The sequence below is a fragment of the Pseudomonas sp. Pseusp18 genome (genome assembly GCF_059506005.1).
Genome location: NZ_CP169240.1, coordinates 982,501 through 1,040,171 on the forward strand (window position 1 = coordinate 982,501; position 57,671 = coordinate 1,040,171).

51 protein-coding genes, 1 tRNA gene and 2 rRNA genes (1 of these 54 running past the window's edge) are annotated in these 57,671 nt (G+C 56.1%); 30 read left to right on the top strand and 24 right to left on the bottom strand.

Annotated features, from left to right (window positions below; all coding sequences use genetic code 11):
• The first annotated feature begins 208 nt into the window (after positions 1–208).
• The 4 genes from ACEN9A_RS04280 (at position 209) to ACEN9A_RS04295 (ending at position 4,556) form a co-directional block, all read left to right on the top strand.
• Positions 209–3,100: ribosomal RNA gene (locus ACEN9A_RS04280) — 23S ribosomal RNA — on the top strand.
• Positions 3,101–3,254: 154 nt separating this feature from the next.
• Positions 3,255–3,370 (top strand): 5S ribosomal RNA (gene rrf, locus ACEN9A_RS04285).
• A gap of 153 nt (positions 3,371–3,523) precedes the next feature.
• Positions 3,524–4,189 carry an aminopeptidase P family protein gene (locus ACEN9A_RS04290; protein WP_258672425.1) on the top strand — a complete coding sequence of 222 codons (666 nt, stop codon included), beginning with the start codon at positions 3,524–3,526 and terminating at the stop codon, positions 4,187–4,189.
• Positions 4,190–4,202: 13 nt separating this feature from the next.
• The gene (locus ACEN9A_RS04295) at positions 4,203–4,556 is read left to right on the top strand and encodes a gamma-glutamylcyclotransferase family protein (RefSeq protein ID WP_019651862.1); all 354 of its coding nucleotides are present in this window, start codon (positions 4,203–4,205) and stop codon (positions 4,554–4,556) included.
• A 92-nt stretch (positions 4,557–4,648) separates the two neighbouring features.
• Here ACEN9A_RS04295 and ACEN9A_RS04300 read toward each other — a convergent pair whose 3' ends face one another.
• From ACEN9A_RS04300 to ACEN9A_RS04325, 6 genes are all read right to left on the bottom strand, one after another.
• Positions 4,649–5,032, bottom strand: coding sequence for a hypothetical protein (locus tag ACEN9A_RS04300; RefSeq protein WP_019651861.1), 384 nt, complete (start codon positions 5,030–5,032; stop codon positions 4,649–4,651).
• Positions 5,033–5,261: 229 nt separating this feature from the next.
• Positions 5,262–5,483 carry a formate dehydrogenase subunit delta gene (locus ACEN9A_RS04305; protein ID WP_237886552.1) on the bottom strand — a complete coding sequence of 74 codons (222 nt, stop codon included), beginning with the start codon at positions 5,481–5,483 and terminating at the stop codon, positions 5,262–5,264.
• Positions 5,480–8,368 carry a formate dehydrogenase subunit alpha gene (fdhF, locus tag ACEN9A_RS04310; protein WP_019581640.1) on the bottom strand — a complete coding sequence of 963 codons (2,889 nt, stop codon included), beginning with the start codon at positions 8,366–8,368 and terminating at the stop codon, positions 5,480–5,482. The genes ACEN9A_RS04305 and fdhF overlap by 4 nt, the downstream gene beginning before the upstream one ends.
• The gene (locus tag ACEN9A_RS04315; RefSeq protein WP_258672426.1) at positions 8,365–9,927 is read right to left on the bottom strand and encodes a formate dehydrogenase beta subunit; all 1,563 of its coding nucleotides are present in this window, start codon (positions 9,925–9,927) and stop codon (positions 8,365–8,367) included. The genes fdhF and ACEN9A_RS04315 overlap by 4 nt, the downstream gene beginning before the upstream one ends.
• Positions 9,924–10,400, bottom strand: coding sequence for a formate dehydrogenase subunit gamma (locus tag ACEN9A_RS04320; RefSeq protein WP_018926718.1), 477 nt, complete (start codon positions 10,398–10,400; stop codon positions 9,924–9,926). Before ACEN9A_RS04320 ends, ACEN9A_RS04315 begins: the two co-directional genes overlap by 4 nt.
• Positions 10,401–11,045: 645 nt before the next feature.
• On the bottom strand, positions 11,046–11,360 hold the full coding sequence (locus ACEN9A_RS04325) for a DUF3077 domain-containing protein (protein ID WP_258672427.1): 315 nt from the start codon (positions 11,358–11,360) through the stop codon (positions 11,046–11,048).
• Positions 11,361–12,096: 736 nt separating this feature from the next.
• Between ACEN9A_RS04325 and ACEN9A_RS04330 the strand changes: the two genes are divergently transcribed.
• From ACEN9A_RS04330 to ACEN9A_RS04360, 7 genes are all read left to right on the top strand, one after another.
• Complete coding sequence (locus tag ACEN9A_RS04330) at positions 12,097–13,233, top strand: XRE family transcriptional regulator (protein WP_258672428.1); 1,137 nt, start codon at positions 12,097–12,099, stop codon at positions 13,231–13,233.
• Positions 13,230–13,727 carry a DUF4411 family protein gene (locus ACEN9A_RS04335; protein ID WP_064616231.1) on the top strand — a complete coding sequence of 166 codons (498 nt, stop codon included), beginning with the start codon at positions 13,230–13,232 and terminating at the stop codon, positions 13,725–13,727. Before ACEN9A_RS04330 ends, ACEN9A_RS04335 begins: the two co-directional genes overlap by 4 nt.
• A gap of 194 nt (positions 13,728–13,921) precedes the next feature.
• Positions 13,922–14,242, top strand: a complete 321-nt coding sequence (tnpA, locus tag ACEN9A_RS04340) for an IS66-like element accessory protein TnpA (RefSeq protein WP_258672430.1) — start codon at positions 13,922–13,924, stop codon at positions 14,240–14,242.
• Positions 14,239–14,574 (top strand): IS66 family insertion sequence element accessory protein TnpB, encoded by a 336-nt coding sequence (gene tnpB, locus ACEN9A_RS04345; protein ID WP_258672431.1) that lies wholly within the window; start codon positions 14,239–14,241, stop codon positions 14,572–14,574. The genes tnpA and tnpB overlap by 4 nt, the downstream gene beginning before the upstream one ends.
• 63 nt (positions 14,575–14,637) lie before the next feature.
• Entirely contained in the window at positions 14,638–16,182 is a 1,545-nt protein-coding gene (gene tnpC, locus ACEN9A_RS04350; RefSeq protein ID WP_258672432.1) for an IS66 family transposase, read from the top strand.
• Between the two features lie 57 nt (positions 16,183–16,239).
• The gene (locus ACEN9A_RS04355; RefSeq protein WP_258672434.1) at positions 16,240–16,857 is read left to right on the top strand and encodes a hypothetical protein; all 618 of its coding nucleotides are present in this window, start codon (positions 16,240–16,242) and stop codon (positions 16,855–16,857) included.
• Between the two features lie 124 nt (positions 16,858–16,981).
• Positions 16,982–17,329 (top strand): ASCH domain-containing protein, encoded by a 348-nt coding sequence (locus ACEN9A_RS04360; RefSeq protein ID WP_258674140.1) that lies wholly within the window; start codon positions 16,982–16,984, stop codon positions 17,327–17,329.
• Between the two features lie 737 nt (positions 17,330–18,066).
• Here ACEN9A_RS04360 and ACEN9A_RS04365 read toward each other — a convergent pair.
• Positions 18,067–18,396, bottom strand: coding sequence for a hypothetical protein (locus ACEN9A_RS04365; RefSeq protein ID WP_258672435.1), 330 nt, complete (start codon positions 18,394–18,396; stop codon positions 18,067–18,069).
• 648 nt (positions 18,397–19,044) lie between these two features.
• Here ACEN9A_RS04365 and ACEN9A_RS04370 point away from each other — a divergent pair.
• Genes ACEN9A_RS04370 through ACEN9A_RS04380 form a run of 3 tightly spaced genes read left to right on the top strand, consistent with a single transcriptional unit; the run spans position 19,045 to position 24,056 of the window.
• Positions 19,045–22,407, top strand: coding sequence for a hypothetical protein (locus ACEN9A_RS04370; protein ID WP_413387174.1), 3,363 nt, complete (start codon positions 19,045–19,047; stop codon positions 22,405–22,407).
• The gene (locus tag ACEN9A_RS04375) at positions 22,391–22,873 is read left to right on the top strand and encodes a DNA-binding transcriptional response regulator (protein ID WP_413387175.1); all 483 of its coding nucleotides are present in this window, start codon (positions 22,391–22,393) and stop codon (positions 22,871–22,873) included. The genes ACEN9A_RS04370 and ACEN9A_RS04375 overlap by 17 nt, the downstream gene beginning before the upstream one ends.
• Complete coding sequence (locus ACEN9A_RS04380; protein ID WP_413387177.1) at positions 22,863–24,056, top strand: phosphorylase family protein; 1,194 nt, start codon at positions 22,863–22,865, stop codon at positions 24,054–24,056. Before ACEN9A_RS04375 ends, ACEN9A_RS04380 begins: the two co-directional genes overlap by 11 nt.
• A gap of 582 nt (positions 24,057–24,638) precedes the next feature.
• On the opposite strand, the gene ACEN9A_RS04385 is transcribed toward ACEN9A_RS04380, so the two are convergent.
• From ACEN9A_RS04385 to ACEN9A_RS04445, 13 genes are all read right to left on the bottom strand, one after another.
• A complete protein-coding gene (locus tag ACEN9A_RS04385) occupies positions 24,639–25,493 on the bottom strand; it encodes a hypothetical protein (RefSeq protein ID WP_413387179.1) in 855 nt (284 codons plus the stop codon).
• A 96-nt stretch (positions 25,494–25,589) separates the two neighbouring features.
• Positions 25,590–28,475, bottom strand: coding sequence for a DUF927 domain-containing protein (locus ACEN9A_RS04390; protein ID WP_413387181.1), 2,886 nt, complete (start codon positions 28,473–28,475; stop codon positions 25,590–25,592).
• Entirely contained in the window at positions 28,472–28,744 is a 273-nt protein-coding gene (locus ACEN9A_RS04395) for a DUF3077 domain-containing protein (protein ID WP_413387183.1), read from the bottom strand. The genes ACEN9A_RS04390 and ACEN9A_RS04395 overlap by 4 nt, the downstream gene beginning before the upstream one ends.
• Entirely contained in the window at positions 28,741–29,022 is a 282-nt protein-coding gene (locus tag ACEN9A_RS04400) for a hypothetical protein (RefSeq protein WP_413387185.1), read from the bottom strand. Before ACEN9A_RS04400 ends, ACEN9A_RS04395 begins: the two co-directional genes overlap by 4 nt.
• Before the next feature lie 528 nt (positions 29,023–29,550).
• Positions 29,551–29,856 carry a hypothetical protein gene (locus tag ACEN9A_RS04405; RefSeq protein ID WP_413387187.1) on the bottom strand — a complete coding sequence of 102 codons (306 nt, stop codon included), beginning with the start codon at positions 29,854–29,856 and terminating at the stop codon, positions 29,551–29,553.
• Positions 29,853–30,461, bottom strand: coding sequence for a hypothetical protein (locus ACEN9A_RS04410; RefSeq protein WP_413387189.1), 609 nt, complete (start codon positions 30,459–30,461; stop codon positions 29,853–29,855). The genes ACEN9A_RS04405 and ACEN9A_RS04410 overlap by 4 nt, the downstream gene beginning before the upstream one ends.
• Positions 30,458–30,727 (bottom strand): helix-turn-helix transcriptional regulator, encoded by a 270-nt coding sequence (locus tag ACEN9A_RS04415; protein ID WP_413387191.1) that lies wholly within the window; start codon positions 30,725–30,727, stop codon positions 30,458–30,460. Before ACEN9A_RS04415 ends, ACEN9A_RS04410 begins: the two co-directional genes overlap by 4 nt.
• On the bottom strand, positions 30,724–30,972 hold the full coding sequence (locus ACEN9A_RS04420) for a helix-turn-helix domain-containing protein (RefSeq protein WP_413387193.1): 249 nt from the start codon (positions 30,970–30,972) through the stop codon (positions 30,724–30,726). Before ACEN9A_RS04420 ends, ACEN9A_RS04415 begins: the two co-directional genes overlap by 4 nt.
• Positions 30,973–31,071: 99 nt before the next feature.
• Positions 31,072–31,434: a 4-fold beta flower protein gene (locus tag ACEN9A_RS04425; protein ID WP_413387195.1), complete on the bottom strand. Its 363-nt coding sequence runs from the start codon at positions 31,432–31,434 to the stop codon at positions 31,072–31,074.
• Between the two features lie 92 nt (positions 31,435–31,526).
• A complete protein-coding gene (locus tag ACEN9A_RS04430; RefSeq protein WP_413387197.1) occupies positions 31,527–32,186 on the bottom strand; it encodes a hypothetical protein in 660 nt (219 codons plus the stop codon).
• Between the two features lie 356 nt (positions 32,187–32,542).
• Positions 32,543–33,403, bottom strand: coding sequence for a hypothetical protein (locus ACEN9A_RS04435; protein WP_413387199.1), 861 nt, complete (start codon positions 33,401–33,403; stop codon positions 32,543–32,545).
• Between the two features lie 264 nt (positions 33,404–33,667).
• The gene (locus tag ACEN9A_RS04440) at positions 33,668–34,909 is read right to left on the bottom strand and encodes a tyrosine-type recombinase/integrase (protein WP_413387201.1); all 1,242 of its coding nucleotides are present in this window, start codon (positions 34,907–34,909) and stop codon (positions 33,668–33,670) included.
• A 164-nt stretch (positions 34,910–35,073) separates the two neighbouring features.
• Positions 35,074–35,158 (bottom strand) — tRNA-Leu (locus ACEN9A_RS04445).
• Between the two features lie 107 nt (positions 35,159–35,265).
• On the opposite strand from ACEN9A_RS04445, the gene queA reads away from it, so the two are divergent.
• The 12 genes from queA (at position 35,266) to ACEN9A_RS04505 (ending at position 48,332) form a co-directional block, all read left to right on the top strand.
• The gene (gene queA, locus ACEN9A_RS04450; RefSeq protein ID WP_105344839.1) at positions 35,266–36,315 is read left to right on the top strand and encodes a tRNA preQ1(34) S-adenosylmethionine ribosyltransferase-isomerase QueA; all 1,050 of its coding nucleotides are present in this window, start codon (positions 35,266–35,268) and stop codon (positions 36,313–36,315) included.
• 14 nt (positions 36,316–36,329) lie between these two features.
• Positions 36,330–37,445 carry a tRNA guanosine(34) transglycosylase Tgt gene (tgt, locus tag ACEN9A_RS04455; protein ID WP_019651852.1) on the top strand — a complete coding sequence of 372 codons (1,116 nt, stop codon included), beginning with the start codon at positions 36,330–36,332 and terminating at the stop codon, positions 37,443–37,445.
• Positions 37,446–37,488: 43 nt separating this feature from the next.
• Entirely contained in the window at positions 37,489–37,824 is a 336-nt protein-coding gene (gene yajC / locus ACEN9A_RS04460) for a preprotein translocase subunit YajC (protein ID WP_007934009.1), read from the top strand.
• A 63-nt stretch (positions 37,825–37,887) separates the two neighbouring features.
• Positions 37,888–39,756, top strand: a complete 1,869-nt coding sequence (gene secD, locus ACEN9A_RS04465; protein WP_019581634.1) for a protein translocase subunit SecD — start codon at positions 37,888–37,890, stop codon at positions 39,754–39,756.
• 9 nt (positions 39,757–39,765) lie between these two features.
• Positions 39,766–40,680: a protein translocase subunit SecF gene (gene secF / locus ACEN9A_RS04470; RefSeq protein WP_019651851.1), complete on the top strand. Its 915-nt coding sequence runs from the start codon at positions 39,766–39,768 to the stop codon at positions 40,678–40,680.
• A 118-nt stretch (positions 40,681–40,798) separates the two neighbouring features.
• Entirely contained in the window at positions 40,799–41,347 is a 549-nt protein-coding gene (locus tag ACEN9A_RS04475; protein WP_019651850.1) for a glycine zipper 2TM domain-containing protein, read from the top strand.
• 137 nt (positions 41,348–41,484) lie between these two features.
• Positions 41,485–42,381, top strand: a complete 897-nt coding sequence (gene xerD / locus ACEN9A_RS04480; protein ID WP_258672439.1) for a site-specific tyrosine recombinase XerD — start codon at positions 41,485–41,487, stop codon at positions 42,379–42,381.
• Positions 42,382–42,659: 278 nt separating this feature from the next.
• On the top strand, positions 42,660–43,391 hold the full coding sequence (locus ACEN9A_RS04485) for a DsbC family protein (RefSeq protein ID WP_019651848.1): 732 nt from the start codon (positions 42,660–42,662) through the stop codon (positions 43,389–43,391).
• Between the two features lie 134 nt (positions 43,392–43,525).
• Entirely contained in the window at positions 43,526–44,830 is a 1,305-nt protein-coding gene (locus tag ACEN9A_RS04490) for a homoserine dehydrogenase (protein WP_018926703.1), read from the top strand.
• A 66-nt stretch (positions 44,831–44,896) separates the two neighbouring features.
• Complete coding sequence (thrC, locus tag ACEN9A_RS04495; protein WP_019651847.1) at positions 44,897–46,306, top strand: threonine synthase; 1,410 nt, start codon at positions 44,897–44,899, stop codon at positions 46,304–46,306.
• Between the two features lie 133 nt (positions 46,307–46,439).
• Positions 46,440–47,795 carry a transporter substrate-binding domain-containing protein gene (locus ACEN9A_RS04500; protein ID WP_258672442.1) on the top strand — a complete coding sequence of 452 codons (1,356 nt, stop codon included), beginning with the start codon at positions 46,440–46,442 and terminating at the stop codon, positions 47,793–47,795.
• A gap of 249 nt (positions 47,796–48,044) precedes the next feature.
• Positions 48,045–48,332, top strand: coding sequence for a DUF3509 domain-containing protein (locus tag ACEN9A_RS04505; RefSeq protein WP_019581629.1), 288 nt, complete (start codon positions 48,045–48,047; stop codon positions 48,330–48,332).
• Between the two features lie 171 nt (positions 48,333–48,503).
• Here the strand turns inward: ACEN9A_RS04505 and ACEN9A_RS04510 are convergent, their stop codons facing one another.
• Together ACEN9A_RS04510 and ACEN9A_RS04515 are read right to left on the bottom strand one after the other, a co-directional pair.
• A complete protein-coding gene (locus ACEN9A_RS04510; RefSeq protein ID WP_258672444.1) occupies positions 48,504–49,430 on the bottom strand; it encodes a TIGR02285 family protein in 927 nt (308 codons plus the stop codon).
• Positions 49,411–50,610: a CaiB/BaiF CoA transferase family protein gene (locus ACEN9A_RS04515; RefSeq protein ID WP_019651844.1), complete on the bottom strand. Its 1,200-nt coding sequence runs from the start codon at positions 50,608–50,610 to the stop codon at positions 49,411–49,413. Before ACEN9A_RS04515 ends, ACEN9A_RS04510 begins: the two co-directional genes overlap by 20 nt.
• Before the next feature lie 149 nt (positions 50,611–50,759).
• On the opposite strand from ACEN9A_RS04515, the gene ACEN9A_RS04520 reads away from it, so the two are divergent.
• From ACEN9A_RS04520 to ACEN9A_RS04530, 3 genes are all read left to right on the top strand, one after another.
• The gene (locus ACEN9A_RS04520) at positions 50,760–51,302 is read left to right on the top strand and encodes a YaeQ family protein (protein WP_007940622.1); all 543 of its coding nucleotides are present in this window, start codon (positions 50,760–50,762) and stop codon (positions 51,300–51,302) included.
• Between the two features lie 66 nt (positions 51,303–51,368).
• Positions 51,369–53,078, top strand: a complete 1,710-nt coding sequence (gene recJ / locus ACEN9A_RS04525) for a single-stranded-DNA-specific exonuclease RecJ (protein WP_028939499.1) — start codon at positions 51,369–51,371, stop codon at positions 53,076–53,078.
• A 357-nt stretch (positions 53,079–53,435) separates the two neighbouring features.
• A complete protein-coding gene (locus tag ACEN9A_RS04530; RefSeq protein WP_258672446.1) occupies positions 53,436–54,542 on the top strand; it encodes an NADH:flavin oxidoreductase/NADH oxidase in 1,107 nt (368 codons plus the stop codon).
• Positions 54,543–54,711: 169 nt separating this feature from the next.
• Here the strand turns inward: ACEN9A_RS04530 and ACEN9A_RS04535 are convergent, their stop codons facing one another.
• Positions 54,712–56,337 (bottom strand): glucan biosynthesis protein D, encoded by a 1,626-nt coding sequence (locus ACEN9A_RS04535; RefSeq protein WP_019581625.1) that lies wholly within the window; start codon positions 56,335–56,337, stop codon positions 54,712–54,714.
• 412 nt (positions 56,338–56,749) lie between these two features.
• Here ACEN9A_RS04535 and ACEN9A_RS04540 point away from each other — a divergent pair, with 412 nt between their 5' ends.
• A complete protein-coding gene (locus tag ACEN9A_RS04540; protein WP_007940616.1) occupies positions 56,750–56,935 on the top strand; it encodes a hypothetical protein in 186 nt (61 codons plus the stop codon).
• Between the two features lie 88 nt (positions 56,936–57,023).
• Here ACEN9A_RS04540 and ACEN9A_RS04545 read toward each other — a convergent pair whose 3' ends face one another.
• On the bottom strand, positions 57,024–57,671 hold the 3' portion of the coding sequence (locus ACEN9A_RS04545; RefSeq protein ID WP_258672447.1) for a gamma-aminobutyraldehyde dehydrogenase. 777 nt of this gene lie beyond the right edge of the window; the window shows 648 of its 1,425 coding nt (coding positions 778–1,425); its start codon lies beyond the right edge, outside the window — the gene reads right to left on this strand; its stop codon occupies positions 57,024–57,026.

A 57,671-nucleotide genomic window follows, 5' to 3' on the forward strand; every position in this document is an offset into this window, starting at 1 on the left:
CCATCGTGATGATGGTGAATGTTGATTTCTAGTCTTTGGCTAGATCGTTCTTTAAAAATTTGGGTATGTGATAGAAAGATAGACTGAACGTTACTTTCACTGGTAACGGATCAGGCTAAGGTAAAATTTGTGAGTTGCTCTTAATTGAGCATGCGAATTTTCGGCGAATGTCGTCTTCACAGTATAACCAGATTGCTTGGGGTTATATGGTCAAGTGAAGAAGCGCATACGGTGGATGCCTTGGCAGTCAGAGGCGATGAAAGACGTGGTAGCCTGCGAAAAGCTTCGGGGAGTCGGCAAACAGACTTTGATCCGGAGATGTCTGAATGGGGGAACCCAGCCATCATAAGATGGTTATCTTGTACTGAATACATAGGTGCAAGAGGCGAACCAGGGGAACTGAAACATCTAAGTACCCTGAGGAAAAGAAATCAACCGAGATTCCCTTAGTAGTGGCGAGCGAACGGGGACTAGCCCTTAAGTGGCTTTGAGATTAGCGGAACGCTCTGGAAAGTGCGGCCATAGTGGGTGATAGCCCTGTACGCGAAAATCTCTTAGTCATGAAATCGAGTAGGACGGAGCACGAGAAACTTTGTCTGAATATGGGGGGACCATCCTCCAAGGCTAAATACTACTGACTGACCGATAGTGAACTAGTACCGTGAGGGAAAGGCGAAAAGAACCCCGGAGAGGGGAGTGAAATAGATCCTGAAACCGTATGCGTACAAGCAGTGGGAGCCCACTTTGTTGGGTGACTGCGTACCTTTTGTATAATGGGTCAGCGACTTATTTTCAGTGGCGAGCTTAACCGAATAGGGGAGGCGTAGCGAAAGCGAGTCTTAATAGGGCGTCTAGTCGCTGGGAATAGACCCGAAACCGGGCGATCTATCCATGGGCAGGTTGAAGGTTAGGTAACACTGACTGGAGGACCGAACCGACTACCGTTGAAAAGTTAGCGGATGACCTGTGGATCGGAGTGAAAGGCTAATCAAGCTCGGAGATAGCTGGTTCTCCTCGAAAGCTATTTAGGTAGCGCCTCATGTATCACTGTAGGGGGTAGAGCACTGTTTCGGCTAGGGGGTCATCCCGACTTACCAAACCGATGCAAACTCCGAATACCTACAAGTGCCGAGCATGGGAGACACACGGCGGGTGCTAACGTCCGTCGTGAAAAGGGAAACAACCCAGACCGTCAGCTAAGGTCCCAAAGTTATGGTTAAGTGGGAAACGATGTGGGAAGGCTTAGACAGCTAGGAGGTTGGCTTAGAAGCAGCCACCCTTTAAAGAAAGCGTAATAGCTCACTAGTCGAGTCGGCCTGCGCGGAAGATGTAACGGGGCTCAAACCATACACCGAAGCTACGGGTATCACTTAGGTGATGCGGTAGAGGAGCGTTCTGTAAGCCTGTGAAGGTGAGTTGAGAAGCTTGCTGGAGGTATCAGAAGTGCGAATGCTGACATGAGTAACGACAATGGGTGTGAAAAACACCCACGCCGAAAGACCAAGGTTTCCTGCGCAACGTTAATCGACGCAGGGTTAGTCGGTCCCTAAGGCGAGGCTGAAAAGCGTAGTCGATGGAAAACAGGTTAATATTCCTGTACTTCTGGTTATTGCGATGGAGGGACGGAGAAGGCTAGGCCAGCTTGGCGTTGGTTGTCCAAGTTTAAGGTGGTAGGCTGAGATCTTAGGTAAATCCGGGATCTTAAGGCCGAGAGCTGATGACGAGTGTTCTTTTAGAACACGAAGTGGTTGATGCCATGCTTCCAAGAAAAGCTTCTAAGCTTCAGGTAACCAGGAACCGTACCCCAAACCGACACAGGTGGTTGGGTAGAGAATACCAAGGCGCTTGAGAGAACTCGGGTGAAGGAACTAGGCAAAATGGCACCGTAACTTCGGGAGAAGGTGCGCCGGTGAGGGTGAAGCACTTGCTGCGTAAGCCCACGCCGGTCGAAGATACCAGGCCGCTGCGACTGTTTATTAAAAACACAGCACTCTGCAAACACGAAAGTGGACGTATAGGGTGTGACGCCTGCCCGGTGCCGGAAGGTTAATTGATGGGGTTAGCTAACGCGAAGCTCTTGATCGAAGCCCCGGTAAACGGCGGCCGTAACTATAACGGTCCTAAGGTAGCGAAATTCCTTGTCGGGTAAGTTCCGACCTGCACGAATGGCGTAACGATGGCGGCGCTGTCTCCACCCGAGACTCAGTGAAATTGAAATCGCTGTGAAGATGCAGTGTATCCGCGGCTAGACGGAAAGACCCCGTGAACCTTTACTATAGCTTTGCACTGGACTTTGAATTTGCTTGTGTAGGATAGGTGGGAGGCTTTGAAGCGTGGACGCCAGTCTGCGTGGAGCCATCCTTGAAATACCACCCTGGCAACTTTGAGGTTCTAACTCAGGTCCGTTATCCGGATCGAGGACAGTGTATGGTGGGTAGTTTGACTGGGGCGGTCTCCTCCTAAAGAGTAACGGAGGAGTACGAAGGTGCGCTCAGACCGGTCGGAAATCGGTCGTAGAGTATAAAGGCAAAAGCGCGCTTGACTGCGAGACAGACACGTCGAGCAGGTACGAAAGTAGGTCTTAGTGATCCGGTGGTTCTGTATGGAAGGGCCATCGCTCAACGGATAAAAGGTACTCCGGGGATAACAGGCTGATACCGCCCAAGAGTTCATATCGACGGCGGTGTTTGGCACCTCGATGTCGGCTCATCACATCCTGGGGCTGAAGCCGGTCCCAAGGGTATGGCTGTTCGCCATTTAAAGTGGTACGCGAGCTGGGTTTAGAACGTCGTGAGACAGTTCGGTCCCTATCTGCCGTGGACGTTTGAGATTTGAGAGGGGCTGCTCCTAGTACGAGAGGACCGGAGTGGACGAACCTCTGGTGTTCCGGTTGTCACGCCAGTGGCATTGCCGGGTAGCTATGTTCGGAATAGATAACCGCTGAAAGCATCTAAGCGGGAAACTAGCCTCAAGATGAGATCTCACTGGGACCTTGAGTCCCCTGAAGGGCCGTCGAAGACTACGACGTTGATAGGTTGGGTGTGTAAGCGCTGTGAGGCGTTGAGCTAACCAATACTAATTGCCCGTGAGGCTTGACCATATAACACCCAAGCAATTTGTGAACTCGAAAGAGGCCAGATTGCGGTGTGTGAAGACGCAATGAACCGAAAGTTCGCAACCATTCACAAAAGCCGCACAAACTATCGCATACCCAATTTGCTGAAGCGTCGAAAGACGGTTCGGTACCCGAATTTCTTGACGACCATAGAGCATTGGAACCACCTGATCCCATCCCGAACTCAGAAGTGAAACGATGCATCGCCGATGGTAGTGTGGGGTTTCCCCATGTGAGAGTAGGTCATCGTCAAGATTAAATTCCGAAACCCCTATCTGCGTATGCAGGTAGGGGTTTTGTTTTGTCCGCAGGAAAGTTTCTTCAGCCTGGATCATGGCTATATCTTTTTTATCGAATATCGCAGTATATGAAAATATATAGCGAGAATTCGTACAAAAGGAATGATCGATGACAGCGGCCCTGAGCGGTAAAGAAGCAGTAGGCGAGCATTACACGTTGGAAACGATGCGCCATGCGCAGCAGATGACCTGGAAGGCCATCGAACAGATTGCCCGGGTTGTTTCTCCCGGCATGCGCGAGTCCGAAGTCCAGTTACTGGGTAAACAGGTTCTGTCGGAACTTGGCATGGATCGCATCTGGCACCCGCTGCTGATCCGCTTTGGCGCCAATACGCTCAAGACGTTCAAACAGCGCTCCGATGGCGATCCTGTGCTGGGTGACGAAGATATTTTCTTCGTCGACATGGGCGCGGTCTGGCAAGAGCACGAAGGTGATGCAGGGGCGACTTTCACCACCGGTTCCGACCCGGAAATGATCGCCTGTGCCGCGGCCTCCCGGGAGCTTTTCAATCGGGTCGAAGGCTTTTGGCGTAGTGAGCAGGTTTCCGGCATGGAGCTTTACCGCTATGCGGCTGACCAGGCGCAAGCCATGGGGTGGAAGCTCAACCTCAACATCAAAGGCCACAGAGTCAGCGATTTCCCTCATGCGATTCACCGTGGTGGCGACCTCGGGGATTTAGACAAGTGCCCGACGACCGGCCTGTGGATTCTGGAAATCCAGATCGCCCACCCTGAGCGCCCTTTCGGAGCGTTCTACGAAGACTTGCTTATCTGATCAAGGAAACCTCATGCCAAACCAAACAGAGCAACCGGTTCTGCTGTTCTCTTACGGTACTTTGCAGGACCGGGCCGTTCAGCTGTCCACCTTCGGGCGCGAGTTGAAAGGGCGCCTGGACAGCCTGCCAGGTTACAAGCAGAACCTGGTCGAGATAACCGATCCGGCGGTGTTGGCGGCGAGTGGGAAAAGCCATCATCCGATCGTGCAGGAGAGTGGCGACCTGTCGGACGAGATCGCCGGCACTGTTTTCGAGATCACGGCCCAAGAGCTGGTCGCGGCCGACGAATACGAGGTAGCGGACTACAAACGCGTCAGAGTGACCCTCAAGTCCGGCATCAGTGCCTGGGTCTACGTGCGAGCCTGACTTCTGGAAGTTTCACGCCGACGGGCAAGGACTCTCGCCGGCGATGATCATGCAGGCCCAGGCTGAGGTTCAGCAATTGCCTGGGGAGATACTCATTTGCTGGGGAGGAGGATTACTGACCACACTACCAAAGTGATCGCTGCCGCCAACAGACTACACGTCCCGGCAATCAAATGACGGAAGGCGGGGTATTCAGACTGCTTCAGTCTGGCCATCACCAAGAGCCATGTGCCGACGAAGGCGCCCATAACCGCCATCAGCGTATAGAGTACGTATAAAACGATCCGTGCTGAGGAGGCTTCTCCGGGGGCAAGCCATCTATTGAACAGAACCAGCACCGCTATCCCGACAATAAAGCTACCCACGGCACCTGCCAGGTTGGCGAGCCATAGATTCACAGCTCCGCGGTTTTTCACCACCCAAACCCACATCCCCACTGTCGCAGCGAGGAACACCAATACGCCAATTAGCAGCATTCAATCCTTTTCCTTGTTCGCAATAACCCTGAAACCGCCATTGCTCATCTTTGATGAGATGAGGCGATGGCAACACGATATCAAACCGATGGGGTTATGCCGAAGGATGTTGCTGATTGATGTGGATTTTGGCTGCGTTTGGCTCTGTCACTCATTGAATAAAGGGTCGACGTTAAAAACGCTGGAACGCTCCCTTGGCCCGTCTCAACAGGCCAAGGGATCTGTAAACCTAAGCCTCCCAGCCCGCCCCACTAACCGCCGCCTGCGCCAGCGGGTGCAAGTCTGCCCCCTGATGCGCCGTCTGCCAGGCCAGCAACTCCTTGCGCATGCCGGGCGTCCAGTACATCTGCAGATGATTGCGCACGCCGAGCACGGCCTGTTGCTGATCCGGTTCGCTGGCAAAGTATTGGGCGATCTGGTTGACCATCTTGATCAGGTTGTCCGTACTCATCGGCGTACCTCGGCTTTTGTCCCGGCGCTACGTTCATGGCGACGTTCGTTGAGCAGGCGTTGTTGTTCGTCGCTGAATGCCTGATAGCGTTTTTGCCACTCGGAAGGGTGATAGACGCGGCTGACCTCCACGGCAGTGACCTTGTACTCCGGACAGTTGGTAGCCCAGTCGGAGTTGTCGGTGGTGATGACGTTGGCGCCCGACTCAGGGAAGTGGAAGGTGGTGTACACCACGCCTGGGGCAACCCGCTCGGTGACTCGTGCCCGCAGTACGGTCTGGCCGGCGCGGCTGCCGATGCCGACCCAGTCACCTTCGTTGATGCCACGGCTCTCGGCGTCGGTCGGGTGGATTTCCAGGCGGTCCTCATCGTGCCAAGCGACGTTTTCAGTACGCCGGGTCTGGGCGCCGACGTTGTACTGGCTGAGGATGCGCCCGGTGGTCAGTAGCAGCGGATAGCGACTGTTGACCTTCTCCTCGGTCGGCACGTAGCCGGTGAGCATGAAGCGCCCCTTGCCACGCACGAATTCCTCAATGTGCATGGTTGGCGTGCCGTCCGGTGCCGCGGCGTTGCATGGCCATTGCAGGCTGCCGTGACTATCCAGTGCGGCGTAGCTGACGTTGGTGAAGGTCGGCGTCAGGCTGGCGATTTCATCCATGATTTCCGACGGATGCTTGTAGTTCATCGGATAGCCCAGGGCGTTAGCCAGAGCCACGGTGCCTTCCCAGTCGGCCTTGCCGCCCAGAGGCTCCATGACCTTGCGTACCCGGGAGATGCGCCGTTCGGCGTTGGTGAAGGTGCCGTCTTTTTCCAGGAACGAGGCGCCCGGCAGGAACACATGGGCGAACTTGGCGGTTTCGTTGAGGAAAATGTCCTGCACCACGATGCATTCCATGGCCGACAGCGCCGCGGTGACGTGTTGGGTGTTGGGGTCGCTCTGGGCGATGTCTTCGCCCTGGCAGTACAGGCCCTTGAAGCTGCCGGCCAGTGCTGACTCGAACATGTTGGGAATGCGCAGGCCCGGATCGGGTTGCAGGGTGACGTTCCAGGCCTGTTCGAACTGCGTCCGTACCACCTCGTTGGAGACGTGACGGTAACCGGGCAGTTCGTGAGGGAAGGAGCCCATGTCGCAGGAGCCCTGAACGTTGTTCTGTCCACGCAACGGGTTCACGCCCACGCCTTCGCGACCGATGTTGCCGGTGGCCATGGCCAGGTTGGCAATGCCCATGACCGCGGTACTGCCCTGGCTGTGCTCGGTGACGCCCAAGCCGTAGTAGATCGCCGCGTTACCGCCGGTGGCATACAAGCGCGCAGCGGCACGGATATCGGCAGGTTCTACGCCGCAGACAGGGCCAAGGGCTTCCGGCGAGTTTTCCGCTCGGCTGACGAACTCTTTCCAGTGGGCGAAATCGTTGCCCTCGCAACGGGCGTCGATAAAGGCCTGGTTGAGCAAGCCTTCGGTGACGATGACGTGGGCCAGAGCGTTGAGCATGGCGACGTTGGTGCCCGGACGCAGGGCCAGGTGCAGTTCGGCGCGGGCATGCACCGTGTCCACCAGGTCAATACGGCGTGGGTCGATGACGATCAGTCGCGCGCCTTCACGCAGACGGCGCTTGAGCTGGGAGGCGAACACCGGGTGAGCGTCGCTGGGGTTGGCGCCCATCACCAGGATCACGTCAGCCTGCATCACCGAGTCGAAACTCTGTGTGCCGGCGGACTCGCCCAGGGTTTGTTTCAGGCCGTAGCCGGTCGGTGAGTGGCAGACACGCGCACAGGTGTCGACGTTGTTGTTGCCGAAGGCCGCACGCACCAGTTTCTGCACCAGATAGGTTTCTTCGTTGGTGCAGCGGCTGGAGGTGATGCCACCAATGGAATCGCGGCCGTATTTTTGCTGCAATCGGCGGAATTCGCTGGCGGCGTAAGTCACCGCTTCATCCCAGCTGACTTCCTGCCAAGGGTCGTTAATGGACTTGCGGATCATCGGTTTGGTGATACGATCCGGGTGAGTCGCGTAGCCCCAGGCAAAGCGCCCCTTGACGCAGGAGTGGCCGTGGTTGGCCTGGCCGTTCTTGTCCGGAACCATGCGCACCAGCTGGTCGCCTTTCATCTCGGCGCGGAACGAACAGCCCACACCGCAATAGGCGCAGGTGGTGATCACACTGTGTTCGGGTTGACCCAGTTCAACCACACTTTTTTCCATCAGCGTCGCGGTCGGGCAGGCTTGCACACAGGCACCGCAGGACACGCATTCCGAGTCGAGGAAGTCCTCGCCACCGGCGGCCGCGACCCGGGATTCGAATCCGCGCCCGGTAATGGTCAGGGCAAACGTACCCTGGGTTTCTTCGCAGGCGCGCACGCAGCGGTTGCAGACGATGCACTTGCTTGGGTCGTAGTCGAAGTACGGGTTGGACGTGTCCTTCACGTCGTCCAGATGGTTCTCGCCCTCATAGCCGTAACGCACTTCCCGCAGGCCGACCTGGCCGGCGACGGTTTGCAGCTCGCAGTTGCCGTTGGCCGAGCAGGTCAGGCAATCCAGCGGGTGATCGGAGATGTACAGCTCCATGACGTTGCGGCGCAGGGTCGCGAGCTTCGGCGTCTGGGTGTGCACGGTCATGCCTTCGCTGACCGGCGTGGTGCAGGATGCGGGGTAGCCGCGCATGCCGTCGATCTCCACCAGACACATGCGGCAGGAGCCGAAGGCTTCCAGGCTGTCGGTGGCGCACAGTTTGGGAATGGTGGTGCCCAGCAACGCGGCAGCGCGCATCACTGAGGTGCCTTCGGGCACGCTGATGCTTTGGCCGTCGATGTTCAGGGTGACTTGCACCTGGCTTTCGCGGGCCGGGGTACCCAGATCCATATCGGTTTTCGGGTCGAATACAGTGATCATTGCTCGGCCTCCGAGGCTTGCAGACCGAAGTCGGCGGGGAAGTGCTTGAGGGCGCTGACGACCGGATAGGAGGTCATGCCGCCCAACGCGCACAGCGAACCGTATTGCATTGTGTCGCACAGGTCCTTGAGGATGATTGCCTGTTCATCGCGACCGCTCTGGTCAGGCGCGGCCAGCAGGCGGTCGATCACCTCAACGCCCCGGGTCGAGCCGATACGGCACGGCGTGCATTTGCCACAGGATTCCTCGGCACAAAACTGCATGGCGAAGCGCGCCATGTGGGCCATGTCCAACGTGTCATCAGCCACCACCACACCACCGTGACCGAGCATCGCGCCGATGGCGGCGAAGGCTTCGTAATCCAGCGGCGTATCGAATTGCGACGGCGGCACCCAGGCGCCGAGAGGGCCGCCAACCTGCGCGGCCTTCAGCGGCCGGCCACTGGCGGTCCCGCCGCCGTAGTCTTCCACCAGTTCGCGCAGGGTCAGGCCAAAGGCCCGTTCCACCAAACCGCCGTGACGAATATTGCCCGCCAGCTGGAAGGGCATGGTGCCCAGGGAACGGCCCATGCCGTAATCGCGATAGAACTGCGCGCCCTTGGCCATAATCATTGGCACCGAGGCCAGCGTCAGCACGTTGTGCACCAGGGTCGGCAGGCCGAACAGGCCCTGCAGCGCAGGAATCGGCGGCTTGGCGCGGACGATCCCGCGCTTGCCCTCGAGGGAGTCCAGCAGCGCGGTTTCCTCACCGCAGATGTACGCGCCGGCACCGACCCGCACTTCCATGTCGAAGGCCAGTCCGCTGCCACCGACATTGGCGCCGAGGTAACCCGCGGCCCGGGCGATGTCCAGCGCCTCGCGCAGGGTGGCCACGGCCTGTGGATATTCCGAGCGCACATAAATGTAGCCGTAGCTGGCGCCGACGGTGATGCCGGCAATGGCCATGCCTTCGATCAGCAGGAAGGGGTCGCCTTCCATCAACATGCGATCGGCGAAGGTGCCGGAGTCGCCTTCGTCGGCGTTGCACACGATGTATTTCTGCGCAGCCTGAGTGCCGCGCACCGTGCGCCATTTGATCCCGGCCGGGAAAGCCGCGCCGCCACGGCCACGCAGGCCCGAATCGAACACTGCAGTCGCGGTCTGCTCGCCGCCCAGAGCGATGGCCTGGGTCAAGCCCTCGAAACCGCCATGAGCCCGGTAATCTTCCAGGGACAGCGGCCGGGTAATGCCGGCGCGGGCGAACAACAGGCGTTGTTGGCTCTTCAGATAAGACAACTCCTCCACCAGCCCCAAGGCCAGCGGATGAGCGGACGGCTCGCCTTGCAGCGCATCGAGCACGGACGGCACATCGGCAGTGGTCAGCGGGCCGAAGCCGATACGACCTTGCGGGCTATCCATTTCCAGCAGCGGTTCCAGCCAGTACAGGCCGCGCGAGCTGGTGCGTTGCAAGTCCAACGACAGACCGCGCTCCCGGGCCTGAGTGGTCAGGGCCACGGCCACCTCATCGGCGCCTACGGCACGGGCAAGAGAATCACAGGGCAGATAAAGCGTCGGCATCATGCGTCCTCCTGGCAAGCGTTGAGCAGGGCATCCAGGCGTTCGGCAGTGAGCCGCGCATGCACCTGACCATCCAGCTCCAGGGCAGGCGAGCAGGCGCAGGCGCCGAGGCAATACACCGGGCGCAGACTGATGTTGCCGTCGGCACTGCTGCCGTGGTCGTCCAGTTGCAGGCGGTCGCGCAATTGCGCCGCGAGCTGCTCGGCGCCGCGGCTCTGGCAGGACTCGGCCCGGCACAGACGCAGGATATGCCGGGCCGGAGGCGCGGTACGGAAGTCATGGTAGAAGCTGATCACCCCGCGAACCTCGGCCTGACTCAGGTTGAGGGCGTGGGCAATCTCGGGAACGGCGGCATCGGGGATATAACCGATGCCCTCCTGAATTTCATGAAGGATCGGCAACAATGCGCCGGGCAAACCCTTGTGGCGCTCCAGCAGGCTGTTGACCATAGGCAGGTGCAACATCTCATCAGACATACAGCATTCCTCACGGTCACGGACAAACCAGGCGGTTGTCGGTCGTCCGAAAGTGTCGGCTGCGGCGTTCACGCCACGTCACGGTTTCGTGGCATTTTCAGACCGTTGGCCAGGGCACCCTGAGTGGGCATCTTGTTGTGCCCGGCGCGGTCTTTGCCGCACCTCTTCAGGCATATCACGCAGCTTGCCACGCCGCCTTTGAATCATCCGCACCAAAGCGACGTGTTCGGTTCTGCCTACGACTATCCATTAAGTCTAGATGAGCGGGGCGTGGGGCGTTCACGCACTGGCTCAATGCTTTGAGGGCTTGTCGATGGAGGATGTATAGCAAGCATTACGGGTGAGAAACAGCATCAGATCTGTGGGTGATTTCAGGGAGCAGATGCGTCGATTTATTGCTCTATAACCCAAGAGCCCTATAAACATTCACGCTGAACCGAGTGATAAAAAGCCCCGAAAAACCTAGGGGCTAATCCAAAATCCCAGTCAGCACACACAACCCCTGTGGGAGCGGGCTTGCCCGCGATAGCGTCAACCCAGCCAACATCAATGCTGATATTTGGCCAAAATCCCAAGCAGCTCACTCCCCCAGGCGTCATCCCAGCCAACGACAGGCATCAAAACAATCCCGCCATCGTTCAACCGCTACGCTTCAGACTTCTCCGCCTCCGACTGCTTAGCTGTCGATGCAGAATCCCGATCCTGCGCAAGCACCTTCACCGCATCATCAACCAGCGCCTTACTCATCGCTGTCAAATAATGCGCAGCCCAGGCGTGACGGTCGGTGTCCCTGGCGTAGGCAGCATCTTCGGTCAGCTTCTTGGCGAGGAACAGAAAATCAGAAGCCATCGATAACGCATCGCCGAGCGGGACGCCGTGAGTGACGTGGAAGAGTGGTTGATCGGAGCAGTAGATGGCGGGGGTTAAGCCGATGGTTTTGAGGTCTGATTGATCGGTCATTTGCCACCTCCAATGATGGAGATGCGGTGGGAGAGGGTGGATGGTGGGGCGTTATGCGATTGGGAATCGCGTTGAGGTAATAGCCAAATTTTGTACGGATCCATACTGCGCATTGCAAAGCTCCTTAATTTGAAGAGCTGCCACAATTCGTTACCAAGCGAATGGGTGGCAGCTGTGCGCAGGTTGGTAAACCGGGAAATCAAGGAAACCGGCACGCCCGAAGACGTCCCACGCACAGCCGCCATAACGCAGATCGCAGGCGAAAAAAAAGCGCCTGCGGACGCATGGCACTGTTGCGCAGTGATTTACCTCGGGTTACCAAGCCCGGTCGCTGAATTTGCAGCGACGGTGGGAGGGTATCGTGCAGACCCTTTTCCTGCAACCTTCGAGAGCGCTGGGTGATTATATGATCAGTCACAGAGGATATTCGGGGGATGAAGAAGGGGCGGAGGGATGGAGAAAGGTGTGCTGCGTCATGAAACACATTGAAACAGGGTAATGCCATCTGTCTGCGGGTTACATATTTGCGCTTCGGGTCATTCCGGATTTACCTCATAATCGCGCGCTTCTACCGTCGGTAGCTCTGCTTCTCTACTAATCTGTAGTCGCTACCACCAGACCTTTAATAGCCAAGGAGAAAGGCAATGCCAGATAACTGGAACCAGCGTCAGTCGGATGCATCTGTTAAAGATGCTCTCGAACGTTTACTGGCCCCATCTGATTTGCCTGCGACCCTATGAGCCAAGCTGCCTTCGTCAATCCAAGCCTGCTCACATGGTCTCGTGAGCGCGCAGGTCTCTCCACTGAGCAGGTTGCTAAAAAGCTGCCAGTGAAACCTGATCGAGTAGAGGAATGGGAGGCTGGCGAGACCAAACCAACATTCCTTCAGGCTCAAAAGTGGGCGAATGTCGCTCACATCCCGTTTGGTTTCCTGTTTCTTCAGCAGCCGCCCGTCGAACAATTGCCTTTGCCTGATCTGCGGACCGTCGGTGGGATTGCACCTCAACGTCCCAGTCTGGAACTGTTGGACACCGTGAGGGATGCCATACGTAAGCAGGATTGGTATCTGGAGTATCTGCAACACCAGGAGCATCAGCCGCTGGCTTTTGTAGCTCGCTTCAATAGCAGATCTCAAGTCAGAGAGGTGGTGGACGATATCCGCCGAATCCTTGGCGTGAATCCTGACATTGCTCGATTGGATTACGAAAAATACAGCCGTGCCTTGATCGAAGCCGCAGAAATGGCTGGAGTTTTGGTTATGCGCAGTGGCATTGCGCTAGGGAATACTCATCGCAAACTTGAAGTGAGCGAGTTTCGGGGTTTTGCCATCAGTAATGCCTACGCCCCCGTTGTATTCATCAACAGTTCCGATGCCCCCACCGCCAGGCTGTTCACCTTACTTCACGAGCTGGCCCATATATGGATTGGTAGCAGTGGAGTGTCTGACGGAAACACTGCAAATGGTCGAGACGAGGAGCGTTTCTGCAATGCAGTGGCAGGTGAATTTCTGGCTCCTGAAGCCCCATTCCGAGCCCTGTGGAACCCAGATGTTAACTGGGAAGAGAATTTAGCTCCGCTAGCCACTCGGTTTCACATCAGTAAATTAGCTGTCGGTCGCCGCGCACTGGATCTTGGTTATATAAGCCAAGCACTTTATAGCGCTTACTATCGAATGATCCTCAAGGCTTTCCAGGATGAAAAAGGTGGCGCGGGTGACTATTACCGTAACGCCACCGCGAAAAACAGCCCTCGCCTAAGCAAGGCAGTGCTGACTGAAGCAATGAGTGGCCGGATGCTGCTACGCGAGGCGGGAAGTTTGCTCGGCGTGCAACCTGCTAAATTAAGGACTCTAGCCAACAAGATTACGGAATGAATCATTTACTTGACGCTAACACACTGATCGAAGCCAAGAACCGTTACTACGGAATGGCTATCTGTCCTGGCTTCTGGCAATGGTTACTGCTGAAAAATAAAGCATTGGCTTTAGCCAGTATTGGACCTGTAATGGATGAGCTAACAAAAGGGCATGACGACCTGGCGGGTTGGGCGAAGGACAATTCTGATTTCTTTCACTCCACCACCGATAAGGATACGCAACTGGCATTCGCGCAGGTTGCGGGGCTTGTGGCTGGTCAAGCGCCTAAGATGAAAATAGGCGCAATGGAAGAGTTTTTAGCGGGGGCTGACCCATGGTTAATTGCGAAAGCGTTGACTACAGGGGCTACAGTCGTTACTCATGAAGTGCTGAATCTCGACGCAAAACGGAAATTTATTATTCCTAATATTTGCCAGGAGCTTGATGTTCCTTATTTGAATACGTTTGAATTGTTGCATAGGCTTGAAGCGAGGTTTGTGTTGCCTGCTTAATTTATTCAAAAGTTGGTGGTTTTTACGCAGAGTGCTCTGCCGCGCTTTTCGCTTGTTTTTCACAGAATGCTTTTCAAATACAGCTGCTCAATCGTAAGCGTCCGGCGAACTCACCTTCCGAACTCCAGCATTAAGGGCGATGGTGTCCGCGTATTTTCAAGCGGACGCGATCACCCTTATTTGCCAGGATTCCCATGCGCCAACGAAGCTCTTATCCGAAACCGTTCAAAGCCCAAGTCGTTCAGGAATGCATGCAACCTGGCGCAACCGTGTCCAGTGTCGCCATCAGCCACGGCATCAACGCCAACGTCATCCGCAAATGGATGCCGCTCTTTCGAGACCAGCCCGCAGCAACCTCGCTGCCAGCATTTGTCCCGCTGAAGGCTGCACCTAAACGGCCAGCCGAAACGTCAGTGGTCATTGAGTTGCCCATGGCCGGACAAGTGTTAACGGTGAAGTGGCCACCCTCAGACCCTGAGGGCTGCGCGCTATTTATTCGGGCTGTCGCTCAATGATCCGCCTTGATGCGATCTGGCTGGCCACTGAACCGATGGACATGCGCGCCGGCACCGAGACGGCATTAGCCCGGGTGATCGCGGTGTTCGGTGCGGCGAAGCCGCACTGCGCTTACCTCTTCGCCAATCGCCGGGCTAACCGGATGAAAGTGCTGGTGCACGATGGCGTGGGAGTCTGGCTTGCAGCGCGGCGACTGAATCAAGGCAAGTTTCACTGGCCCGGCATTCGCCATGGCTGCGAGGTCGAACTCGACAGCGAACAACTCCAGGCGCTGGTACTGGGCCTGCCGTGGCAGCGAGTCGGCGCAGGCGGTGTGATTAGCATACTGTAAACGCCGGCCTTTTGGCCGGTCTACTTGTCGTCGTCCCGTTTCTGCTCTGGCACAATCGGCGGCATGACTTTCTCGCCCAATCTCGACCAGATGACCCAGGAACAGCTTCGTGCCTTGGCGGCACAGGCGTTGCAGTTGCAGTCCCAGGTCGAGGCGATGAGCAGGAAGATCCAGAACGATGAAACCATCATCGAACAGCTCACTTACGAAATCGCCCTTCTCAAGCGCCACAAGTTTGCCAAGCGCAGCGAGCAAATCAGCCCAGCGCAAGGCAGCTTGCTGGATGACCTGCTCGACACAGACCTTGAAGCTATCGAGGCCGAGCTAAAACAGCTCCTCCCAGCTTCACCACAGGCCGAGCCACGGCAATCTCCAAAGCGTGCGCCATTGCCGCCGCAGTTTCCGCGCACGGTGATTCGTCACGAACCAGAAAGCACCCAGTGCGCCTGTGGCTGCCAACTTCAACGCATCGGCGAAGACGTCAGCGAGAAGCTGGATTACACGCCAGGGGTATTCACGGTCGAGCAACATGTGCGTGGCAAATGGGCCTGCCGTCAGTGCGAAACCCTGACTCAGGCGCCGGTGCCAGCCCAGGTCATCGACAAAGGTATTCCAACCGCAGGCCTGCTGGCCCACGTGATGGTGGCCAAGTTTGCCGATCACTTGCCGCTCTACCGGCAGGAGAAAATCTTCGGCCGCGCCGGGCTGGCCATTGCTCGCTCGACCTTGGCCCAGTGGGTCGGCCAAACCGGCGTGCGACTCCAGCCGCTGGTCGATGCACTGCGTGAAACGGTGCTGAGCCAAGGCGTGGTTCACGCTGATGAAACACCGGTGCAAATGCTTGCGCCAGGAGAGAAGAAAACCCACCGGGCCTACGTCTGGGCCTACAGCACTACGCCGTTTTCAGCGCTCAACGCGGTGGTCTACGACTTCAGCCCGAGCCGTGCCGGAGAACATGCGCGCAGCTTCTTGGGCGACTGGAACGGCAAGTTGGTCTGCGATGATTTCGCTGGCTACAAAGCCGGTTTTGAACAAGGCATCACTGAAATCGGCTGCATGGCCCACGCCCGTCGCAAGTTTTTCGATCTGCACGTGGCGAGCAAAAGTCAGTTGGCTGAACAGGCCTTGCACTCGATTGGCGGTTTGTATGAGGTCGAACGCCAAGCGCGGGACATGAGTGATGAAGATCGTTGGCGAATACGTCAGGAAATGGCGGTACCGATCATCAAAACACTGCATGACTGGATGTTGGCCCAGCGCGATCTGGTGCCCAACGGCTCAGCTACGGCTAAAGCCCTCGATTACAGCTTGAAACGCTGGGTAGCGCTGACGCGCTACTTGGACGATGGGGCTGTGCCCATCGACAACAATCAGGTTGAGAACCAGATACGGCCATGGGCGCTCGGACGTTCGAACTGGTTGTTTGCCGGGTCGCTACGCAGCGGTAAACGGGCGGCTGCAATCATGAGCTTGATCCAATCGGCGCGCATGAATGGGCATGATCCGTATACCTATCTCAAAGATGTGCTGACGCGGCTGCCGACGCAGCGGGCCAAAGAAATCGGACAGCTTCTACCGCATCAGTGGATGGCGATAGAAACCACGTAAGCCCCCCGATGCTTAGAGACTTACAGAAATGACGCAACGAACGGAGTAGTCGGAAGTATGATTTTGGTTGTTGAAGGTATCAGTGCCAGCGGGAAAACCACTTGGTGCGCCAAGCATGGAGGACAGCACGTCGTTGCTGAAAATGGCCGCTTTGAAGACGAACCGGATCGCATAAAAAATCCAACCGGAGCAGCCGTTTTTTGGGCGGAACGAAACGTGGATCGCTGGCAAAAAGCGCTGGCCATGGAAGCCGCTGCTTCGTGGGCTTTGTGTGACAGTGACCCTCTCAAACTCCACTACATTTGGAGCCTGTGGCAGATCGGTGAGGCGAGCGAACACGACTGGCGAACAGAGTTGGATGCCACAAGAGAAACTATCGCACAAGGGCGTATTGGTTTTGCTGACTGTTACATTGTTGGTCGCATAGATCCTCAGCTCGCGCGAGAGCGAGCCAAAGCAGACACTACCCGTCGTCGGAGTAAGTTCGAGCTACACGTGCGCCTCCAAGAAGCTCTGCTGGCCTGGTATTCAGCTATGAATAAAGTGCTTCCCGGCAGAGTACGATTTGGCTTTCCTTTAGAAATGCCAACCTTGAAAAGCATTGATGGAAGGTATGCGGCGGCGGCCTTTGATCAAATGATCGCATCGCTCCCACGACCTACTCACACCTCTTAGCGAGACGGAGCCTTATAGAAGCTGGAAGCGGATCGGCGAGCTTCTGCCGCATGAGTGGAACCCTATCGAAGCGACTATTTTCCAAGCGTCTAATTTTTAGGAGAGAACCATAAAGGCGTTATCAATTGTACGGCCCAGTGGCGGCCGAATCGCTTCTGGCGAGAAAATCCTCGAAGTCCGTCGTTGGCATCCAGACTTAGATCCTTCCGAGGATCTCCTGATTGTGGAAAACGAGCGATTTCTGCATACCGATGGGGACGAAGACGATGAGGGTATTGCCGTCGCAATTGTGCGCGTGAAGGCCGTGCGCCCCTTCATCCTCGCTGACATGCAAGCGGCCTGTGCAAGCTATTTTGAGGATGGCTGGCTCGCATGGGAGTTGAGTGACGTAAGGCCAATCACACACCCTGTGACCATCCGTGCGGAACGGGGAATCTATGAGGTAGATTTCCTGCTCCCAGACAAAAGCTGAACATTGAGCAAGATGTGTTGGGCAGACGCTTACGCTCAATCGTCTACGTCGCTCCGAAATCAGCCGCCAATCTCCAGTAGCTCCCGTAAGCGTTTATCTATCAGACCTTCCCAGTTTGCAATTGCTCGCGTCGTTGGTCGATCCCGCTATCATGCAGGGCGTAGATCACGAATGTAGATAACGCTATGCCAAGATTGTCATTCGCTGTCAGGATTTTGTTCGCATGCTGCCTTTTCATTGCAACCGCTAATCACATCCGTGCAGACGTTTCGCATGGATTGCTCTGGCACTACGGATACGGGCCTGACGCTTACTTGGGTAGCCGTATTTTCTGGGGAGCGCTTACGTTTTTTGATCCGCTTGCAGCACTGTTACTTTTCATCAAACCAAGAGCCGGAATCGTGCTCACGGTAGCGATTATTTTGGTCGACGTAACCCATAACACTTTTTACGTCGCATTGAAGCAGCAGTGGCTGGAGCCGTTCTACCTGTCCCAGGTAGCTTTCCTTATCGTAGTATTCCTACTCTCACCCATCGCTTGGAATGGCCCGATTCGGGACGTAGCGCTCACCAATCCAGTCCGACTGTGATTCGCTCCATTTATGAGGTGGAAGCTCTTCGATCTCAATCGCCCGCTGCCCATTTTTCGCTGCGCAGTGAACCTGCGAAGAGCCAGTTCTTGCGACCTAGCCCACGGTCCGGTTATCGGGCGTTCCAGCTTTTTAGGCCGCCCGCCTTTATTGAATGTCTTTCAAATAATCCTTGAGCGCAACGAGCGGACCATCAAGTTGCCCCATCGTCTGAATCCCGGCAAATTCAGCCGCCAACCTCTGCAGCTCCCTCCCCAACGGCTTATCCACACCACCGATGGCGTCCAGCGCCAACCCCACACACTCATCCACTTTCAACTGAATCGCCTCGACATCCCCCCGCCGCACCAGCAGCTCAAACACATCCCGCTGGTAATCACCCATGACCAGATCATCACGCAAAATCGGACTTGAATCTTCCGTCTCGTAAGCCAGTTTCAGGGAGAAGAGGGCGACGCTTTCCAGCTGCAATTCCATGAGGGAATCCTTGTGAAATGTTCCACCGGTGCGGGACGTGCGTAAGAGAAGCAAGATCAAAAGATCGCAACCTTCGGCAGCCGTCACACGACAGCGGTGCGGGCAATGGCTTTTCTACAGGCGAAAAAAAAGGCCTTGCTAAGCAAGACCTTTCTTAATTTTGGTGCCCGAGGGGGACTCGACTGCGCCAGTAAATAAAGGGCTTGCAGGCATACTCTACCTTCTGGGATACAGGTAGGGATACAGGAGGATGCTCGCTGCGTTCCTTATAATCACCATACTCTCAGGGTATAGCAATTCTTCTTTGAAGCCGTTCAATAAGGTGGGCAACGAAGGCAGCGGAAAAGATGCCTACCGAACCGACGATAGCTTGGCTCAGAAGCATCAGATTACGTAACTGTACGCGATGAACCAAGGTGGAAGCGTGTGGTTCGGCGTACGTCACTGAGATATCAATATGCTAGTAACCATTCGAGGGCGGGGTTATTCTCGACGCTAGGTAGACCGCTGTGAACGTCCATAGCGTGTTATAGCTAAGATGACGCATAGAGGGTTGTCAAACCTTGCTATGGGAAGGGAACTCACTAGATCAATTTTAGATAAGTTTTATCGGCTAAAATTGAAACGGCATATAAGAGGAGCAGTGGTTTGTCAAAGCATTTAGAAAAAATGATTTTTAAATCATTAAGTACCGCAGCGGCAAAAGGTTTTGTTGATTTTAATCTGTGCTTGAATTTTATAAGAAGGCAAACGCCGATTCAGTCCTATCATGCTCTAGTTAAAGCATACTTTGATGTTTGGACGAAGAAGTTCAAGTCGGTAATGTACACAGGGCAGCGTAACGTAATAGATTTAGGGTTTAATTGTAGTTTAGATAGTCTCGGTTTGGAAAGCGACTTTGTATTTATTGGTGAATGGCTGTCGCTTCATTCAAATAAAATAAACAAATACAACGAAGTGTTGGTAACCATACAAGACAATATATTGTCAGGAAATTTTGCGCACGCTGAGTCAGTTTTAGATGATTTCCAAAAGGAGAATGGATGGTCATTTTGGGGGCTGGAACTGAAATATTATCTGGTGCACCGATCGGGCGGCATGGAAAGGGTAAAAGAACTCTCTCAATGGATTAAAGATAAAGCGGGTACTAGGATAATTAACTTCGCATCTGCAATGTTCTCGGAGCGGATCGATGAAAAGCATTCTATTGATGCGATATATTCACGTTGGTCAGATATTCTCGAAAAAAATCTGAAAGGTAGGAAAAGGATACAGCGCTACTATTCATTTCGAGGCTTGGGAAGAGTAGACGATTATCAAGAATCTCTCGCAGAATGTCTCACGGTTGATTTTAGTAACTCAGTTTACGATTGCTACAATACTTTTCTAGAATCTGCTATGTCAATTATTGCAGCGCAGGAACCAAAGGGATCCTACGGCACAATAGCTACGATGATGCGAAAAGTTAAATCCGCTGGAGTAAAAGATTATCGCATAGATAAAATATTATATTTTGTAGATGAAAGTTATTGTGGGCCGACCGGAAGTGTATCCTCGCAATTGGCTGATGTTTTTAAAGAAAATCTAACCTCGCATAACACTGGATTTAATTCTGAGCTTGCCGAGCTCAATGTGATATCAATGCTTAACCAAGGAGGCGTTTCAGAACATCAAAGTTTAGCTAAGTTAGAAAAACTTTCATTAAGCCTCCGTCCATTGCCTGTAGGTCCTGCTCTTGGCGGTTTTGTAACCAGCATCGCATCTAGCTATATTGAAAAAATAACCATGCAGCCCTGGGCTTCTTTCGTTTCATCTAGCTTCAAAGTTGAAGAATGCTTTTCAATGAAAAGCGACGACGCTTGGAGTGCTATACAAAAAATCGCTGTCAGTACGTCACATCCAGACGCCATTCACGCGGCAGTTTTAATTGATGTGAAGGCGGGGAGTTTAGATGAGCAAAAGCTAGATATTATTTCTAATACATCGGCATTATGGTTAAGTGGTTGTTTGCTTCGCTCAAGTCGATTTAAAGAATGTGATCTGATTGTAAAGCATTTGTGTTCCGATAATAAATACTGGCAAAGGCAAGCTGAGAAGCTGCAGCTTGAAATTTATTGTGGAAAGTTTGAATTGTCAAAAGCGATTGAATTGGCTCTAGGTTTAATTCACAAAGACCCAGTATTGTTCTTTGAATATCCTCTGTTTCGAATATTCGAGGATAACTCTTGGGGAGAGTTTTCGGGTTTCGATCCTATCGTTGTTAGTTTGGTTGCGCACTATACAAGCGCCTCGCTAAGAAATAAAGATGAAGAGATTCAGTATATCTGTAAGATGGGTTGCAGAAAGGTACATTTGATTGGCGGTAAAGAAATTCTTTCAAGTGAATTAATAGGCGAGGACACTCCAAGAAGAAAAGTTCTCATCGATTTCTTTGCAAATGTTTGGATTCAAGAAAATCTTACGTTGCTGAATTTTAAAACAAGTAGAGAGGTGATGGCTGAGCGTCTCGAAGTACTTCGAATGCTCGTGCAATTAGATTCTGATAAAGAGCAGATTTATGCCTCTGAAATTATGGATATTACCCTCCGCGATACACTTTGGGCTGGGCTTACTCATGTTGAAGAGACTAGGATTTTCGTAAACGAGGCTGGAATTGCGCGTTGGGCTGAAAAAGAGCTTCGTCACGACTTCGACAACTGGAAAGAGTTAGAGTCATCAGATACGGGAACCACCGCAATACTTCAGACTCAGCTATTAGAATACTCCCAATCGCCCACTGCAGATCGTTTAGATGAACTGAAGTCTGATGAACTGACTGAAGATAATAAGTTGCTTCTGAGTATTGTTGAGCGGCTAGAAGCAAAGTTCCTAAATGACCCGTTAGACGGGCTTCACTGCTATTTGAGCGCACGAATTAGGCATGGTACTGTTAAGAATACATTTCTAGGTCCTATAGATGAGGGGGGGCTTCTAGTCGCTGAAGGAAAGCTTGATGAGAGCTGTTATAAATATTTCGAGGGTATCGATGATGAGGCGTTAGAGCGTGTAGTTAAGCCAGCACTGTTTACGCTGTCTGAAGGGCTGTTGAAATTAATTAATGATGCAATTTTAAATAAAATTAGAATTCGAGATGACAAACACCCTCAAGGCTATATACAGATAAATCATGATGTCACCTTCTTTGGTAAAGTAATTGCCGTGCTCGGTGCAAAACTGGAATTTCAACATTTCGTATCCGTTTCTTTTGGCTTATTTTGGGAACTGTTGAAGCCGTCATTAATGAAGCTTTATGACTATTTTTCAACTGAGTTCCAGGAAAAAACGCATCAGTTATTTGAGAACGCCGTTCAGGAGATTGAGCCGACAGGGAATGCATCACGCTCGCTCGTCGTCGCATTACGCAGAATCGGAGGTATGACGGCACTCCAATGTACTGTAGCTGCAAAATGGTTTCATTCAGAATCGCATGTCTCTGAAAGAGAGTTCAAACTATGCGAGGCCATCGATATCGCATGTAAAACATCGAAGAATATATATCGCCGATTTAATGCAAGGATTATATTTGAAGGTTCCGATTGCACTGGCTTGCCTCTTTCTGGTATTGGCTTAGGCGCTATCGTTGAAAGCGTTAGCATAACCCTTGAAAATGCTTGGAAGTATTCGGGGTTGGGAGAGGAAGAATATGAGATTCATATCAGCTCATCTCATGATGTTGAGAATAATTTTCTTACATTTACCGTAGTAAGCCCTCTTTCAAATTTGCGAGCTGAGGAGTTGACGGCTGTAAGATTAGACGAGATACGGCGCAAGTTTCAGAAGGATTTGGAAGTTGAATCGGTCGCAAGTGAAGGAGGGTCCGGTCTTCCTAAAATAGCACGTTACTCCATTAAAATTGATCGATCTGTATGTCCTGAACCACTCACTATCAATATCGTTGATAATAAGTTTGTAGTTAAAGCGTGCATACCATTGCATAAGCGTGGAGGGATGTACGATGTCTACAGTAACTAATAGAAAAATATTGGTTGTGGAAGATGATAAGCCAAAGCTAAACGCTATTGTAAACTTTCTTGCTGAGGAACTAAAAATAAGTCATGTAGATACGGCTAAGTCATTAACCTCTGCAATTGAAAAAATCTCTGATAATTTTTATGATATGTGTGTTGTAGATATGTCGATACCGACATATGATTTTGATGTTGATAAGTCTGGGGGAGGGCTTCCTCAATCATTTGGGGGTAAAGACATACTGCGCTTTTTACAATCTGAATCAGAATTGACTAAGGCTATTGTCATAACTCAATACAGTGAGTTTTCAGATGTAGATGGTTCAGCTCAAACATTAGAAACTTTAACGGCTCAGCTATTGCGGCGGTTTCGTTCAAATCTAATTGCTGTATTATATTACGCAAGTCAAAAAAGCGACTGGCGGTCAAAACTACGTTTAGCAATCATAGGGGAGTATGATGGCAATTAAAGTGCTTATCGCAGAAGATGATGATAATAAGGCAAGGCTTCTTGAGTCTGAGCTTATAGCTCTTGGGGTTTCTCAGCAGAATATTATAACTGTAACTAATGCTGCCGAGACGCGCCAGGCTTTAGTAGAACATGCTCATACTATAAATCTTATGTTGCTAGACTTGGCATTGCCTAATAGGGATAAAGATACCCCGCATGCATCCGTTGGGTTAGAAATTTTAAGGATGATAGTTGTAGATGGGGAGTATGTTTCCCCGGATACAATTGTAGGCACTACTGCTGATAGTGAAGTGTTGACCGAATACGAAAATCGGTTTAGGGATAACTTGACGCAGATCCTATTTGTTGCTCCAGATGTGTCGCAATGGAAAGCGTCGCTGCGCTCGTTGATATTGCGTATTAAATCTTCCCAAGACGCTCCTAGGGATCACAAAGTTGACGTTTGTTTTGTCACTGCTCTTAGGAAACCTGAGCTGGCAGCAGTTCTGAAACTCCCAATAGTATGGGGCGCAGAGCAGTCGCTAGGGAATGGTGTCCTTATTCAAGAAGGGACAAGTGAAATAAATGGAAAGGTCAGGACGTTTATCTGCGCGCACTCAAACCAAATGGGTATGGTTGCAGCCTCGTTTATGATGCGAGTCATATGGGAACGATATTTTCCTAGGCTTGTATTTATGACGGGAATTTGTGGGGGGTTGAAAGACTCCGCCCTTGGCGACGTTATCATTGCTGAAAGAAGCTGGGATTGGCAAAGTGGCAAGGTTTTGCATGATGGAAGTTTCGAATCAGCACCTGATCAAAAAGAAGGTAACCCTGAATTAGTTGCTCTGGCACGCGGTATGGAGGCTTCAGCTGTAGAATTTTGGACTTCTCAGGAATCTCGACCAGCCAAAAAGCCGGTGTTGCACGTTGGGCCAATGGTTTCTGGGAGTTCGGTAGTAGAAGACGTTGCGTTGCATGATCGTTTCTTCAGCCAGCATCGAAAGGCCATAGGTGTTGATATGGAATGCTATGGCTTATATTTCACTACTCAGATGTCGGTCATGCCAACCTCACAAGCTTTGTGTATAAAGTGTGTATCCGATCTGGCAGATAGAGCGAAGTCTGATAATTATCAAGAATATTGCAGTCAGCTTAGCGCGAATATTGCGTTTGGAATTGTTAAAAGGTTTTTTAAGTAGTTAAGTTTTTAGATTGGCTACCATTTAAAAGCTATTTGAATTTAAATGTGTAGGGCTGTGATTTGTATGTTAGTCGTCGTTGAAGTGATGTAAATATTAAGCCCTATTAAGGGCTTTTTTTACGTCCAAGATTACTAGGGAACTTCTAAGGAGATGTTTTGAAAAGACGGACATTGATGTAAAAAATTTAGCTAGAGGAAATCCGCGAGTCTGATAACCCGTGTAGGAGGCCCCCCTCAGGGAGGACCCGTAAAATCTGCCGCTACGGCTCCTTCACCTGGGACGAATCGGACACAGCAGTCGGCGGATCTCGAGCTATCCGCCGCGTCCGTTCGCGCTGAAGGTTCACGCCGTGAAAAGGGGCGAGGGGAAGGCTAATCCATAGGTAACGAAAAAGCGGTGTTCCATGTGTTCCATGTGTTCCAGAAACGCTAGAGGCCAAGTAATTCAAGGCTTTCAGAGGTGGAACACCAAATGCAAATAACCGGAACACCGGTTACGCGGAACACGTTTGGTGTTCCGCGATTGGTGATCCGGTTAGGGGTGGAAATGCATCACCGTAGGTATCGGCGATGCGGTGAATCAGGCGGCTAGCAATTGCTCCATAGACAGTGCATAGGCTTTATCGCTGATTGTCTTCTGGCTGATGCACGCAGGGCCGTGCGGGGTTTGCAATGGTACGTAGAGCTCGCTCATCGAGCTTGTCCAACCCAAAGCTTTCTCGGTGGCTTCCAAGTGTGCTGCGACGGCGGCAAATTCCTGAGCGGCCTTGTCCAAGCGGTCAGCCCACATAATGCGCGCTACCCGTAGTTGCCGCTGACGGAGATCTTTCAGAACCTCTTTGATTTCTGTGATTTCCTCGTCGAGCTTTTCAACTTCATTTTTCAAGGCTTGCGCAGTCGTTGCCACTCCCCGTTTGCCACGATTCGCCGTTGCCAGCGCTTCCGAGGCCAGACGCAGCGCCTTCTCCGCACGCTGCTCATCTGCCTCGTCCCCATCGCTGAGAGCTACCGCATAACTCGCTGCCGCTTGTTTCTCCGCATATTGGGCTTTCTCGACTTCGGCTCGTTTCTCATCCTCCAGCTTTTGCAGTTTGGTCGACAGTTTTAGGCGTTTGTCCTGCAGCTTTTGCAAATCGCTCTGTACCTGGCTGATTTCTTTCTGAGCCTTTTTGATGTTGGTGCTCGCGAACCGGGTGCCATCGTCCCATTCGATCAGCCTTTGAATACGCTTGATCTCGGTAGCATGACCTTCAATAGCGGATTTAGCGTCATCAAACGCGTCAATGATTTCGCGAGGATAAGGCGCTCTATTGATGCGGTTTTTTGCGTAGAAGCGCTTGGCATCCTTTGCCGCCGCGCTGAGGCTCGGTAGCTGCTTTTTGAGGCGTTCTAGTTCGATTTGGTGGTGCTTGATTTGCTTTTGAAGGTCGCTCATTAGAATTCTTCCATTTCAGATTTTGATGTTTTTACGAATGATCCCGGGCGGGCCAGACCCGAAGCGGCCGGCAGCTCTCCTCGATCCGCCAATACTTCACGCGGCTTCGGTTTCAGAGGAGAGGAGGGCGTTGGCATGCACCACGTATGCTCTCGTTTTGGCGAGTCCGGGCAGCCGCACGGATTGCGCAGCACGGCCCTCCGCGCTGGCTTCCAAAATCCCGCGCTCGATCAGTTCCCGATTGACCAAGGTGAGGCTCATGCCTTTGAACACTTCGGCCCTCCACGCGGTGGGCAGGAAGTAGTAGGTCACCAACGTGTAAACGCCATCGCCCATGCCGTGTTCCACTGTGCGCCGGAAACCGAGTCGGTCTGTGGTTCGTGGTGCGTGATCGTCGGTTTTGGCGGCAAGACCGTCCCAGCGTGTGAAGCGGCTTTCACCGAACCGCTCGATGACCTGCTGCAATCGACTCACAATGGCATCACCTTCCATGTTCCCGGCGCCGCCGCGCTCTTCGAGCCAAGCATTCAGGCAAACTTGCGCCGCTGTGGTCGCGGTGCCCTCCGGCCAGCCTGTTACACCGAGCGCCGTCGCGAGTTCACCTGCGGCAGCGGCAAGACCGAAGCGAGCAGCGGCACGATGCGCTTGACCGCTGGCGGAAGCAGGAAGGGCCTTGGCGATGAAGCGCTCCACCGTGCGCCGCAGCATGGCTGTCCAGCCGAGCATTTCACCGGGCTTGCACAGCGCTGACAGGAACGCGGTAAGCGGCGTACCGTAGTATTTGCCTACTCGTGCTTTGAGCGCGTCCGACAGGGCTGCGGCGTCTTCGAACCCGTTCAGCACGTCGAACATGCCCAGCCCTTTGCTCGCGTCCGCAGGCACAGCCAGCATGCGGATTTCCATCCCTGCCTTTAGCTCCTTGTTCGCATCGGCCATGTGCTGCGCCAATGTCTTTTCGCCGGTCGAGAGAAACAGCAAGCGCCACTCTTGCACCTGACGGCCTGCTTGCCCTCGGTCATTGGCGCGAGCTTTGCCCGTGCCATTGCCTAGCATGTATACCGTTTCACCGATGATGCGCGGATCGCACATACCGATTTCGTCGAGTATCAGGGCGCCGTCCGAATGCGCGGCGGCAATCGATTCCAACGCGTTATCCGTTGAGCGCCAGGACCGGACCAGTCGCGGCCCGCCATAAACCGACGCGGCAACTCGCAGGTGAGTCGTCTTACCGCCGGAGCTTTCGCCGTACAGGTGGAAGCCGCCCGATTCATGACCCAGCAAGTGCAGCAGTGGACCGGCAAAGGCCACGCTGACGACAAACGCCAAGCGGTGATTTCCAACGCAAAGCGCCCCGATCTGTTGTTGCCATTGCTCCAATGTGCCGGCCTCGCTTATGGGAGGAAGCTGCGCGCCGGAATCACAAAAGAACAGATGCTCGTGGCTGTTGCCGATCTGCTGATCGGGTAGCAGGTATGCAGGTCCATGCCATCCAAGGCGAGTGACCAAGCGCGCCCGCTCGTTGCTGTCGAACCCTTGCAGGTAACTCTGAAGATCGTTGCGCGCATTGCGGCCGGAACGCGTTCCAGGCAAACGCAATCCCATATCCACCAGCGGCCCTAGTACGTCTTTGCCGAAGTCGCCGGTCATGTTGCGAGCGGGAATATTCCAGCGCTTTTTAGCGCCATCCGGGTCATCGAATTCAACCAGCAAACCCCAGTTATGACCGTTGTCATCGCGAGTACGGGCGAGGATCTCCAAGGAGGAACAAACAGGCCGTGACTCACCGTCATCGCCGGTATAGAACACGCCTTCGGGGGCCAATCGAAAACCACCGGGCAGTAAATCGGTTTTCGATTTTGCCGGTTGTTTGGCTGCTGTTTTGGGCTCCGCAGCTTCGTCGAATTGCTCATCGGCGAGGGAGACGAAAAACTCACCGCTGCGCTCCAGCTCGGCGATGTGTGCTGCCGTCCAACCTTTACCGAGCGCGTCGGCGGCATCGTCCCCGTCGTCCCATTTGCCACCTTTGGCAAACGCTGCTCGATCGTCCTTCAAGGTGGGCTTGCGTTCGAACATATTGAGCGCAACGAACCGGACCGATTCGGCTCCGATCTCGTGCAGCTTTTTGGCGACTTCTTCCATGCACGACGTGCCGCTGCTGTCGTTGTCCGGCCAAAGCACAACCGAACGCCCCTTGAGTGGTGTCAGGTCGGCCTTGTGCCAAGAGTTGGACCCGTTCGGCCAGCACGTCGCCACATAGTCCGGCATCAATTCGCCTGCTGCGTCGGCAGCTTTTTCGCCTTCGCACAACACGACAGGTGCGGCATCGCGCAGTGCCAATTCTTCCAGGCGCAGGAGCGGACGCGGGTCAGGCAATCCCTGCCAGCGCCATTGCGTGGTTTCGCTGTTGGAGCGCTGGCACCAAGTCAGTGGAGCGAAGACTTTTTTGGGCTTGCCGTCTTCATCTGGACCGAGATCAAAGCGGTAGAGAGCCATGAGTGGCTTACCGCTAGCGTCACGGTAGATCCAGACTTTCGAAGGGGCGCCGTGATCTCGATGGCGGACCGGGCAACGTTTCATAGCTTCGGCCGGGATCGGCTGTATGGCGGTCCATGTTGGCGCTTTGGTTTTGCCTTGAGCGGGAGCCGATTGCGCCGCACCGACGCTTACGCTCAGCAGTTCGGTTAGCTTCGCGCACGCCTCGACATCGGTGCCGCCGTCCAAGTATCGGACTAAATCAATCAGGTCGCCGCCCTTGTCTCCAGTAGCGAAGTCAGCCCAGGTGCCTTTGTTCAAATTGACCTTGAGCGAACCGGCGCGCTTGTCGGTGCGAGTCGGATTGGGAGCGGTGTATTCCTTGCCACCGTCCACACGCTTTCCGTTGGGCAACCAGTACGCGAGGACACGTTCAATGTCCTTCAGCGAGGCGGCTTTTACGTCGGCGAAGCTCGGACGCTTCGCTTTACTGTTCTGGCGCTGGCTCATGTGTCAGCCCTCGGTAGGAACAGCGTGGCAGACACGTCATCGAGCAGCGCTTTTGCCATTTCACCCAAGTACAGGGCAGGCCAACTAAAGCGCTCGCCTTGATCGCTCATGGCGGCATCGCGGCTGAGCTGGTTAACGTGCTCTTGGAGTTGCGAAGCGATCTCCAGGGCGTCTTCGACCGGAATGCCTGGGTTCACCCGGAACATCTTTAAACCGCGGGCATTTGCGAACGAAAAATCCGTGCGCCCAATCGTGGTCAATGCGCTCATAGCGCACCGCCTTTCTGATCCGCTGGAACAGATGTGTTATCTCCATGCATAGCAAGGGTTTTGATCAGGCCGAGGGTGCCGCGAACATCCCAAATGACGGCGGCGATAACACGGTTGGAGAGGCGCGACTCACCCTCAAAGTGATCTTCGAGCAACGTCAGCACCGAGTCGGCGCGCTCAATGGCGCAGGCGATGGCGTCAATCGGTACACCGGCCCCGGCGCGCTGGCTGACGCTGAGGATGTCTTCGGGCAGGGAAAAGCTCAGGGCGTTGTTCATTGGGCACCGCCTGCGGCTTCGAGAGCGCGAGCTTTGGCCATATGTGCGTTGTAGCGGGCGAGACGTGTAGCAAGACTGGAGTTGGCGTGTAGAGCGGCGAGAGCCATTGCACGGTGTGCAGCGGCGCGATTTTTGGACGGAATGAGGGCGGGCATAGGTGTAGCTCCAAGTTTGAAGATGGAGCTGCCACTGATCGTCGCCAAACGATTTAAGGTGGCAGCTGTGCGCAGGTTGGCGAACCGGGAACTTGGAACCCGGCAGACCCGAAGGTCTCCCACGCACAGCTGCCATAACACGAAACGGCGGGCACAAAAAAAGCGCCTGCTGTCGTATGGGGCGCCTGTGCGCCAAGTATCTCGGGTCGCCAAACCCGGTCGCTGAATTTGCAGCGACACCGGCAGAATAGCCCCGAGATTTTATTAGCGCAACCGGCACGAAGCCTTGCGCATTTTTTTGATGCGACATAAATTGACCGGGCATACAGATTGACCTCAAACGCCCCCGGTTGCCGCCGGGGGAGTTTTCGTTTCAGGCGTGGGCTTCCCATCGCAGATTGAGCAGGGGCAGGAAGCCGTCATCGAGCATTGAGCGAGCGTCCTCGTAGGCTTCCGTTTGCTGGCCTTCGTCGACGATCACCGCACCGATGTTTTTGCAGTGGAGCGCGAGGGCGCACCAGGTGCCGTCGGCCCAGCTAAGTACACTGACCACACGCCCCTGTTTGTCCTGTCGGCTGCGATAGCGCTCGAGGCGCTGCATCGTGGTGGCTGAAAAGCCGATGCGGCGCAGCACTGAAAAGGGATGCATCAAGGCTTGATTGGCAATCGAACGGCTCACGCTGCCTCCTGCACGCTGGCGAACAACGGTGGCGGAGTTTCACCCTTGAGCCACGCGAGGATCTTGCTGTCCTCAGCGCAGCGGCGACGGTGTTGCTCGGCGAGTACGTTGCGCCGATCGCTCAGGCACCCTTCCATGTATTCACTGAGGTCGGATGTGATGCGCAGATCTGTATAGAGCCGTTCACTGATGCCCTTTTCTTGCTCAATTTCCTTGTCAACAAACTGGCCCCAAACGTGGGGATCGTTCGAGTAGCCATCCTTCTGATTGATTAGCCAGTAGGTAACCCAGTTGTTCAGTGCGAATTGACTCAGCCCTGCACGACGGCCTTCTTTCATCGCGAAATGGCCATGGCCGTGAATGCTGGAAAACTCACGGCGAACGGCGTGCTTGCGGATGATCTCCGGCAGTTCCCAAGGATTCGGCGTGAGCGGCAATACGAGGCCGTCAGGATTGAAAAAGAACGCCTCTTTTTCTTCACCGTTCCAGCTCACGCCGGCGATGGTGCGATGACGCCAATTGATGCCGCCTTGAGCGTAGAGCTGAAAACCGATGCTGTAAGAGTCGTGGAAGGGGCCTTTGAACGGGCAGTAGTTACGCTTCATGCGGCCACCTCATCACGGGCTTCAATGCGACCGCGTGCCCAAGCTTGAACTTCCGACAAAACCCAGGCGACCGGGGCGCCGCGAGCGTTGCTGTTGGTGAGTTTTACGGTTTTAGGAAAACCACTTTCAGGTTCATTCATCAGCTTGTAGATGGTGGGGCGCGCAAGGCCGACGATGGCCATGACCTCGGCGATGCGGATGAGCGTCAGCGATGGGTCGACTGGCGTAGAGTCGTTTGCAGAGGAGTGGAGGCGAGAGGTTTTCACTGCTCGTTCCTCGCACTTGTGGCAGCGCTATGTGTGCGGCTTTCGAGCCACGTCGACACATCCTTAGGTCGATAACGCACGCGGCTTCCGACTTTTACATACGGCAGCGGATTGCGGCGCGAACTGCGCCAGGCGGCGAGCGTGCGATGAGACAGACCCAGAGTGGCGGCCACTTGATCGGGTGTGAGCAAATCAGTGGCGGAGGTTGAAAGCGGAGTGATGGATTGAAGCGTTGTCGCAGTCATTTAACGTTTCCTGTAGTCGTGGAGAGTTACAGGGCTAACGCTAAATTAGGGAAAGGAAATGAACGGTGGTTCACTTCCCTTTTCAATAATATTACGGTGTTAGGGTTGGTTAAAAAATGCTGCTGCTGTGAGGTTAGACCAACTCGCGCTCAAGCCGGGGCGGCCAGGGCGTCCTGCGCGCCCGCCCTTTCCTGGACGACCACCTCGACCTGCTTTTCCTGGCCGACCAGCGCGCCCGGGTTTACCAGGACCACCATTGGCATGTTCAGTGAATAGCAGGGCACGTCCATTGGGGTCATAAATCCAGCCATTAACAAACCAACCTAAATGCTTTCCGGGAAAGGAGTAAATAGACTCCTCATGGATATATGCAATAGGCTGGCCGCCAAATGTGTAAAGATGTTCACCGTCTTGACAGTAGCAGTATGGCTGGCCGTTGCTGTTGTAGAAAGTAAGTTCCATACAATCCCTCGTACTATGGTTGATGAGGCTGCTTTAGCACATCGATAGTAAACGATGCAGATGGTTCGGTCTATTTGGCGGCTGGTCGAGTATCATCCTAGATACTGTGCTAAAAATTGCTCTACTTCTTTAATCATAGAGCGTACATCGTCCGCAGAAAATTCAGAGGGCTTCCCGTGTGCCGCATTATTTCTAATGTCGGCGAGCGCGGTAATCCTTTTCTGCTGAAGTTTATTGTAGGTACCAGCCTTGGCCAGATCAGCGTTCATCTTGTCGAGCTTGCCATGCTCAACAGCATTTCTATCGCATAATTCTCTAAGTCCGGTTTCAAGGACGACCCCTGCGATAACGGCTGCTGCAACATGATAGCCGCTTGTCAAGAGCTCTTCAGCTTGCTCCAATTCATTGTCGAAAACCTCAGCCTGGACTAAGGCCTTAATAGACGTCAAATAGCCGCCCTCAAAGTCATCTTTTGCGGCCCCTAAAACAGCTCGGGTACGTTTCAATGCATTGTAATGGCCATCGCCTAAACCGTTTAATTTTTCTGAATGAGTGAATTCGATGAAATGCTGTGAAGTTTCGCCGCAAACTTGAATTATTATGTTTTTTGCTTTTACACGCCAAGATAGAAGGGCGTCGTGGTCGATTCGCCATCCATCACCGAAATCGCTGGAAACTTTGATTTTAGCTGTTTCTATTGCATTTACTTCGTTCATCAAGCTTTCAAATCTTTCAGAGATTTTTTTGTTCAAAGTGGATTCCTTTCTTTAGATGTCAAGGTAAACGTGCAGCGTTTGCGGATAATGTAGCAGTAGTTCATGTCAGGAGGGCAGTCCCCTGTGCATTTGTGATTCTTAAGCCCATACATTACGGTCATAAAAAAATGACGCATTCTAAGAAGAAACGACGAGACCTAGACAAGCGCAACGTGGGGCTATGGTTAGTTGGGAGTTGGCGATCCTGTTCGAAAAGGACTCGCATCTTGCGATTGGTAGCTATGCCTTCGGGGGCGCTTGCTGTTTAGCTAGTCAAATCACCTGCAACCAGCACCGAGTTGAATGCATATGACTGGTAATGTCGATTTGAATCTGGAAGCGCTGCGCTGCATTTAAGAAAGCACACGGTTTGCGACTAAAATATTGCGGATTTGTTTTGTGGAAAGCTTGGCGGTACCGCTCGGTAGCTTAAGTGCAGAATCGGTGCCAGCAATAATGCCAACGATCTCTCTTTCTGATCGACCATCTCTGAGCAGGCGCTTGGCGTGGGAACAAATGCTCTCATTGCGATCTATCGTGGCTTCACGGCGTATGGCTGCCGAGCTGTTGCCCGCTTTGCGCGCAGTTGCACTAATCCGGATCTTATCTGCGCTGCTCAAAAGCGGAGAGGCGTAGACGTTCGCCAAGGTCATGTAATACAGGGCTGTACCCATCAAGTCAGCGGCCGCCTCACGTGCTTCGATTTCCAGATGAGGTTGCTCGTGGCGTACCTCTTCCACAAGCTCCGTAAAGTCGTCTGACGCATCTGCAATCAGAGCCGCTAGATTCTCTAAGTTTCCCGCACATAGATCCTTGTCGAAGCCACTCAACCACCTCTCCAGTGTCTCAATGACACGGCAAGCTCGATCAATCGCCAGCGCGGCAATGTATTGGCTATCAGTAATAGCTGAGTTGGACGATTCCCCTATTGTCCAGTGGATGCATCGAGGTAAGTCGTCTCTGGATCGCTCAAATTGTTGGCGTATGTTGTAGGAGAGCCGTCTGACATTTGCCAGCACTCGAACGGACTCAGCGGACCACTCCCCATCTGTCAGATGGCTCGCCCAATGCTCTTGGCCCTCTAGTATGAGTTCGAGAGCATCATCGATGCGTTCTGCAAATTCGTCGTATAGCGTGAATCGCTCAAACGTTTCGACAATCTCCCATCCCTCAATGTTGAGGGGAGCGCTCAAGTAAAATTTTCTATTCAACATCCACCCCTCGCCCCGTTTCCGTGACCGAAAAAACGCGAGCGCCTGCGCCCGGCAGAGCTGTGAGGCCGCCAGTGAGGAGAGAGCATTTCTGCTTGCCGGTGTTGCCGATTCTGGAACACCTTTTGTGTGCCATCGACCATGTGTTCCAGTTGAGCGCTATTTGTGTTCCACCATTGAAAGCGACGCAATTAAAGGCTTTCAGCAGTTTCGGAACACATGGAACACGTGGAACACCGGTTTTTTGAGGAATCAGGATTGGCATGGTCAAATGGCTTGTCCGAACAGGCCCAGCACGACGTTCCCATTCTGCAACTTGTCCAGATGATCTGCATACCACTGCATCATGGCTGTCCGTTGCTCGAGGTACTGAGCTTTGTTGTAGACCCCCGAGATGCCCTCTTCTTTGTGGGCCAATTGCGCCTCCACATGTTCCTTTGGCCATCCGTGTTCACGGAGCAGGGTGCTCGCTGTGTGCCGCGTGCCGTGGCCAACGAGACGTCCTTTGTAGCCAATGGTCGCGAATACTTTATTGATTGTGTTCTCACTGATAGTCGGATTCTTCGCACCAACTCCAGGAAATAGCCAGCGGCTGCGCCCGGTTAAAGCGTGCAGCTCTCTGAGTGCGACCAGTGCTTGGTACGGAAGAGGGCACACGAAGTCTCGGCGCATCTTCATCTTTGCTGCGGGTGTCGTCCAAATGGCTTTATCAAGATCGAACTCTTTCCACTCCGCCAGACGAACCATCCCGGGCCGTGAGGCTGTCCATATGCAAAGCCATGCCGCCGTCCGAGCTGTGAGTCGGCTGGGAGTGTTTTTTAATGCCGTTAGGAATTCGCCGAGTTCAGGCTCCAGCAAATGTGGGTGCTGTTGAGTCTTTGGTGCTTGGGCCGCAATGTCGCGCAGCCGGCTACCCGGGTCGTTTTCTGTCAATCCCAAGCCGATAGCTCTACCGAAGATCTGGTTGATCCAGGTACGACACTTTTCCGCTACGTTATGCGCCTCTCGGGCCTCGAGTGAGGCTTGGAGATCCGCGCAATCGGTGCGGGTTATCTCATCTAGAGGTTTGTCTCCGAGCGCTGGAAGTATGTCTTTATCGAGATAGGTGCGGATTTTATTGAGGGTGGAGGCTGCGAGACCTTTCTCCTCCTTTGCCTTGAGCCAAGCCTCCGCTGCCGCTCTGAAGGTTCGGGTTCGAGCAGCATCAATAGCTGCTTTCGCCGAGCGTTTTTGTTCAAGAGGGTCGGCACCGCTACTGACAACTTTTCGTAGATCAGCTGCCTTCTCACGGGCGAGTGCACCGCTGACTTCTGGATAACCACCGAGGCCCATCCAAGCCCAATTACCGGCTGGGCGCTTGTACCGGAGTTGCCAGGATTTGCCTCCGTCAGGTTTGACCCGGAAATACAGGCCGCTTCCGTCGAGTTCTCGGTATTCCTTTGTTTCAGGCTCCAGCCCTGCAAGCGTTGTATCTGCGAGAGGGCGGCGCTTGATGTCTGCGCGCTTCATCCTTGTATCCCAAAGTTCGGTATTTTTCTCAGGATACAAGCAGGGATACAGGGATACAACGGATAAGGGGAGGCAGGGGTAGATAGATAGGCACAAAAAAACCGGCCAAGTGGCCGGTTTCTCTGGGTCTGAGAGGCTGGTAGAGACTCTCAGATACTGCTATGTGGTGCCCCGAGGGAGACTCGAACTCCCACTCCTTTCGAAAACGGATTTTGAATCCGCCGCGTCTACCAATTCCGCCATCAGGGCTCAATGGCGGCGAAGTATAGAGAGGTGAATACCGCTGGTCAATCAGGTACATGGAGAATTTTTGATATTTCCGCTAGACTTCCCGGCCCTGCTAGACGAACCCCATCATGCGCGTTGCTGACTTTACCTTCGAGCTCCCTGATTCGCTGATTGCTCGCCATCCTTTGGCCGAGCGTCGCGGTAGTCGCCTGTTGACCCTGGATGGGGTCAGCGGCGCCCTGGCACACCGTCAATTCACTGATTTGCTTGAGCATTTGCGCCCAGGCGATTTGATGGTGTTCAACAATACCCGGGTGATTCCGGCGCGGCTGTTTGGCCAGAAAGCTTCCGGCGGCAAGCTGGAAATTCTGGTGGAGCGGGTGCTCGACAGTCATCGCGTGCTGGCCCATGTGCGTTCCAGCAAGTCGCCCAAGCCCGGCTCGAAGATTTTGATCGACGGCGGTGGCGAGGCCGAGATGCTGGCGCGTCACGATGCGTTGTTCGAACTGGGGTTTGCCGAAGAGGTGTTGCCGCTGCTCGACCGCGTCGGGCACATGCCGTTGCCTCCTTATATAGACCGCCCGGATGAAGGCTCGGACCGCGAGCGTTATCAGACGGTGTACGCCGAGCGCCTGGGCGCGGTGGCGGCGCCGACGGCGGGGCTGCATTTCGATCAGCCGCTGATGGAGGCGATTGCCGCCAAGGGCATCGAGACCGCATTCGTGACCTTGCACGTCGGCGCAGGCACTTTCCAGCCAGTGCGTGTGGAGAAGATCGAAGATCACCACATGCACAGCGAATGGCTGGAAGTCGGCCAGGACGTGGTCGATGCCGTTGCGGCCTGCCGCGCTCGCGGCGGTCGTGTGGTGGCCGTGGGGACCACCAGCGTGCGTTCCCTGGAAAGCGCCGCGCGCGATGGCGTGCTCAAGCCGTTCAGTGGCGACACCGATATCTTTATCTACCCGGGGCGGCCGTTTCATGTGGTCGATGCCCTGGTCACCAACTTCCATTTGCCCGAATCCACGCTGTTGATGCTGGTTTCGGCGTTCGCCGGTTATCCCGAGACCATGGCCGCCTATAAGGCCGCCGTCGACAACGAATACCGCTTTTTCAGCTACGGTGATGCGATGTTTATCACCCGTAATCCCGCACCACGTGGCCCTGAGGACAAAGAATGAGTCGCCAAAGTCGTATGTCGTTTGAGTTGCTTGCTACTGACGGCAAGGCGCGTCGCGGTCGTTTGACCTTCCCGCGCGGTACCGTCGAGACCCCGGCCTTCATGCCGGTGGGCACGTACGGCACGGTCAAGGGCATGCTGCCGCGGGATATCGTCGCCACCGGCGCGGAAATCATTCTGGGCAACACCTTCCACTTGTGGCTGCGTCCTGGCACCGAAGTGATCAAGAAGCACGGCGACCTGCACGATTTCATGCAGTGGAAAGGCCCGATTCTGACCGACTCCGGCGGTTTCCAGGTGTTCAGCCTGGGCGCCATGCGCAAGATCAAGGAGGAGGGCGTGACCTTCGCCTCTCCGGTCGACGGCGCCAAAGTGTTCATGGGTCCGGAAGAGTCGATGCAGGTCCAGCGTGATCTGGGCTCGGACATCGTGATGATCTTCGACGAATGCACCCCGTACCCGGCCGACGAAGACGTCGCTCGCGTATCGATGGAGCTGTCGTTGCGCTGGGCTCAGCGCTCGAAAAACGCCCATGGCGACAACACGGCGGCGTTGTTCGGCATCGTGCAGGGCGGCATGCATCAGGATTTGCGCATGCGTTCGCTGGAAGGCCTCGACAAGATCGGTTTCGACGGCCTGGCCATCGGCGGTCTGTCGGTGGGTGAGCCCAAGCACGAGATGATCAAGGTGCTCGATTACCTGCCGGGTCAGATGCCGGCTGACAAACCTCGTTACCTTATGGGCGTTGGCAAACCGGAGGATCTGGTTGAGGGTGTGCGCCGCGGTGTGGACATGTTCGATTGCGTGATGCCAACCCGTAATGCCCGCAACGGGCATCTGTTCATTGATACAGGCGTGCTGAAGATCCGTAACGCGTTCCATCGCCATGATGATTCGCCGCTGGATCCGACCTGCGATTGCTATACCTGCCAGAACTTCTCCCGCGCTTATCTGCATCACCTGGACAAGTGCGGCGAAATGCTGGGAAGCATGCTCAATACCATCCATAACTTGCGCCATTATCAAGTGCTTATGGCTGGTTTGCGCGAGGCTATTCAACAGGGTACATTGGCCGCCTTTGTCGATGCCTTCTACGCCAAACGCGGGTTGCCTGTTCCGCCTTTGGACTGAGTTTTCTGACCCCAAGATTCAACATTTGCAACTGGAGTGCTAAATGAGCTTTTTTATCTCTAATGCCATGGCTGACGCTGCTGCACCTGCGGCAGGCCCGATGGGCGGCGGCTTTGAGTGGATTTTCCTGGTCGGTTTCCTGGTCATCTTCTACCTGATGATCTGGCGTCCACAGGCCAAGCGCGCCAAAGAGCAGAAGAACCTGCTGAGCAGCCTGCAAAAAGGTGACGAAGTTGTGACCACCGGTGGTATCGCCGGCAAAATCACCAAAGTGTCCGACGACTTCGTGGTTCTGGAAGTGTCCGACACTGTTGAAATGAAGTTCCAGAAAGGCGCCATCGCCGCCACGCTGCCAAAAGGCACGCTCAAAGCGATCTAAGTTACAACTTCTACTCAATCGACGGGGCGCGCAAGGCGCCCCGCGTCATAAGCGGGCGGCGTGATGCTGAACAAATACCCTCTGTGGAAATACATTCTGATCCTGGCGGTGCTGGCGGTCGGTCTGATTTATTCCGCTCCCAATCTATATCCTGATGACCCGGCCATTCAGGTCAGCGGTGCAAGCACTGCGCTGCAAGTCAATCAGGCTGATCTGGACCGTGTGAGCACCGCGCTCAAGGAATCCGGGATCAACGTCAAGGCGGCCACGCTGGCGGCAAACGGCAAGGGCGGTCTGATTCGCCTGGTCAAGGCTGAAGACCAGTTGCCAGCCAAAGACGTTGTGCGCAAGGCATTGGGCGATGACTACGTCGTTGCACTGAACCTGGCGCAAACCACCCCGCAATGGCTGCGCAGCCTGGGCGCGCACCCGATGAAGCTGGGTCTGGACTTGTCCGGTGGTGTGCACTTCCTGCTGGAAGTGGACATGGACAAAGCCCTCGACGCACGCCTGAAAGTCTACGAAGGCGATGTGAAGAGCCTGTTGCGCAAAGAGAAACTGCGCTATCGCAGCCTGCCGCAACTGGGCGGTGCCATTCAGCTGGGCTTCACTGATGAAGACTCCCGCGAACAGGCCCGTGCGCTGATCCGCAAGAACTTCAACGATTTCGACATTGTTCCGGCCGACCTCAATGGCCAACCGGTACTGCGTCTGGCGATGACCCCGGCCAAGCTGGCGGAAATCCGTGAATACTCCATCAAGCAGAACTTGACCACGGTACGTAACCGCGTCAACGAGCTGGGTGTTGCCGAACCTATCGTTCAGCGCCAGGGCGCCAACCGCATCGTGGTTGAGCTGCCGGGCGTGCAAGACACCGCAGAAGCCAAGCGTATCCTCGGCAAGACGGCCAACCTGGAGTTCCGTCTGGCGGCTGAGCCTGGCGCTTCGAAAGCCACTTCCGAGGAATTCGAGTTCCGTGAAGGCAAGCGTCCTCCGGCGCTTATCGAGCGTGGCCTGATCATCACCGGTGACCAGGTGACTGACGCCAAGGCGGGCTTCGGCGAGCACGGTACGCCAGAAGTGAACATCCGTCTGGATGGCCACGGTGGCGAGCTGATGAGTCGTGCGACTCGCAGCAACGTCGGTCGCAGCATGGCGGTGATCTTCATCGAACAGCGTCCGGTCACCACTTACGTCAAGCAAGTGGTCAACGGCGTCGAGAAAGACGTGCCGGTCCAGACGTTCAAGGAAGAGAAGAAGATCATCAGCCTGGCGACCATCCAGTCGCCGCTGGGTGCCCAGTTCCGCATCACTGGCCTGAACGGCCAGGGCGAATCGTCCGAGCTGGCGCTGCTGCTGCGTGCCGGTGGTCTGGCGGCTCCGATGTACTTCGCTGAAGAGCGCACCATTGGCCCAAGCCTGGGTGCCGACAACATCACCAAAGGTATCGATGCATCGTTGTGGGGCATGCTGTTTGTCTCGCTATTCATCATGGCTATCTACCGCTTCTTCGGCCTCATCGCCACCGTTGCGCTGGCGGTGAACATGGTGATGCTGCTGGCCTTGATGTCGCTGCTGGGTGCAACGCTGACCCTGCCAGGTATCGCCGGTATCGTATTGACCATGGGTATGGCGGTCGACGCCAACGTACTGATCTTCTCGCGGATACGCGAAGAGATCGCGGCCGGCATGACCATTCAACGGGCAATCAACGAAGGCTTCGGCCGGGCATTCACCGCGATTCTCGACGCCAACCTGACAACCTTGTTGGTGGGCGGGATTCTCTTTGCCATGGGCACCGGCCCGGTCAAGGGTTTCGCCGTGACCATGTCCCTCGGGATCTTTACCTCGATGTTCACGGCCATCATGGTGACCCGCGCGATGGTCAACCTGATCTTCGGCGGTCGTGACTTCAAGAAGTTGTGGATTTAAGGGGCTGCCATGTTACGTACAATCAACTTCATGGGCGTTCGCAACTTTGCGTTCGGCGTCACATTGTTCCTTACCGCGCTGGCAATGTTCAGTGTCTTTCATAAGGGCATGAACTGGGGCCTGGACTTCACCGGCGGTACGCTCATCGAGCTGACCTACGAGCGTCCGGCCGATGTCACCAAGGTGCGTGAGCAACTGGCTACAGCCGGTTATCACGAAGCCATCGTGCAGAACTTCGGTGCGACCACCGATCTTCTGGTGCGCATGCCTGGCGAAGACCCGCAACTGGGTCACCAGGTGGCTGAAGCGCTGCAGAAAGTCGGCGGCGACAACCCGGCTCAGGTCAAGCGTGTCGAGTTCGTCGGCCCGCAGGTCGGTGAAGAGCTGCGCGACCAGGGCGGCCTCGGCATGCTGATGGCGCTGGGCGGTATCCTGATCTACCTGGCTTTCCGCTTTCAGTGGAAGTTTGCGGTCGGCGCGATCGTATCCTTGATCCACGACGTGATCGTGACCATCGGTATCCTGTCGTTCTTCCAGATCACCTTCGACCTGACGGTGCTGGCGGCGGTGCTGGCGATCATCGGTTACTCGCTCAACGACACCATCGTGGTATTCGACCGGGTTCGTGAGAACTTCCGTGTCCTGCGCAAGGCCAGCCTGATCGAGAACATCAACATCTCGACCACGCAAACCCTGCTGCGGACCATGGCGACGTCGATCTCCACCTTGCTGGCGATCGCGGCCCTGCTGTTCTTCGGTGGCGACAACCTGTTCGGTTTCTCCATTGCCCTGTTCATCGGTGTTCTGGCAGGTACTTACTCCTCGATCTACATCGCGAACGTGGTGCTGATCTGGCTGAACCTGAACAGCGAAGACCTGATTCCTGTGGCGACGAGCGAGAAGGAAGTCGACGACCGTCCATAACGGTTATCTTTCCTGCTGAAAGCCGAGAAGGCGCGAGTGTTGAACTCGCGCCTTTTTTTATGCTCCAAGGCTGGGAGAAGCGCGGGTTTGTCCCGTCTGTTATAGCCAGGAGGTTCATGTGAACAAGTCGTTGCTGGTTGGTGCGGTATTGGGTGCTGTCGGTGTGACTGCCGGTGGCGCTGTTGCCACCTACAAACTGGTTAAAAGCGGCCCTGAGTATGCGCAAGTGCTGGCCGTTGAACCGGTCAAGACACAAATCAAGACTCCACGTGAAGTGTGCAAGGACGTTACGGTGACCCGGCAAGCACCGGTGAAAGATCAACACCAGATCGCCGGTACGGTGGTCGGCGCCTTGGCTGGCGGCCTGTTGGGCAACCAGATCGGCGGCGGTACAGGCAAGAAAATCGCCACAGTGGCCGGTGCGGTCGGCGGCGGTTATGCGGGTAACAAGGTGCAGGAAGGCATGCAGGAGCGTGACACCTACACCACGACTCAGACTCGCTGCAACACGGTCAATGACATCAGCGACAAGGTCGTAGGCTACGACGTTCGTTATTCGCTGGACGGCAAGGAAGGCAAAGTGCGGATGGATCGCGATCCGGGCAACCAGATTCCGGTCGACAAGGAAGGCAGGCTGATCCTGGGGCAGAACGAACCGGCCAAATAGTGAGCTGAGCGTCCCACACAAAAAGAAGCATCCCGTAAGGGATGCTTTTTTTGTGCCTGAATTTAATGTTCACCATCAACGAGCTATGAAAGACTCTTGTTTTTTCGCAGTCTTACATCTGCCAGTCCTGAGCCCCCATGCCTGCCATCGATCATCCCCTGATAGACCTGTTCCTCGACGCCCTGTGGCTGGAGAAAGGCCTTTCCGATAACACCCGCGATGCCTATCGCAGCGACCTGGCCTTGTTCAACGGCTGGTTGCAGGAGAAGGGCCTGGAGCTGATCAACGCCGGGCGCGAGTTGATCCTCGATCACCTGGCCTGGCGCCTGGAGCAAAACTACAAACCCCGTTCTACGGCGCGATTCCTCTCTGGCGTGCGTGGTTTCTATCGCTATTTGTTGCGGGAAAAGCTGATTGCCGTGGATCCGACCCTGCGCGTGGATATGCCGCAGCTGGGTAGGCCATTGCCCAAATCCTTGTCGGAAGCCGATGTGGAAGCCTTGCTGGCCGCGCCGGACCTGAGCGAGGCCATCGGTCAGCGTGATCGCGCCATGCTTGAGGTGCTTTACGCGTGTGGCTTGCGGGTGACGGAGCTGATCAGCCTGACGCTGGAGCAGGTCAACCTGCGCCAAGGTGTGCTGCGGGTGATGGGCAAGGGCAGCAAGGAACGGCTGGTGCCGATGGGCGAGGAGGCGATTGTCTGGGTCGAGCGCTACATGCGCGATGCCCGTGGCGAGCTTCTGGGCGGGCGTCCCAGCGATGTGCTGTTCCCCAGCCTGCGCGGTGAGCAAATGACCCGCCAGACCTTCTGGCATCGCATCAAGCACCAGGCCAAGGTCGCCGGGATCGGCAAGTCGCTGTCGCCGCATACCTTGCGTCATGCCTTCGCCACGCACCTGCTCAACCACGGCGCCGACCTTCGGGTGGTGCAAATGTTGCTCGGCCACAGCGATCTCTCCACCACCCAGATCTATACTCACGTCGCCCGCGCGCGCTTGCAGGATCTGCATGCCAAGCATCACCCCAGAGGCTGACCAATTCGGGATGGTTACAAACCCTGTGGCGAGGGGGCTTGCCCCCGTTCGGCTGCGCAGCAGTCGTCAAGCCTCACGCCTCGGTCCATATGTCGGATAGGGATCGCCAAAGAGGGGCTGCTTCGCAACCCAACGGGGCGGTGCGGCGTTCCGACAAGCCCCCTCGCCACAGGGGCCTTATGTGGTAGGCTTTGCCGGTTTGCACGATGGGCGGTTATGACCCGGTGTTTCGGCACGGGCGTTCTGATCGTCCCATTTGTCCGCCTTCAGGAGTTCTCATGCGTCTGACCCAGATTTTCGCCGCTGCAGCCATTGCGTTGGTCAGCACCTTTGCCGTCGCCGATGACGCGGCCGACAAAGCCATTCGTAAAAGCCTGGAAAACCTCCAGCTCGACGTGCCGGTCGAAACCATCACCGCCAGCCCGCTGCCAGGTCTGTACGAAGTCAAGCTCAAGGGCAGCCGCGTGCTTTACGCCAGCGCCGACGGCCAATACGTCGTTCAGGGCTACCTGTTCCAGCTCAAGGACGGTAAACCGGTCAACCTGACCGAGAAGACCGAACGCCTGGGCATTGCCAAGCTGATCAACGACATTCCAGTGGCGGAAACCGTGGTCTATCCGGCCATCGGCGAAACCAAGTCGCACATCACCGTGTTCACCGACACCACTTGCCCGTATTGCCACAAGCTGCACGCCGAAGTGCCTGAGCTGAACAAGCGCGGCATCGAAGTGCGTTATGTTGCGTTCCCGCGCCAGGGCCTGGGCTCGCCGGGTGACGAGCAACTGCAAGCCGTGTGGTGCTCCAAAGACAAAAAAGCCGCCATGGACAAAATGGTCGATGGCAAGGAAATCAAGGCCGCCAAGTGCGATAACCCGGTTTCCAGGCAGTTTGCCCTCGGTCAGTCGATTGGCGTGAACGGTACACCGGCCATCGTTTTGGCTGACGGTCAGGTCATTCCGGGCTACCAGCCTGCGCCACAAGTCGCCAAACTGGCACTGGGCGCGAAGTAAATTCGCATCGTCACGGCCAGCCTTTGACGAGCGTGGTCCGGCGGCAGCATTTGCCGGGCCATCAATAGAGAGCCGCGAACCTGCGGCTGTTTTCACGGCCGGCCTCGAGTCGGCCGTTTTATGGGGAGTTCACAGTGAAACCGGTCAAAGTAGGCATCTGTGGGTTAGGGACCGTCGGTGGCGGTACCTTCAACGTACTTCAGCGCAACGCCGAGGAAATTGCTCGTCGTGCCGGGCGTGGAATCGAAGTGGCACAAATTGCCATGCGCACGCCAAAGCCTCAGTTCCAGACGACCGGTATTGCGATTACCAACGATGTCTTCGAAGTGGCCACGAACCCTGAGATCGACATCGTCATAGAGCTGATGGGCGGCTATACCGTTGCCCGCGAGCTGGTACTCAAGGCCATCGAGAATGGCAAGCATGTGGTCACCGCGAACAAGGCACTGATTGCCGTTCACGGTAATGAAATTTTCGCCAAGGCTCGCGAGAAGGGCGTGATCGTTGCGTTCGAAGCGGCCGTGGCCGGCGGTATCCCGGTGATCAAGGCGATCCGTGAAGGCCTGTCCGCCAACCGCATCAACTGGGTGGCCGGCATCATCAACGGCACCGGTAACTTCATCCTTACCGAAATGCGTGAAAAAGGCCGGACCTTCGAAGACGTGCTGGCCGAAGCGCAAGCCCTGGGTTACGCCGAAGCCGACCCGACGTTCGACGTCGAAGGCATCGACGCAGCCCACAAGCTGACGATCCTGGCGTCCATCGCGTTCGGCATTCCGCTGCAATTCGACAAGGCCTACACCGAAGGCATCACCAAGCTGACCACCGCTGACGTGAACTACGCCGAAGCGCTGGGCTATCGCATCAAGCACCTGGGCGTGGCGCGCAGCACCGCGGCCGGTATCGAGTTGCGCGTGCACCCGACGCTGATCCCGGCCGATCGCCTGATCGCCAACGTCAACGGCGTGATGAACGCGGTGATGGTCAACGGTGATGCTGCCGGTTCGACCCTGTTCTACGGCGCTGGCGCCGGCATGGAACCGACCGCTTCGTCGGTAATCGCCGACCTGGTGGACGTGGTTCGCGCCATGACCTCTGACCCGGAAAACCGTGTACCGCACCTGGCCTTCCAGCCGGATTCGCTGTCGGCCCACCCGATCCTGCCGATCGAAGCCTGCGAAAGCGCTTACTACCTGCGCATTCAGGCCAAGGACCATCCGGGCGTGTTGGCCCAGGTGGCGAGCATCCTGTCGGAGCGCGGCATCAACATCGAATCGATCATGCAGAAGGAAGTCGAGGAACACGACGGCCTGGTGCCGATGATCCTGCTGACCCATCGCGTGCTGGAACAGCACATCAACGATGCGATCGCTGCCCTGGAAGCCCTGGCGGGCGTGGTCGGTCCGGTTGTACGGATCCGCGTCGAGCACCTGAACTAAGCCGTTATCGTTCACCGGGCCCGCGTGCGGGCCCGGGTTTGCGAACACTGTCTATTGGAGCCAGTCATGCGTTATATCAGTACCCGCGGCCAGGCACCGGCCCTGAATTTCGAAGACGTCCTGCTGGCCGGTCTAGCCACCGACGGCGGTCTGTACGTCCCGGAAAACCTGCCACGTTTCACTCAGGAAGAAATCGCTTCCTGGGCCGGCCTGCCGTATCACGAACTGGCCTTCCGGGTGATGCGCCCCTTCGTCACCGGCAGCATCCCCGATGCCGATTTCAAAAAGATTCTTGAAGAAACCTATGGCGTGTTTTCCCACAACGCCGTGGCGCCGTTGCGTCAGCTGAACAGCAACGAATGGGTGCTGGAGCTGTTCCACGGCCCGACCCTGGCGTTCAAGGACTTCGCCCTGCAACTGCTCGGTCGCCTGCTCGACTACGTGCTGGAAAAACGCGGTGAGCGCGTGGTGATCGTCGGCGCTACCTCCGGCGACACCGGTTCGGCGGCCATCGAAGGCTGCAAGCATTGCGAAAACGTCGACATCTTCATCCTGCACCCACACAACCGCGTGTCCGAAGTGCAGCGTCGCCAGATGACCACCATCTTCGGCGAGAACATCCATAACATCGCCATCGAAGGCAACTTCGATGACTGCCAGGAAATGGTCAAGGCGAGCTTCGCCGACCAGAGCTTCCTCAAGGGCACTCGCCTGGTAGCGGTGAACTCGATCAACTGGGCGCGGATCATGGCCCAGATCGTTTATTACTTCCACGCAGCCCTGCAGTTGGGCGGCCCGGCGCGTTCGGTATCGTTCTCGGTGCCGACCGGCAACTTCGGCGATATCTTCGCCGGTTACCTGGCGCGCAACATGGGCCTGCCGATCAACCAGTTGATCGTCGCCACCAACCGCAACGACATCCTGCACCGCTTCATGAGCGGCAATCAGTACGTCAAGGAAACCCTGCACGCCACGCTGTCGCCGTCCATGGACATCATGGTCTCGTCGAACTTCGAACGCCTGCTGTTCGACCTGCACGGTCGTAACGGCGCGGCGATTGCCGGTTTGATGGACACCTTCAAGCAGGGTGGCGGTTTCAGCGTCGAACAGGAGCGCTGGACCGAAGCACGCAAACTGTTCGATTCGCTGGCCGTGGACGACGCCCAAACCTGCGAAACCATTGCCGAAGTCTTCGAGCAAACCGGCGAGCTGCTGGACCCGCACACCGCCATCGGCGTGAAGGCCGCGCGCGAATGCCGTCGCAGCCTGGATATCCCGATGGTGATCCTGGGCACGGCTCATCCGGTCAAATTCCCGGACGCGGTGGAAAAAGCTGGTGTAGGAAAAGCGCTCGAACTACCTGCACATCTTTCTGATTTGTTTGAGCGAGATGAGCGTTGCACCGTGTTGCCGAATGATCTGAAAGCTGTGCAGGCCTTTGTCAGCCAGCATGGCAACCGCGGCAAGCCACTGTAACCGGTAAAAGCTGTCACATTTTGAAGCCCGTCTCCTGACGGGCTTTCTCATTTCTGCATGCCACACTTGTCGGGTTTCGTAAATGAAGAGCCGCCCATGAAGGGCGGGCGAGACGATCACCAAGGAAGTGGCAATGCTGTTTTTTAGAGGGTTTAAACCAGCTGCGTGCTGGATATTTCTGGTCGGCGCCATGAGCGTTGCTCAATGGGGGCTGGCGGCGCAATTGGCGGCTTATGAGCCCCGGGGGGCGGTCGGCGAGGCCGCTATCGGGCTAGACGCTCAGGAGCTGCAATGGATTGCGGAACATCCGACGGTCATCGTCGCGTCGGCGCAGTACCCGTTGTATTTGTTCAAGGATGAGCATGGACACTGGAGCGGGTTGAACAACGATGTGCTCAACCGCATCAGCGCCATGACAGGGCTGACGTTCCTCCATGAAGAGACGTTTTCCACCGATCAGTTGCTGGAGCGGCTGGAAAGCGGCGCGGCAGACATGAGCACCACACTGGCAATGAGTGAGGAGCGCAAGGAGTTCCTGGATTTCAGTCATGCGTTCGGTGGTGCGGGCTGGGTGTTCGTCGGGCGAGCGGGCGCGCCAGCGGTGCAATCCATGCAGCAGCTGTCGAAAAGAGTACTGGTGCTGCCAGCCCGGCATGCGCTGGAGGCGACCATTCGTCGCGACTATCCGTCCATCGAGCTGCGTTCGGTCAAAACCTACGCCGAGGCCAGGGCGCTGGTCGAAAGCGGCGAAGCCTACGCCACCATCGAGAACGAAACCGGGGCGCAACTCTATCCGTCCGGGCAGCTCAAGGTGGGCTCTACGGTAGAGGGTAAATGGGAGGCCGATCATCTGGCGGTACGCAAAGGACAGCCGCAATTGTTGAGCATCCTCAACAAGGCACTCGAAGCGTTTCCGCCTGCCGAGTTACGCGCCATTCGCTTGAAGTGGCTCGATGGCATTGTTCCTGTACAGACGCCTTCGACCTGGCAGCGAGTAACCGAATGGGGCTGTTGGGGCATTTTTTTCGCCAGTGTTTTTGTGCTGCTATCCCTGTTGTGGAACCGACGACTCGCGATGTTGATCCAGCAACGTCGGGACGCCGAAAAAGACCTCAATGACCAGCTCGCCTTCCAGCACGCCTTGATAGACGCCATGCCCGATCCAATGTTCGTGCGTGATCTGGAAGGGCGCTTGATCATGTGCAACAAAAGTTATGAGGAGAGTTTGTCGACCCGTTTCGACCAGATTCAGGGGCGCCGACTGATCGAGCTTGATGTCTTGCCCAAGGAAACCGCCGAGCAACTGCACGCCGAGTTCATGGCCCAGCTGGGTACGCGCAAGACCCGCTTCAGCGAACGTCAGTTGATGTTCAAGGACGGCGTCAGGGACATCTATCAGTGGACGGTGCCGTTTTACAGCGCGGACGGTCAATTGCGAGGGCTGCTGGGCGGATGGACCGATCTGGCCAAGCGGACAAGGCAGGCGTGAAGCGCGATGCCTGTAGCAGCTGCCGAGCCTGCGAGGCTGCGTTCGGCTGCTGCTACAAGGAATGCGTCTCGGGTGAAAGGGTTTAAAAGCGGCTGTTTTTTTACTGTCATCTTTTCCGGGCATGCTTTATCCACCAGAGGCGCCGGTGCGCCTGCCGTTGGAATCCAGAACTTTCTTCTCGGGTCTGGGGTCATTTACTGTGGATACGCCCCAGGCACTTTGTTTGCGGACTATTGAGTGGTGATCGAGATGGAAAGTATCAGTCTATTGCTCGGCGAGGCTCTGAGCCCGTACCAAGTCACATTGACCCCATCGGGTGCCCATGGCGAATGCCTGGTGACGCTCAAGAGTGCGACCGGCGCTATCGTGGTCGAACGGCTGTTCAATCAGGCCCAGTTAACCGATAAACGTCTGCTGACGGATGTCGTCGACGGCTTGCACCGCGACGTGCTGATCGCTGAAGGACGCCTGGAGCCCTGTGTCATCGCGGCGTTGCGCAATGCGGCTCAGGACAAGCGCCTGGCCAGCCGAAATTGAAGTGTTTTTTGTGGGAACCTTCCTGCACCAAGGTCAGTCAGACCATGTAACGGCAGGATCAAGCATTGTGCTCCGGTGCTTGTAGCTTGCTGCTACTGGTCTGTAATACAGGCCACGTTTAACCCCGAGTTGTCTCCCCACTTCTCGGGGTTTCTTTTTGCCTGCGATTTGTCATTGCGTGGCCTGATGCTCGAAAAAGGCCCTGGTTTCTTCCAGGTAATCCTTGCGTCTTTGCGGGTCGAGCCAGTCGGCATACAGCGGGGCCAGTTGCTCGCGGGGCAGGGCGCGCAGTAGTCGGTTGATTTCACCGATCGCCTGTCGACCCTGAGGTGTATTCGAGCAACCGATGTACACGGGCATGTAGTTGCCCGTGCCTTTGACCGGGTAGAACTCCAGTTGCTCATCGGCCAGGTTTTCCTGATGGGCCTGATAGCGGATTTCCGGCCAGTAACCCAATACCACCTGCAAACGACCCAAGCGTTGCATCTGCAGCAGGCTGCCGAGGGCGTCATTGCCATAGTGGGGCGTCAGCGCGCCGGCTGGCGCCTGTTGCAGCAGTGTGTCGAGGAACTCGCCGTAACGGCGCTCGGCGATCACACCGACTTTCTGTTGACCGCTGGCCAACAATGCGGCCAGATCGACTTCACCGTTGGAAAGAAACGGCTCCAGCACTGGCCGATCTTCACGTCGGATCACCAACCCATTGCTGACCACCCGGAAGGCCGGAATGGAATACGCGATCCATTGTTCGCGCTCCTTGCTCCAGACCAGCGAGGGATCGCAGGTAAAGGATTCTTCGTGAAGCATTTGCATGCCGCGGGCGCGATTGACCCGTATCAGGGTGTGTTCGTACTGCGGCATACCGGCGATCAGCAGGGGCATCAGTTGGTCGATAACGCCCTGGCCTTTTTTCGGACCTTCGAAGATCGTCAGTGGCGGCAGGTCGCGCAACAGCCAGAACAAATGCTCCTTGGGTTGCGCCAGGGCCGGGGATATCAGGCCCGACAACAGCCCGAGCGCCGCCAGCAGGCGCCCGATGCTGGCGTAATCGAGGACAGATGAAAGCAGGCGATTCAGCTTAAATGGCCCCGTCTTCACGCAGTCGTGCGATCTGTGCCGGGTCGTAGCCCAGATCGTGGAGGACTTGCGCATTGTGTTCACCCAACTGCGGCCCGACCCATTCCGAGGTGCCGGGTGTCTCAGAGAGTTTTGGCACAATGCCGGGCATCTTGAAGTCCTTGCCGTCGGGCAGCTTGGCTTGCAGGAACATTTCCCGGGCCAGGTACTGCGGATCGCTGAACATGTCTTCGGCGCTGAAAATCCGGCTGGCGGGAACGTCAGCCTGGTTCAATTGCTCGATCACTGCGTCCAGCGGCAGTGAGTTGACCCAACGATCGATCACCCCGTAAATCTCGTCGCGACGGCTGTCACGCCCGTCGTTGCTGGCCAGCACTGGGTCGTTGGCCAGGTCCTCGCGGCCGATGATCAGCATGAAACGCTTGAAGATCGCATCGCCGTTGGCGCCGATCTGCACGTGTTTGCCGTCGGCGCTGGTGTGGATGGAGGAGGGCGTGATGCCCGGCATGATGTTGCCGGTGCGTTCGCGGATGAAGCCGAACACGTCGAACTCCGGGACCATGCTTTCCATCATGGCGAAGATCGCTTCATACAGCGCCACGTCCACCACTTGGCCCAAGCCACCGTTGACCTCGCGATGACGCAAGGCCATCAGTGCGCCAATCACGCCCCAGAGCGCGGCAATCGAGTCGCCGATGGAAATCCCGGTGCGCACTGGCGGCCGGTCCTCGAACCCGGTGATGTAGCGCAGGCCGCCCATGGACTCACCGACCGCACCGAAGCCCGGCTGATCTTTCATGGGGCCGGTCTGGCCAAAGCCCGAGAGCCGCACCATCACCAGTTTCGGGTTCAGTGCGTGCAGGACTTCCCAGCTCAGGCCGAGCTTTTCCAGCACGCCGGGGCGAAAATTCTCAATCAGGATGTCCGCTTCACTGAGCAGCTGTTTCAGGATCGCCAGGCCATCGGGGTGTTTCAGGTTCAGGGTCAGGGATTTCTTGTTGCGCGCCTGAACGAACCACCACAGCGAGGTGCCTTCATACAACTTGCGCCATTTGCGCAACGGATCACCGCCGTCCGGTGACTCGATCTTGATCACTTCGGCGCCGAATTCGCCGCAAATACGCGAGGCAAACGGCCCGGCAATCAACGTACCCAATTCGATGACTTTCAGACCCGAGAGCGGTTTATTGGAGAACGGCATGCGAAATCCTGTAGGACAAAGGCTGAGCGAATACAGCGTTTTATCATAGGCCGACATCCATCGCCCAAAGTTGATTCGCCTTCAATTCGTTGATTGCCCTCTTGCATCGGTTAGACTTGCCGCCTTTCCCCGTATCAAGAAGCCCGTTCATGGCCCAGCCGTCCACGACCTACAAGTTTGAACTGAACCTCACCGACCTCGACCGCAGCGTCTACGAGAACGTGAAGCAGACCATCGCCCGTCACCCTTCGGAAACCGAAGAGCGCATGACCGTGCGGCTGCTGGCCTACGCCTTCTGGTACAACGAGCAGTTGTCTTTTGGCCGCGGTCTGTCAGACGTGGATGAACCGGCGCTGTGGGAAAAGAGCCTGGACGACCGTGTCCTGCACTGGATCGAAGTCGGCCAGCCAGACGCCGATCGCCTGACCTGGTGCTCGCGTCGCACCGAACGCACCAGCCTGCTGGCCTACGGCAGCCTGCGTGTCTGGGAAGGCAAAGTGATCCCGGCGATCAAGACCCTGAAAAACGTCAACATCGCCGCCGTGCCCCAGGAAGTGCTGGAAACCCTGGCCAAGGACATGCCGCGCGTTATCAAGTGGGACGTGATGATCAGCGAAGGAACGATTTTCGTCACCGACGACCGTGGTCAGCACGAAGTCCAGTTGCAATGGCTGGCCGGCGAACGCGGCTGATTATTCGCCGCTTGGCAGCGTCACCCGGTTTTATCCTACGTATTCAAGAGAAGCACCTGTCACCCCATGCGCATCGAACCTCGCCTGTTGCCCGACACCCTGCCATTTCTCGGTGATATTCCACCGCTGCTGACCCGCCTTTACGCGGCGCGGGGCGTGCAGTCTGAGGCTGAACTGGACAAGAGCCTGGCGCGGCTGATTCCGTTCCAGCAGCTCAAGGGCATCGAGGCGGCGGTGGATTTGTTGGTGACGGCGCTGGAGCAGCGTCAGCGGATTCTGATCGTCGGCGACTTCGATGCCGATGGCGCGACGGCCAGTACCGTGGGCATGTTGGGGTTACGCCTGCTGGGCGCGGCGCATGTCGACTATCTGGTGCCGAACCGCTTCGAGTACGGCTACGGCCTGACCCCGGAAATCGTCGAAGTGGCGCTGACCCGCGAGCCGCAGTTACTGATCACCGTGGACAACGGCATTTCCAGCGTCGAAGGCGTGGCAGCGGCGAAAAAGGCCGGGCTCAAGGTGCTGGTCACCGATCACCACTTGCCCGGCGACGAGCTGCCGTTGGCCGATGCCATCGTCAATCCGAACCAGCCGGGTTGCGAATTCCCGAGCAAAGCCCTGGCCGGTGTCGGGGTGATTTTCTATGTACTGATGGCCCTGCGCGCGCGCCTGCGCAGCCTGGGCTGGTACGAGAGCAAGCCGCAGCCGAACATTGGCGAATTGCTCGACCTGGTGGCGCTGGGCAGCGTCGCCGACGTGGTGCCGCTGGATGCCAACAACCGGATTCTGGTACATCAGGGCCTGGAGCGAATTCGCGCCGGGCGCGCGCGGCCGGGGATCAAGGCGATCCTTGAAGTGGCCAAGCGTGATCATTCGCGCATCACCTCGACTGACCTGGGCTTTATCCTCGGCCCGCGTCTGAACGCGGCAGGGCGGCTGGATGACATGAGCCTGGGCATCGAGTGCCTGCTCACCGAAGACGCTGGCGCTGCCCGTGAAATGGCGGCTCAGCTGGATGGCATGAACCAGGACCGTAAATCCATCGAGCAGGGCATGCAGCGCGAGGCGCTGGCCCAACTCAAGGATCTGCCGGTGGAATCGATGCCGTTCGGCCTGTGCCTGTTCGATCCCGAGTGGCACCAGGGTGTGATCGGTATCCTCGCCTCGCGTATGAAAGAGCGCTATTTCCGTCCGACCATTGCCTTTGCCGATGCTGGCGACGGCCTGCTCAAAGGCTCGGGGCGTTCGGTTCAGGGCTTTCACATTCGTGATGCCTTGAGCGTGGTCGCGGCGCAGCATCCAAACCTGATCAGCAAATACGGTGGCCATGCCATGGCGGCCGGCCTGACCTTGCCGGAAGCGAATTTTCCGTTGTTCGCCGAAGCTTTCGACGCCGAAGTGCGCAGGCAAATGCGTGAAGAAGACCTGACCGGGCGACTGCTGTCGGACGGCACCCTGGCGGTTGAGGAGTTTCACCTGGAACTGGCTCGCGCCCTGCGCCACGCCGGGCCTTGGGGGCAACACTTCCCGGAGCCGCTGTTTCACGGGGTGTTCCAGTTGGTCGAGCAGCGTGTGGTTGGCGAGCGGCACCTCAAAGTGGTGCTGAAGAGTGAATGCGGCTCGGTGAAGCTGGATGGCATCGCCTTCGGGATCGACCGGGACATCTGGCCGAATCCGACCATCAAGTGGGTCGAATTGGCCTACAAACTCGACCTCAACGAGTTTCGTGGGAACGAGACTGTACAGTTGATGATTGCCCACATCGAACCGCGATAACGGCACGATGCTTTTGTGGCGAGGGAGCTTGCTCCCGCTGGGCTGCGAAGCGGCCCTAAACCTTTAAACGCTTCTTTCCTGTGGTACCGCGTCGGTTGGTTGACGACTGCTGCGCAGCCGAGCGGGAGCAAGCTCCCTCGCCACAGGTATCGCCCAGACCTCAAATTGGCGGTGTTTCATTTCTTGAACCCTCCCTGATCCCGCGATGTCGACTAGGCTCTAAGCACTGCTTGATTATCCTTGTGACGTCTTGTCGAATTTTTTGCCCGCGGGGGCGGGTGCTGCACCTTTTTCCTGTCACTCGTCGACTATTCAAACAGAACCCTGGAGCCTGCCCACTGATTTGAGAGGTGCCCCATGAGTCTGCTGCTTGAACCCTATACCCTTCGTCAATTGACCCTGCTTAACCGCATCGCGGTGTCACCGATGTGCCAGTACTCCAGCGTCGATGGGCTGGCCAATGACTGGCATCTGGTCCATCTCGGCAGCCGCGCGATCGGCGGCGCCGGTCTGGTATTCACCGAAGCCACGGCGGTCACCGCCGACGGGCGTATCACCGCCCAGGACCTTGGCCTCTGGAATGATCAACAGATCGAACCCTTGCAACGTATTACGCGCTTCATTGCCGCTCAGGGCGCCGTTGCCGGCATCCAGTTGGCCCATGCCGGGCGCAAGGCCAGCACGCATCGGCCGTGGCTGGGCAAGCATGGCAGCGTCAAGCCGGAAGACGGCGGCTGGATCCCGGTCGGCCCTTCGCCGATCGCTTTCGACCCCCAGCACACACCACCCAAGCAGCTTAATGAAAGTGAGATCGCCGAGGTCGTCCAGGCTTTCGTCGATTCGGCCAAACGGGCGCTGACCGCCGGTTTCAAAGTGGTCGAAGTGCACGCCGCCCATGGGTATCTGCTGCATCAATTTCTTTCGCCGTTGAGCAATCAACGGCGCGATCAGTACGGTGGCTCATTCGAGAATCGTATTCGGCTGGTGCTGCAAGTCACCGAAGCGGTGCGGGCCGTGTGGCCTGAAGAGTTACCGGTGTTTGTGCGTGTATCGGCCACCGACTGGGTGGAAGACGGTTGGAACCCCGACGAAACCGTGGAGCTGGCGCGACGCTTGAAAGATCTGGGTGTGGACCTGATCGACGTTTCGTCGGGCGGTACGGCGGTAAATGCCGAAATTCCTACAGGGCCCGGTTATCAGACCCGATTTGCTGAGCGGGTACGTAAAGAGTCGGGCATTGCCACCGGCACGGTAGGCATGATTACCGAGCCAGCCCAGGCCGAGCATATTCTGCGTACCTGTCAGGCCGACATTATCTTCCTCGCCCGGGAGTTGTTGCGTGATCCGTATTGGCCGCTGCATGCCGATGACGATCTGGGTGGGCACAAGGCTATCTGGCCGGCGCAATACCAACGGGCCACCCATCGTGACCAGCCGATTCATGAATCGGATTTGCGTGACTGAAAGCCGCTGTAAAACCAAAAAGCCCCGGTCGGGTTGTCCGGGGCTTTTTAACGCCAAAAGATCGCAGCATTCGGCAGCTCCTACATTGCCCGCGTCCGACCGCGATTTTGTAGGATACATGCAACCCTGTAGGAGCTGCCGAAGGCTGCGATCTTTTGATTTTGCTATATCAGGTGTACTTGCGCTTATCCGGCGCCGGCGGGAAATACTGGTACAGCCAGGTTTCACTCAACGTGCGGTCATTGGTGCGAATGAACAACCGCAGTTCTACCGGCGCCACGCTGTCATTGGTCGGGTACCAGTCAAAGGTGATTCGGTAGCCCTTGATGTCATCGAGCACCAGCACGTTGAAATCCTTCACCTGACCGTTCGAGCAGGTCACCACCGGTTCGATCCCCGCGCCTTCGGGCAAGCGGTCCAGCCCGCCGCCGGTGAAGTCCACGGCAAAGCGGCGTGCCCAGACTTCAGGATAATGCTCACCCGGTGCCCAGCCTTCGACAAAGCCGCCCATGCCCGAACGGGTCGCGTTGACCCGTGCCAGCGGCGTACCCGTCGGTGGCAGGGCGCTCCAGTAGAGCTTGTAGCCGTAGTTCAGGGAGTCACCGGCGGCGACCGGTTTCTTCGGCGTCCAGAACGCGACGATGTTGTCCAGGGTTTCGCCGGTCGTAGGAATTTCCAGCAAATCGATAGAGCCTTCGCCCCACGCGGTCGTAGGTTCTACCCACAGGCTCGGGCGCTTGCTGTACCAGTCGACGGTGTCCTGATAACTGTCGAATTCATGGTCGGTCTGCACCAGACCAAAGCCTTTCGGGTCGGTGTCGGCGAAGGCGTTGAATTGCAGGGTGGCCGGGTTGTTCAGCGGACGGCAGATCCACTCGCCGTTGCCGCGCCACATGGCCAGGCGATCGGAGTCGTGGATTTGCGGGTGAATGGTGTCGCACATACGGCGCTCGTGGGTGCCGCAGCTGAACATGCTGGTCATCGGTGCGATACCCAGTTGCTCGATGGCGGTGCGGGCATTGACGTGGGCGTCGACTTCCATCACCACGCGCTCGGCCTGGCAATCGATGTCAAAACGGTAGGCTCCGGTGGCGCTTGGCGAATCGAGCAGGGCGTACACCACGAATCGGGTGCTGTCCTTGTCCGGTGTCTCGAACCAGAACTTGGTGAAGTCCGGGAATTCTTCACGCTTCTTGGCGTAGGTGTCGATTGCCAGGCCGCGGGCCGACAAACCGTACTGACCGGTGGCGTCTACCGCACGGAAATAGCTGGCGCCGAGGAACGACAAGACGTCGTGCTGATCCAGCTCCGGGGCCTTGAACAGCTTGAACCCGGAAAACCCCAGGTCGCCCTTGAGCTGTTGGGTGTCTACGGTGGTTTTTTCGTAGTTGAACAGCGACGGGCGGAAATGCACCTCGCGCGCCAGTCGAGTCTTGGGATCGACGCTGTACATGCGCACCGGCTGCTTGAAACCCATGCCGACGTGGAAAAACTGCACGTCCAGCTGACCTTTCAGATCCTTCCACAGCGAGTGATTGCCGTCGTAGCGGATTGCGTTGAAGTTCTGCGGCGTCATGGTCGCCAGCGTCGGCGGCAGCACCTGTTTGGTGTCCTGATACGGCTTGCCGGCGAGCTGTTTGGCCTGGCTCTTCAGCGCTTCGAAGTCGAACGCCTGAGCGTCGCCATCGGCAGTGCCGCTACCGGCCCAGGCGTTTGCGGCCAGCAGGCCGGTGGCCGAGAGACCGGTGTAAGCCGCGATGGCCATGGAGGCTTTGAGCAAATTCCTGCGGTGCATAAGTACAACCTGTCGTGAATAATCCCGCGCCGTTCCTGGCACGTGCTGGATCAGAAATAACGGTTCGGACATGCCTTCGGCCAAACGCTACGGACTTTAGAACAGATGCCAAATAGCTTAAACCGTTCGATTACAGAGCAAAAATGATTGATAGCACCGCGACAGCGCGGCAATGAAACAAGACATGTCAGGTAACGTTTCTCACAGCACTTTCTGATTTATAGGGCATATCTGCTTTTTTCGACTAATTACTCTAAAAACCGCTTTTCAGCGCCGATTTAATTTCTATTCTATGGGCATGACCGGTTTCGGCCCTTCAGGCCGGTGGGTTCAGTGCACACAAGACGGCCGCTGAAAGTGATAGGGCGATGCGGTTTTGCAGTTTTCTCTGACGTATAGAAGGACATCGTCCATGTCGAAAGTACAAGGCATCACTGAAATGTTAGGACTCTTTCCCTGCCTGGCCACCGGGCGGCGAAGGCGTCGTCTCAGTTCGGAGGAGTTGAAGTTGGTGGAGCGCTATCGCGAGCTGTCGGAGAGTGACCGGATTGCGATGCGCTATCTGGTGGATGCGATGAGGAGTGTTTCGCGGTTTTGAGGTGTAAAGGCTTTGTCCGTTGAGCAAAAGATCGCGGCCTGCGGCAGCGCTTACAGGAGAACTGCCGCAGGCAGCGATCTTTTTGCTTTTAATGCTTGAACATCACATGCCTTACAACCGTGTAATCCTCCAACCCATACATGGACATGTCCTTGCCATAACCGGACAGTTTCTGACCACCGTGCGGCATTTCGCTGACCAGCATGAAGTGGGTGTTTACCCAGGTGCAGCCATACTGCAGGCGCGCAGACAGGCGATGGGCGCGGCCGACGTCCGAGGTCCAGACTGACGACGCCAGGCCGTAGTCCGAATCGTTGGCCCAGGCCAGCGCCTGCGCTTCATCGGTGAATTTGGTTACCGATACCACCGGCCCGAACACTTCGCGGCGCACGATCTCGTCGTCCTGTTGCACGTCGGCCAACACCGTTGGCTCAAAGAAGAAGCCATTGCCTTCCACTGGCTTGCCGCCGGTGATCAAGCGAATGTGCGGTTGCGCCATGGCTCGCTCGACAAGCCCGGTCACGCGGTCGCGATGTTGCGCGCTGATCAATGGGCCCAGCTCCGTCGATGGATCATCCTGCACGCCGTACTTGAGGCTGCTGACCGCGGCGCCGAGCTTCTCGACGAAGGTGTCGTAGATGCCAGCCTGGGCGTAGATGCGGCAGGCGGCGGTGCAGTCCTGCCCGGCGTTGTAGAAACCGAAGGTGCGAATGCCTTCCACGGCGGCGTCGATGTC

Excerpts from the sequence above, each read along its gene's own strand:
- ACEN9A_RS04485 (WP_019651848.1), top strand. The coding sequence starts at position 42,660 with ATGCGTCTGACCCAGATTTTCGCCGCTGCAGCCATTGCGTTGGTCAGC.
- ACEN9A_RS04305 (WP_237886552.1), bottom strand. The coding sequence starts at position 5,483 with ATGAGTACGGACAACCTGATCAAGATGGTCAACCAGATCGCCCAATAC.
- ACEN9A_RS04425 (WP_413387195.1), bottom strand. The coding sequence starts at position 31,434 with ATGGAACTTACTTTCTACAACAGCAACGGCCAGCCATACTGCTACTGT.
- ACEN9A_RS04440 (WP_413387201.1), bottom strand. The coding sequence starts at position 34,909 with ATGAAGCGCGCAGACATCAAGCGCCGCCCTCTCGCAGATACAACGCTT.
- xerD (WP_258672439.1), top strand. The coding sequence starts at position 41,485 with ATGCCTGCCATCGATCATCCCCTGATAGACCTGTTCCTCGACGCCCTG.
- ACEN9A_RS04290 (WP_258672425.1), top strand. The coding sequence starts at position 3,524 with ATGACAGCGGCCCTGAGCGGTAAAGAAGCAGTAGGCGAGCATTACACG.
- ACEN9A_RS04355 (WP_258672434.1), top strand. The coding sequence starts at position 16,240 with ATGATTTTGGTTGTTGAAGGTATCAGTGCCAGCGGGAAAACCACTTGG.
- ACEN9A_RS04325 (WP_258672427.1), bottom strand. The coding sequence starts at position 11,360 with ATGACCGATCAATCAGACCTCAAAACCATCGGCTTAACCCCCGCCATC.
- ACEN9A_RS04295 (WP_019651862.1), top strand. The coding sequence starts at position 4,203 with ATGCCAAACCAAACAGAGCAACCGGTTCTGCTGTTCTCTTACGGTACT.
- ACEN9A_RS04520 (WP_007940622.1), top strand. The coding sequence starts at position 50,760 with ATGGCCCAGCCGTCCACGACCTACAAGTTTGAACTGAACCTCACCGAC.
- ACEN9A_RS04505 (WP_019581629.1), top strand. The coding sequence starts at position 48,045 with ATGGAAAGTATCAGTCTATTGCTCGGCGAGGCTCTGAGCCCGTACCAA.
- ACEN9A_RS04400 (WP_413387185.1), bottom strand. The coding sequence starts at position 29,022 with ATGAACAACGCCCTGAGCTTTTCCCTGCCCGAAGACATCCTCAGCGTC.
- queA (WP_105344839.1), top strand. The coding sequence starts at position 35,266 with ATGCGCGTTGCTGACTTTACCTTCGAGCTCCCTGATTCGCTGATTGCT.
- fdhF (WP_019581640.1), bottom strand. The coding sequence starts at position 8,368 with ATGATCACTGTATTCGACCCGAAAACCGATATGGATCTGGGTACCCCG.
- ACEN9A_RS04530 (WP_258672446.1), top strand. The coding sequence starts at position 53,436 with ATGAGTCTGCTGCTTGAACCCTATACCCTTCGTCAATTGACCCTGCTT.
- ACEN9A_RS04515 (WP_019651844.1), bottom strand. The coding sequence starts at position 50,610 with ATGCCGTTCTCCAATAAACCGCTCTCGGGTCTGAAAGTCATCGAATTG.
- yajC (WP_007934009.1), top strand. The coding sequence starts at position 37,489 with ATGAGCTTTTTTATCTCTAATGCCATGGCTGACGCTGCTGCACCTGCG.
- ACEN9A_RS04385 (WP_413387179.1), bottom strand. The coding sequence starts at position 25,493 with ATGAGCGACCTTCAAAAGCAAATCAAGCACCACCAAATCGAACTAGAA.
- ACEN9A_RS04540 (WP_007940616.1), top strand. The coding sequence starts at position 56,750 with ATGTCGAAAGTACAAGGCATCACTGAAATGTTAGGACTCTTTCCCTGC.
- ACEN9A_RS04390 (WP_413387181.1), bottom strand. The coding sequence starts at position 28,475 with ATGAGCCAGCGCCAGAACAGTAAAGCGAAGCGTCCGAGCTTCGCCGAC.
- tnpA (WP_258672430.1), top strand. The coding sequence starts at position 13,922 with ATGCGCCAACGAAGCTCTTATCCGAAACCGTTCAAAGCCCAAGTCGTT.
- tnpC (WP_258672432.1), top strand. The coding sequence starts at position 14,638 with ATGACTTTCTCGCCCAATCTCGACCAGATGACCCAGGAACAGCTTCGT.
- ACEN9A_RS04420 (WP_413387193.1), bottom strand. The coding sequence starts at position 30,972 with ATGACTGCGACAACGCTTCAATCCATCACTCCGCTTTCAACCTCCGCC.
- ACEN9A_RS04410 (WP_413387189.1), bottom strand. The coding sequence starts at position 30,461 with ATGAAGCGTAACTACTGCCCGTTCAAAGGCCCCTTCCACGACTCTTAC.
- ACEN9A_RS04320 (WP_018926718.1), bottom strand. The coding sequence starts at position 10,400 with ATGTCTGATGAGATGTTGCACCTGCCTATGGTCAACAGCCTGCTGGAG.
- ACEN9A_RS04365 (WP_258672435.1), bottom strand. The coding sequence starts at position 18,396 with ATGGAATTGCAGCTGGAAAGCGTCGCCCTCTTCTCCCTGAAACTGGCT.
- secD (WP_019581634.1), top strand. The coding sequence starts at position 37,888 with ATGCTGAACAAATACCCTCTGTGGAAATACATTCTGATCCTGGCGGTG.
- ACEN9A_RS04380 (WP_413387177.1), top strand. The coding sequence starts at position 22,863 with ATGGCAATTAAAGTGCTTATCGCAGAAGATGATGATAATAAGGCAAGG.
- recJ (WP_028939499.1), top strand. The coding sequence starts at position 51,369 with ATGCGCATCGAACCTCGCCTGTTGCCCGACACCCTGCCATTTCTCGGT.
- tnpB (WP_258672431.1), top strand. The coding sequence starts at position 14,239 with ATGATCCGCCTTGATGCGATCTGGCTGGCCACTGAACCGATGGACATG.
- ACEN9A_RS04335 (WP_064616231.1), top strand. The coding sequence starts at position 13,230 with ATGAATCATTTACTTGACGCTAACACACTGATCGAAGCCAAGAACCGT.
- ACEN9A_RS04435 (WP_413387199.1), bottom strand. The coding sequence starts at position 33,403 with ATGTTGAATAGAAAATTTTACTTGAGCGCTCCCCTCAACATTGAGGGA.
- tgt (WP_019651852.1), top strand. The coding sequence starts at position 36,330 with ATGTCGTTTGAGTTGCTTGCTACTGACGGCAAGGCGCGTCGCGGTCGT.
- ACEN9A_RS04375 (WP_413387175.1), top strand. The coding sequence starts at position 22,391 with ATGTCTACAGTAACTAATAGAAAAATATTGGTTGTGGAAGATGATAAG.
- secF (WP_019651851.1), top strand. The coding sequence starts at position 39,766 with ATGTTACGTACAATCAACTTCATGGGCGTTCGCAACTTTGCGTTCGGC.
- ACEN9A_RS04500 (WP_258672442.1), top strand. The coding sequence starts at position 46,440 with ATGCTGTTTTTTAGAGGGTTTAAACCAGCTGCGTGCTGGATATTTCTG.
- thrC (WP_019651847.1), top strand. The coding sequence starts at position 44,897 with ATGCGTTATATCAGTACCCGCGGCCAGGCACCGGCCCTGAATTTCGAA.
- ACEN9A_RS04535 (WP_019581625.1), bottom strand. The coding sequence starts at position 56,337 with ATGCACCGCAGGAATTTGCTCAAAGCCTCCATGGCCATCGCGGCTTAC.
- ACEN9A_RS04395 (WP_413387183.1), bottom strand. The coding sequence starts at position 28,744 with ATGAGCGCATTGACCACGATTGGGCGCACGGATTTTTCGTTCGCAAAT.
- ACEN9A_RS04315 (WP_258672426.1), bottom strand. The coding sequence starts at position 9,927 with ATGATGCCGACGCTTTATCTGCCCTGTGATTCTCTTGCCCGTGCCGTA.
- ACEN9A_RS04330 (WP_258672428.1), top strand. The coding sequence starts at position 12,097 with ATGAGCCAAGCTGCCTTCGTCAATCCAAGCCTGCTCACATGGTCTCGT.
- ACEN9A_RS04300 (WP_019651861.1), bottom strand. The coding sequence starts at position 5,032 with ATGCTGCTAATTGGCGTATTGGTGTTCCTCGCTGCGACAGTGGGGATG.